This is a genomic window from Shinella yambaruensis (genome assembly GCF_050859155.1).
Classification (GTDB): domain Bacteria; phylum Pseudomonadota; class Alphaproteobacteria; order Rhizobiales; family Rhizobiaceae; genus Shinella; species Shinella yambaruensis.
On the sequence record NZ_CP150638.1, the window covers coordinates 277231 to 332640 of the forward strand.

The 55410-nt window shown below is 65.5% G+C and carries 56 protein-coding genes and 1 tRNA gene (2 of these 57 cut by a window edge); 28 read left to right on the top strand and 29 right to left on the bottom strand.

Translation table 11 applies throughout. The annotated features are described in order from the left end of the window. From nusA to WMC41_RS01425, 10 genes are all read left to right on the top strand, one after another. Positions 1-271, top strand: the final stretch of a protein-coding gene (gene nusA, locus WMC41_RS01380; protein ID WP_064328814.1) for a transcription termination factor NusA. 1328 nt of this gene lie to the left of the window's left edge; only the last 271 of its 1599 coding nucleotides appear in the window; the start codon falls outside the window, past its left edge; it ends in the stop codon at positions 269-271. A gap of 29 nt (positions 272-300) precedes the next feature. Beyond that, positions 301-954: an RNA-binding protein gene (locus tag WMC41_RS01385; protein WP_244767452.1), complete on the top strand. Its 654-nt coding sequence runs from the start codon at positions 301-303 to the stop codon at positions 952-954. A 101-nt stretch (positions 955-1055) separates the two neighbouring features. Beyond that, positions 1056-3704, top strand: coding sequence for a translation initiation factor IF-2 (gene infB / locus WMC41_RS01390; RefSeq protein ID WP_432346820.1), 2649 nt, complete (start codon positions 1056-1058; stop codon positions 3702-3704). 72 nt (positions 3705-3776) lie between these two features. Beyond that, on the top strand, positions 3777-4187 hold the full coding sequence (rbfA, locus tag WMC41_RS01395) for a 30S ribosome-binding factor RbfA (protein WP_272804358.1): 411 nt from the start codon (positions 3777-3779) through the stop codon (positions 4185-4187). Positions 4188-4199: 12 nt separating this feature from the next. After that, positions 4200-5135 (top strand): tRNA pseudouridine(55) synthase TruB, encoded by a 936-nt coding sequence (truB, locus tag WMC41_RS01400; RefSeq protein ID WP_432346821.1) that lies wholly within the window; start codon positions 4200-4202, stop codon positions 5133-5135. A gap of 225 nt (positions 5136-5360) precedes the next feature. Then, on the top strand, positions 5361-7013 hold the full coding sequence (locus WMC41_RS01405; protein ID WP_432346822.1) for a sensor histidine kinase: 1653 nt from the start codon (positions 5361-5363) through the stop codon (positions 7011-7013). 43 nt (positions 7014-7056) lie between these two features. Next, on the top strand, positions 7057-7386 hold the full coding sequence (locus WMC41_RS01410; protein ID WP_244767457.1) for an SH3 domain-containing protein: 330 nt from the start codon (positions 7057-7059) through the stop codon (positions 7384-7386). 142 nt (positions 7387-7528) lie between these two features. Next, positions 7529-7798, top strand: a complete 270-nt coding sequence (rpsO, locus tag WMC41_RS01415; protein ID WP_064328820.1) for a 30S ribosomal protein S15 — start codon at positions 7529-7531, stop codon at positions 7796-7798. Positions 7799-8207: 409 nt separating this feature from the next. Next, positions 8208-10352, top strand: coding sequence for a polyribonucleotide nucleotidyltransferase (pnp, locus tag WMC41_RS01420; protein ID WP_272804362.1), 2145 nt, complete (start codon positions 8208-8210; stop codon positions 10350-10352). Between the two features lie 85 nt (positions 10353-10437). Further along, positions 10438-11454, top strand: coding sequence for a class I SAM-dependent methyltransferase (locus WMC41_RS01425; RefSeq protein WP_244767459.1), 1017 nt, complete (start codon positions 10438-10440; stop codon positions 11452-11454). A 3-nt stretch (positions 11455-11457) separates the two neighbouring features. Here WMC41_RS01425 and WMC41_RS01430 read toward each other — a convergent pair whose 3' ends face one another. After that, positions 11458-11916 carry an Lrp/AsnC family transcriptional regulator gene (locus WMC41_RS01430; RefSeq protein WP_432346823.1) on the bottom strand — a complete coding sequence of 153 codons (459 nt, stop codon included), beginning with the start codon at positions 11914-11916 and terminating at the stop codon, positions 11458-11460. A gap of 130 nt (positions 11917-12046) precedes the next feature. Between WMC41_RS01430 and WMC41_RS01435 the strand changes: the two genes are divergently transcribed. Together WMC41_RS01435 and WMC41_RS01440 are read left to right on the top strand one after the other, a co-directional pair. Then, complete coding sequence (locus tag WMC41_RS01435; protein WP_272804364.1) at positions 12047-12649, top strand: LysE family translocator; 603 nt, start codon at positions 12047-12049, stop codon at positions 12647-12649. Positions 12650-12736: 87 nt separating this feature from the next. Then, on the top strand, positions 12737-12964 hold the full coding sequence (locus tag WMC41_RS01440) for a hypothetical protein (protein WP_244767461.1): 228 nt from the start codon (positions 12737-12739) through the stop codon (positions 12962-12964). Positions 12965-13128: 164 nt separating this feature from the next. Here the strand turns inward: WMC41_RS01440 and fabI are convergent, their stop codons facing one another. The 3 genes from fabI to fabA all read right to left on the bottom strand — a co-directional run bounded on the left by fabI (position 13129) and on the right by fabA (position 15758). Continuing rightward, on the bottom strand, positions 13129-13935 hold the full coding sequence (gene fabI / locus WMC41_RS01445; protein ID WP_244767462.1) for an enoyl-ACP reductase FabI: 807 nt from the start codon (positions 13933-13935) through the stop codon (positions 13129-13131). Between the two features lie 5 nt (positions 13936-13940). Then, positions 13941-15164, bottom strand: coding sequence for a beta-ketoacyl-ACP synthase I (gene fabB, locus WMC41_RS01450; RefSeq protein ID WP_244767463.1), 1224 nt, complete (start codon positions 15162-15164; stop codon positions 13941-13943). A 78-nt stretch (positions 15165-15242) separates the two neighbouring features. Next, positions 15243-15758: a 3-hydroxyacyl-[acyl-carrier-protein] dehydratase FabA gene (gene fabA, locus WMC41_RS01455; protein WP_064328827.1), complete on the bottom strand. Its 516-nt coding sequence runs from the start codon at positions 15756-15758 to the stop codon at positions 15243-15245. Between the two features lie 315 nt (positions 15759-16073). Between fabA and irrA the strand changes: the two genes are divergently transcribed. Continuing rightward, the gene (gene irrA / locus WMC41_RS01460; RefSeq protein ID WP_244767464.1) at positions 16074-16493 is read left to right on the top strand and encodes an iron response transcriptional regulator IrrA; all 420 of its coding nucleotides are present in this window, start codon (positions 16074-16076) and stop codon (positions 16491-16493) included. 15 nt (positions 16494-16508) lie between these two features. Here the strand turns inward: irrA and WMC41_RS01465 are convergent, their stop codons facing one another. Further along, positions 16509-17144, bottom strand: a complete 636-nt coding sequence (locus WMC41_RS01465) for a trimeric intracellular cation channel family protein (protein ID WP_432346824.1) — start codon at positions 17142-17144, stop codon at positions 16509-16511. A 138-nt stretch (positions 17145-17282) separates the two neighbouring features. Between WMC41_RS01465 and WMC41_RS01470 the strand changes: the two genes are divergently transcribed. Beyond that, the gene (locus tag WMC41_RS01470) at positions 17283-17756 is read left to right on the top strand and encodes a hypothetical protein (protein WP_244767466.1); all 474 of its coding nucleotides are present in this window, start codon (positions 17283-17285) and stop codon (positions 17754-17756) included. 3 nt (positions 17757-17759) lie between these two features. On the opposite strand, the gene WMC41_RS01475 is transcribed toward WMC41_RS01470, so the two are convergent. Together WMC41_RS01475 and WMC41_RS01480 are read right to left on the bottom strand one after the other, a co-directional pair. Continuing rightward, on the bottom strand, positions 17760-18551 hold the full coding sequence (locus WMC41_RS01475; RefSeq protein ID WP_432346825.1) for a YdcF family protein: 792 nt from the start codon (positions 18549-18551) through the stop codon (positions 17760-17762). 37 nt (positions 18552-18588) lie between these two features. Further along, positions 18589-19758 carry a TMEM43 family protein gene (locus tag WMC41_RS01480; RefSeq protein WP_432346826.1) on the bottom strand — a complete coding sequence of 390 codons (1170 nt, stop codon included), beginning with the start codon at positions 19756-19758 and terminating at the stop codon, positions 18589-18591. 26 nt (positions 19759-19784) lie between these two features. Between WMC41_RS01480 and WMC41_RS01485 the strand changes: the two genes are divergently transcribed. After that, on the top strand, positions 19785-20198 hold the full coding sequence (locus WMC41_RS01485) for a DUF2934 domain-containing protein (RefSeq protein ID WP_398430170.1): 414 nt from the start codon (positions 19785-19787) through the stop codon (positions 20196-20198). A 12-nt stretch (positions 20199-20210) separates the two neighbouring features. Here WMC41_RS01485 and WMC41_RS01490 read toward each other — a convergent pair whose 3' ends face one another. The 9 genes from WMC41_RS01490 to WMC41_RS01530 form a co-directional block, all read right to left on the bottom strand. Beyond that, positions 20211-20534: a 2Fe-2S iron-sulfur cluster-binding protein gene (locus WMC41_RS01490; protein WP_432346827.1), complete on the bottom strand. Its 324-nt coding sequence runs from the start codon at positions 20532-20534 to the stop codon at positions 20211-20213. Positions 20535-20553: 19 nt separating this feature from the next. Continuing rightward, on the bottom strand, positions 20554-20934 hold the full coding sequence (locus WMC41_RS01495; RefSeq protein ID WP_432346828.1) for a RidA family protein: 381 nt from the start codon (positions 20932-20934) through the stop codon (positions 20554-20556). After that, positions 20931-21563, bottom strand: a complete 633-nt coding sequence (locus WMC41_RS01500; protein WP_272804372.1) for a TetR family transcriptional regulator C-terminal domain-containing protein — start codon at positions 21561-21563, stop codon at positions 20931-20933. Before WMC41_RS01500 ends, WMC41_RS01495 begins: the two co-directional genes overlap by 4 nt. A 69-nt stretch (positions 21564-21632) precedes the next feature. Continuing rightward, positions 21633-22643, bottom strand: a complete 1011-nt coding sequence (locus WMC41_RS01505) for an ABC transporter substrate-binding protein (RefSeq protein ID WP_432346829.1) — start codon at positions 22641-22643, stop codon at positions 21633-21635. A 22-nt stretch (positions 22644-22665) separates the two neighbouring features. Next, positions 22666-24033 carry an FAD-binding oxidoreductase gene (locus WMC41_RS01510; RefSeq protein ID WP_432346830.1) on the bottom strand — a complete coding sequence of 456 codons (1368 nt, stop codon included), beginning with the start codon at positions 24031-24033 and terminating at the stop codon, positions 22666-22668. Continuing rightward, the gene (locus WMC41_RS01515; RefSeq protein ID WP_432346831.1) at positions 24030-25244 is read right to left on the bottom strand and encodes an amidohydrolase family protein; all 1215 of its coding nucleotides are present in this window, start codon (positions 25242-25244) and stop codon (positions 24030-24032) included. The genes WMC41_RS01510 and WMC41_RS01515 overlap by 4 nt, the downstream gene beginning before the upstream one ends. 5 nt (positions 25245-25249) lie before the next feature. Further along, complete coding sequence (locus WMC41_RS01520) at positions 25250-26104, bottom strand: ABC transporter permease (protein WP_244767476.1); 855 nt, start codon at positions 26102-26104, stop codon at positions 25250-25252. Next, positions 26085-26909, bottom strand: a complete 825-nt coding sequence (locus WMC41_RS01525) for an ABC transporter ATP-binding protein (RefSeq protein WP_432346832.1) — start codon at positions 26907-26909, stop codon at positions 26085-26087. The genes WMC41_RS01520 and WMC41_RS01525 overlap by 20 nt, the downstream gene beginning before the upstream one ends. A gap of 1 nt (position 26910) precedes the next feature. Then, positions 26911-27711 carry a creatininase family protein gene (locus WMC41_RS01530; protein WP_432346833.1) on the bottom strand — a complete coding sequence of 267 codons (801 nt, stop codon included), beginning with the start codon at positions 27709-27711 and terminating at the stop codon, positions 26911-26913. A 216-nt stretch (positions 27712-27927) separates the two neighbouring features. Between WMC41_RS01530 and WMC41_RS01535 the strand changes: the two genes are divergently transcribed. Together WMC41_RS01535 and WMC41_RS01540 are read left to right on the top strand one after the other, a co-directional pair. Beyond that, complete coding sequence (locus WMC41_RS01535; RefSeq protein ID WP_432346834.1) at positions 27928-28890, top strand: 2-hydroxyacid dehydrogenase; 963 nt, start codon at positions 27928-27930, stop codon at positions 28888-28890. Between the two features lie 61 nt (positions 28891-28951). Beyond that, on the top strand, positions 28952-30154 hold the full coding sequence (locus WMC41_RS01540; RefSeq protein WP_432346835.1) for an NAD(P)/FAD-dependent oxidoreductase: 1203 nt from the start codon (positions 28952-28954) through the stop codon (positions 30152-30154). 140 nt (positions 30155-30294) lie between these two features. Here WMC41_RS01540 and WMC41_RS01545 read toward each other — a convergent pair whose 3' ends face one another. From WMC41_RS01545 to WMC41_RS01560, 4 genes are read right to left on the bottom strand one after another with little or no spacing between them, the layout of a single operon-like run. Continuing rightward, entirely contained in the window at positions 30295-31212 is a 918-nt protein-coding gene (locus WMC41_RS01545) for a nucleoside hydrolase (RefSeq protein ID WP_272804380.1), read from the bottom strand. Positions 31213-31228: 16 nt separating this feature from the next. Beyond that, on the bottom strand, positions 31229-33301 hold the full coding sequence (locus WMC41_RS01550; RefSeq protein WP_432346836.1) for an ABC transporter permease subunit: 2073 nt from the start codon (positions 33299-33301) through the stop codon (positions 31229-31231). Beyond that, on the bottom strand, positions 33298-34365 hold the full coding sequence (locus WMC41_RS01555) for a quaternary amine ABC transporter ATP-binding protein (RefSeq protein WP_432346837.1): 1068 nt from the start codon (positions 34363-34365) through the stop codon (positions 33298-33300). The genes WMC41_RS01550 and WMC41_RS01555 overlap by 4 nt, the downstream gene beginning before the upstream one ends. 25 nt (positions 34366-34390) lie before the next feature. Then, the gene (locus tag WMC41_RS01560; protein WP_432346838.1) at positions 34391-35332 is read right to left on the bottom strand and encodes an ABC transporter substrate-binding protein; all 942 of its coding nucleotides are present in this window, start codon (positions 35330-35332) and stop codon (positions 34391-34393) included. A gap of 152 nt (positions 35333-35484) precedes the next feature. Here WMC41_RS01560 and WMC41_RS01565 point away from each other — a divergent pair, with 152 nt between their 5' ends. Beyond that, positions 35485-36087 carry a TetR/AcrR family transcriptional regulator gene (locus WMC41_RS01565; RefSeq protein WP_244767485.1) on the top strand — a complete coding sequence of 201 codons (603 nt, stop codon included), beginning with the start codon at positions 35485-35487 and terminating at the stop codon, positions 36085-36087. A 66-nt stretch (positions 36088-36153) separates the two neighbouring features. Here the strand turns inward: WMC41_RS01565 and WMC41_RS01570 are convergent. Together WMC41_RS01570 and WMC41_RS01575 are read right to left on the bottom strand one after the other, a co-directional pair. After that, positions 36154-36229, bottom strand: a tRNA-Ala gene (locus WMC41_RS01570). 146 nt (positions 36230-36375) lie between these two features. Continuing rightward, on the bottom strand, positions 36376-36765 hold the full coding sequence (locus WMC41_RS01575) for a TIGR02300 family protein (protein ID WP_244767486.1): 390 nt from the start codon (positions 36763-36765) through the stop codon (positions 36376-36378). A 261-nt stretch (positions 36766-37026) separates the two neighbouring features. Between WMC41_RS01575 and aroA the strand changes: the two genes are divergently transcribed. From aroA to rpsA, 4 genes are all read left to right on the top strand, one after another. Further along, complete coding sequence (aroA, locus tag WMC41_RS01580) at positions 37027-38373, top strand: 3-phosphoshikimate 1-carboxyvinyltransferase (protein ID WP_432348226.1); 1347 nt, start codon at positions 37027-37029, stop codon at positions 38371-38373. Between the two features lie 37 nt (positions 38374-38410). Then, positions 38411-39205 carry a hypothetical protein gene (locus WMC41_RS01585; protein ID WP_432346839.1) on the top strand — a complete coding sequence of 265 codons (795 nt, stop codon included), beginning with the start codon at positions 38411-38413 and terminating at the stop codon, positions 39203-39205. Next, entirely contained in the window at positions 39202-39834 is a 633-nt protein-coding gene (gene cmk, locus WMC41_RS01590; protein ID WP_244767488.1) for a (d)CMP kinase, read from the top strand. The genes WMC41_RS01585 and cmk overlap by 4 nt, the downstream gene beginning before the upstream one ends. A 141-nt stretch (positions 39835-39975) precedes the next feature. Continuing rightward, entirely contained in the window at positions 39976-41682 is a 1707-nt protein-coding gene (gene rpsA, locus WMC41_RS01595) for a 30S ribosomal protein S1 (protein WP_432346840.1), read from the top strand. 68 nt (positions 41683-41750) lie between these two features. Here rpsA and WMC41_RS01600 read toward each other — a convergent pair whose 3' ends face one another. Continuing rightward, positions 41751-43310 (bottom strand): hypothetical protein, encoded by a 1560-nt coding sequence (locus WMC41_RS01600; protein WP_432346841.1) that lies wholly within the window; start codon positions 43308-43310, stop codon positions 41751-41753. 407 nt (positions 43311-43717) lie between these two features. Between WMC41_RS01600 and WMC41_RS01605 the strand changes: the two genes are divergently transcribed. Beyond that, complete coding sequence (locus WMC41_RS01605; protein WP_432346842.1) at positions 43718-45100, top strand: nicotinate phosphoribosyltransferase; 1383 nt, start codon at positions 43718-43720, stop codon at positions 45098-45100. A gap of 58 nt (positions 45101-45158) precedes the next feature. Further along, a complete protein-coding gene (locus WMC41_RS01610; protein WP_272804389.1) occupies positions 45159-45494 on the top strand; it encodes a DUF6665 family protein in 336 nt (111 codons plus the stop codon). A 2-nt stretch (positions 45495-45496) separates the two neighbouring features. Here the strand turns inward: WMC41_RS01610 and WMC41_RS01615 are convergent, their stop codons facing one another. From WMC41_RS01615 to WMC41_RS01625, 3 genes are read right to left on the bottom strand one after another with little or no spacing between them, the layout of a single operon-like run. Beyond that, complete coding sequence (locus WMC41_RS01615) at positions 45497-46747, bottom strand: hypothetical protein (protein WP_432346843.1); 1251 nt, start codon at positions 46745-46747, stop codon at positions 45497-45499. A gap of 51 nt (positions 46748-46798) precedes the next feature. Beyond that, the gene (locus tag WMC41_RS01620) at positions 46799-47671 is read right to left on the bottom strand and encodes a DUF817 domain-containing protein (protein WP_432346844.1); all 873 of its coding nucleotides are present in this window, start codon (positions 47669-47671) and stop codon (positions 46799-46801) included. A 7-nt stretch (positions 47672-47678) separates the two neighbouring features. Next, positions 47679-48305 carry a ribonuclease D gene (locus tag WMC41_RS01625; protein WP_432346845.1) on the bottom strand — a complete coding sequence of 209 codons (627 nt, stop codon included), beginning with the start codon at positions 48303-48305 and terminating at the stop codon, positions 47679-47681. Positions 48306-48415: 110 nt separating this feature from the next. Here WMC41_RS01625 and WMC41_RS01630 point away from each other — a divergent pair, with 110 nt between their 5' ends. Further along, complete coding sequence (locus tag WMC41_RS01630) at positions 48416-48694, top strand: hypothetical protein (RefSeq protein ID WP_272804391.1); 279 nt, start codon at positions 48416-48418, stop codon at positions 48692-48694. Positions 48695-48747: 53 nt separating this feature from the next. Further along, complete coding sequence (locus WMC41_RS01635) at positions 48748-49779, top strand: hydroxyacid dehydrogenase (RefSeq protein ID WP_432346846.1); 1032 nt, start codon at positions 48748-48750, stop codon at positions 49777-49779. 55 nt (positions 49780-49834) lie between these two features. Here the strand turns inward: WMC41_RS01635 and WMC41_RS01640 are convergent, their stop codons facing one another. From WMC41_RS01640 to WMC41_RS01650, 3 genes are all read right to left on the bottom strand, one after another. Then, positions 49835-50089, bottom strand: coding sequence for a GlsB/YeaQ/YmgE family stress response membrane protein (locus WMC41_RS01640; RefSeq protein WP_064328845.1), 255 nt, complete (start codon positions 50087-50089; stop codon positions 49835-49837). A 95-nt stretch (positions 50090-50184) separates the two neighbouring features. Further along, on the bottom strand, positions 50185-51474 hold the full coding sequence (gene rhaI / locus WMC41_RS01645) for an L-rhamnose catabolism isomerase (protein WP_432346847.1): 1290 nt from the start codon (positions 51472-51474) through the stop codon (positions 50185-50187). Positions 51475-51484: 10 nt separating this feature from the next. After that, positions 51485-53578, bottom strand: coding sequence for a bifunctional rhamnulose-1-phosphate aldolase/short-chain dehydrogenase (locus WMC41_RS01650; protein ID WP_432346848.1), 2094 nt, complete (start codon positions 53576-53578; stop codon positions 51485-51487). Between the two features lie 200 nt (positions 53579-53778). Between WMC41_RS01650 and WMC41_RS01655 the strand changes: the two genes are divergently transcribed. Together WMC41_RS01655 and rhaS are read left to right on the top strand one after the other, a co-directional pair. Further along, positions 53779-54591 (top strand): DeoR/GlpR family DNA-binding transcription regulator, encoded by an 813-nt coding sequence (locus WMC41_RS01655; protein WP_432346849.1) that lies wholly within the window; start codon positions 53779-53781, stop codon positions 54589-54591. Positions 54592-54621: 30 nt separating this feature from the next. Then, positions 54622-55410: the 5' portion of a rhamnose ABC transporter substrate-binding protein gene (rhaS, locus tag WMC41_RS01660; RefSeq protein WP_244767500.1), read on the top strand. 201 nt of this gene lie beyond the right edge of the window; 789 of the gene's 990 nt are visible here — the first part of the coding sequence; it begins with the start codon at positions 54622-54624; its stop codon lies beyond the right edge, outside the window.

Genomic DNA, 55410 nt, shown 5'->3' on the forward strand with positions numbered 1-55410 from the left:
CATGACGGGCCAGATGCTCGTCGCGCTCGGCGAGGACGGCATCAAGACGATGGAAGACTTCGCCGGCTGCGCCGCCGACGACCTCGTCGGCTGGTCGGAGCGCAAGGACGGCGAGACGAAGAAGTTCGAGGGCCTGTTCTCGAAGTTCGAGGTCTCGCGCGCCGAAGCCGAAGCCATGATCGTCCAGGCGCGCCTTGCGGCCGGCTGGATCACGGAAGAGGACATCGCGGCTGAAGAGCCGGCTGTCGACGGGGCCGAGCAGGACGCCTGACGGCGTCCCGCGGCTGGAGACGCCGTGGTATGGGTAAGAAGGACGACGGCGTGAACGACCGCATGTGCATCGTGACGCGCGAAAGAGGCGAGGCGGACGATCTGATCCGCTTCGTCGCCGGTCCGGACGGCAGCGTCGTGCCGGACCTGAAGCGTCAGCTTCCCGGACGTGGATGCTGGGTGAAGGCCGAACGGGCGATCGTCGACAAGGCGATCGCCAGGAAGCTCTTCCCGCGGGCGCTGAAGGCGGAGGCGAAGGCCGGCCCGGAGCTCGGGGCCGAGGTGGACCGGCTTCTGGCGGCCCAGCTCGGGGGCATGATGAACATGGCGCGCAAGGCCGGCCAGTTCATCACCGGCTCCACCAAGGTGGACCAGGCGGTGCGGTCTTTGGCCGCTCTTGCCGTGTTCCACGCGACGGACGCGGCCGAGGACGGCGTGAGAAAGATCGACCAGGCGAGGCGGGCGGCAAGCTTCCTCACCGAAGACGAAACGGAAATACCCTCCTTCAGGCTCTTTTCGGAGGGCGAATTGGAGGGCCTTTTGGGCCAGAATGCTTTTATCCATGCCGCGGCGCTTGCAGGGCAGGCGGGTGAGGGTGTAGTGAAGCGCGCAATCATGCTCGAGAAATACCGGGGCGACAGCCAAATGATGGCAAAAGGTGGCGCTGGCCAGACAAACCAATGACGCGGTCACCGGCATTCCGCCGGCCGAAATCGCATTGGAACACAATTGAACGACGGGGTCTGGTGATACGCATCCGGCCCTGATCTTAGGAACGGAACGGAATGACCGACAACAAAGACGACAAGACGATCAGCGTGGCTGGCAAGAAGACCCTGAGCCTGAAGCCCTCGGGGGTTCAGCAGGGAACCGTGCGCCAGGACATGGGTCGTGGCCGGACGAAGGCCGTCGTGGTCGAGACCCGCAAGCGCCGCATCAACCGCCCGGAAGACGAGCGGCCGGTGACGCCCGTCACGCCCGTGCAGCAGCGCCAGCCCGAACCGCAGCAGACGCGCCCCGTGCAGCAACACTCGCGCCCGGCGCCACAGCAGCATGAGCAGAGCCGCCCGCGTGTCGGCGTGGTGCTGAACCAGCTTTCCCCCGATGAGGTCGAGGCCCGTCGCCGCGCGCTTGCCGAAGCACAGATCCGCGACGCCGCCGAAGCGCGCCAGCGCGCCGAGGACGAGGCCCGCCGCAAGGTGGAAGAGGAAGCCCGCCGCAAGGCCGAGGAAGAGGCACGCCTCGTCCGCGAGAAGGAAGAGGCCGAGCGCCGCGCCGCCGAGGCTGCCGCGCCCGCTCCCGCCGTGGAAGAGGCCGTCGCGCAGCCGGTGGCAAAGCCGGCCGTTGCCGCTCCCACTGCCGAAACCCGCCCGCAGCCGACCCGTACGCCGGCGGTAGCGCCGGTTGCCGGCCGTGGCCGCCATGAAGCCGATGACGACGGCGACAAGCGCCCGCGCGGCGGTGCGCCCGTCAACCGCGGCAAGGTCACCCGTCCGGAGCCCGCCAAGGTGCCGGCCCGCCCGAAGACCGACGACGGCCGCCGCCAGGGCAAGCTGACGCTGACGACTGCCGCGACCGACGAGGACGGCGCACAGCGCGGCCGCTCGCTCTCGGCCATGCGCCGCCGTCAGGAGAAGTTCAAGCGCTCCATGATGCAGGAAACGCGCGAGAAGATTTCGCGCGAGGTCGTGCTGCCGGAGACCATCACCATTCAGGAACTGTCGCAGCGCATGTCCGAACGCGCCGTCGACGTCATCAAGTACCTGATGAAGGAAGGCCAGATGATGAAGCCCGGCGATCTGATCGACGCCGACCTGGCCGAACTCATCGCCGGCGAATTCGGTCATACCGTCAAGCGCGTCTCCGAATCCGACGTCGAGGAAGGTATCTTCAACGTTGCCGACGACGAGGGCGATCTGGAATCGCGTCCGCCGATCGTGACCATCATGGGTCACGTCGACCACGGCAAGACCTCGCTGCTCGACGCCATCCGGCATGCCAACGTGGTCGCTGGCGAAGCCGGCGGCATCACGCAGCATATCGGCGCCTACCAGGTCGAGCAGAACGGCCACAAGATCACCTTCATCGACACCCCCGGCCACGCAGCGTTCACCGCGATGCGTGCTCGCGGCGCACAGGCGACGGATATCGCGATCCTGGTGGTCGCGGCCGACGACAGCGTGATGCCGCAGACGATCGAGTCCATCAACCACGCCAAGGCGGCGGGCGTCCCGATCATCGTGGCGATCAACAAGATCGACAAGCCGACCGCAGACGTCCAGCGTGTCCGCACGCAGCTGCTCCAGCACGAGGTCTTCGTCGAATCCATGGGCGGTGAAACGCTCGACGTGGAAGTCTCGGCCAAGAACGGCACGAACCTCGACAAGCTCCTGGAAGCGATCCTGCTGCAGGCCGAAATCCTCGACCTCAAGGCCAACCCGAACCGCACCGCGGAAGGTGTCGTCGTCGAAGCCCAGCTCGATCGCGGTCGCGGCGCCGTCGCCACCGTTCTCGTGCAGACGGGTACGCTGCGGCCCGGCCAGATCGTCGTCGCGGGCGACCAGTGGGGCCGCGTGCGCGCTCTCGTCAACGACAAGGGCGAGCACGTCAAGGAAGCCGGCCCCTCGATGCCGGTCGAGGTACTCGGCCTCTCCGGCACGCCGGCCGCCGGCGACAAGTTCGCCGTGGTCGAGAACGAAAGCCGTGCCCGCGAGATCTCGGAATACCGCCAGCGTCTCGCCCGCGAGAAGGCCGTTGCCCGCCAGTCCGGTTCGCGCGGCTCGCTCGAGCAGATGATGAGCCAGCTGCAGAGCTCCGGCCTCAAGGAATTCCCGCTGCTCATCAAGGGCGACGTGCAGGGCTCGATCGAAGCCATTGCCGGCGCGCTGGAAAAGCTCGGGACGGACGAAGTGCGGGTGCGCATCGTGCATTCCGGTGCCGGCGCCATCACGGAATCGGACATTTCGCTCGCCGAAGCGTCCAACGCCGCGATCATCGGCTTCAACGTCCGTGCGAACGCACAGGCCCGCTCGCTCGCCGAGCGTCAGGGCATCGAGATCCGCTACTACAACATCATCTACGACCTGGTGGACGACGTGAAGGCGGCCATGTCCGGCCTGCTCTCGCCGGAGCGCCGCGAGACCTTCCTCGGTTACGCCGAGATCCTCGAGGTGTTCAACATCACGAAGGTCGGCAAGGTCGCGGGTTGCCGCGTCACCGAAGGCAAGGTCGAGCGCGGCGTGGGCGTGCGTCTGGTTCGCGACAACGTCGTCATCCACGAAGGCAAGCTCAAGACGCTCAAGCGCTTCAAGGACGAGGTCTCGGAAGTCAATGTCGGCCAGGAATGCGGCATGGCCTTCGAGAACTACGAAGACATCCGCGCCGGCGACCAGATCGAGTGCTTCCGCGTGGAGCATATCACCCGTACGCTGTAAGCGTCCGGCGGATAGACCATCGTGCGAGCGCCGGACCTTTTCGGCGCTCGCATTTTTTTGAAAGTGACGACCATGACCAGAGCAACATCCTCGGCGCCGTCGCAACGCATGCTGCGCGTGGGCGAGCAGGTGCGCGCGGCGATCACCCAGGTTCTCCAGCGCGGCGAAGTGCGCGACCCTCTTCTCGAGAAGACCGTGATTTCCATCTCGGAAGTGCGCATGTCGCCCGATCTCAAGCACGCGACGGCCTATGTCACCCCGCTCGGCGTGAAGGATCATGACGCGGTGATCGAGGCGCTGAACCGCAATTCGAAGTTCATCCGCGGCCGCCTCGGCCCGCAGTTGCGCCAGATGAAGTACATGCCAGACGTGCGCTTCCGCGACGATACCAGCTTCGACAACTACAAGAAGATCGACGATCTCCTGCGTTCACCGGAAGTCGCCCGCGATCTTTCCGCCGAAGACGGCGACGACGACAAGTAATCCAGGAATAAGATGTCCAGACCCCGCAAACCCAAGGGCCGGCCGGTTTCCGGCTGGCTGATCCTCGACAAGCCGTTCGATTTCGGCTCCACCGAAGCCGTCGCCAAGATCAAGTGGCTGTTCAAGGCGCAGAAGGCCGGCCATGCCGGCACCCTCGATCCGCTCGCCTCCGGCATGCTGCCGATCGCGCTCGGCGATGCCACCAAGACCGTGCCCTACGTCATGGATGGCCGCAAGATCTACGAATTCACGGTGACCTGGGGCGAGGAACGCACGACGGACGACCTCGAGGGCGAGGTGACGCGGAGTTCGGAAAAGCGGCCCGCCGCGGATGCCATCCAGGCGATCCTCGGCGAGTATACCGGCGTCATCCAGCAGATCCCGCCGCAGTTCTCCGCCATCAAGATCGCCGGCGAACGCGCCTATGACCTCGCCCGTGAAGGCGAAGCCGTCGAGATCCCCTCGCGCGAGGTGGAAATCCATCGCCTGACCCTGATCGGCTGTCCGGACGAGAACACCGCGGCATTCGAGGTCGAATGCGGCAAGGGCACCTATGTGCGTGCGCTCGCCCGCGATTTCGGCCGCCAGCTCGGCTGTTTCGGCCATATCTCGGCACTGCGCCGCACCTTTGTCGCTCCCTTCGGCGAGGACGACATGGTGCCGCTCGCCGATCTGACGGCGCTCGAGGAGATCGCGGACGAGGCCGAGCGGCTGGCCGCCCTCGACGCGTTCCTGATCGATACCGGCGAAGCCCTTTCCAGCCTGCCGCAGATCGTCATCAACGATGACCAGGCGCACCGCCTGCGCATGGGCAATCCGATCATCCTGCGTGGCCGGGATGCCCCGGTTTCCGCGGACGAAGCCTATGCGACGGCCCGTGGCAAGCTGGTCGCGATCGGCGAGATCGCCGGCGGCGAGTTCCGGCCGAAGCGCGTCTTCGGCGGTTGACGAAGGGCTGCGGAACCAATCGCTGCCGACTTGATTTCACCACAAGCTATGGGCTTTATGGGCCGGCGAGGTTCGTTCGAGGGCGGGCCGGGCGGCGCATTGCCGTCGCGGCCGCCGGCGGGCGAGGGGTGAAAGGGCTGGCCGTTGACGATTGCGCCGACTGACAGAACGGTATCCGCCGAAGATGCGGAGGAGGGTGCTGGCCCTGTCGAAAACCGCCGGCGCATGCATCACCCCGTTGCCTTCTACCTCGTCTGCCTCATCCTCGTCGTCGTCATTCCCGCCTTCCTGTTCTCCATCGTCGTGCTGAAGCGCACCAACGAGGCGCAGGAGCGCATCTTCGAATCGCTGCTGCGCACCTCGACCAGCGCCGTCAATCGCGCGGTCGAGCGCGAAATCACGGCCATGTTCTCGACGCTCAACTTCCTGTCGACGTCGGAAAGCCTGCCGAGGGGCGACTACGCGACCCTGCATGCCCAGGCGACGAAGACGCTCCAGGGCACGGACACCTATTTTCTCGTCATCGATCAGGCGATGAGGCAACGCCTCAACACGCGCGTCCCCTTCGGCACGCCGCTCAACACGGCGTCCGAGCAGGTTTCGGCGCGTCTGGCGCTGTCGCGCGGTGAACGCATGGTCTCCGACCTCTTCTTCGGCCGCACGGCCCAGCATTGGGTGTTCAATGTCTACATGCCGGTGGGGCTTGCCAATGGCGAACCCGTCCTTCTGACATTGACGAAGAATGCCGAGGCGTTGCGGCGCGCGGTCAATCCGGACATCCTCTCGCCCGGCTGGAACGCGGCCGTGCTCGATTCCGCCGGCACGGTCATCGCCTCGACCGACGAGAAGCAGAAAACCGGCCAGCCCTTCTTCCTGCGCGTTGTGCCGTCGTTGCGGCTCGGCGTCAGCGCCATGCGGCGGGACGGCGTCGACTACCAGGTCGTCACGGAATTCTCCTCGCTTGCCGGCTGGCGCATGATCGCCTGGGCGAAGGCGTCGGACGTGCAGGCGCCGGCGGTCTCCTCCTTCCTGTGGCTGACGATCGGCGGCGCGGTCTTTGCCGCACTCGCCGCCATCAGCGCCGTCGGCATCGCCCGTGTCCTTTCCCGTGATGTCCGGCTGCTGGCGCACGATGCGCGCCGTCTGGGTCTTGGCGAACGGGTGTCGCCACGCCCCTACGCCATTTCCGAGCTGGAAACGGTGTCGCGCGCGCTCGCCGAAGCCGCCGATGCCCGCGTCAAATCGGAAAACGAGGTGCGTTTCCTGATGCGCGAGGTGGCGCACCGCTCGAAGAACCAGCTCACCGTCATCCAGGCCATGCTGAACCAGTCGGCCGCGGCGGCGGAAAATGCCAGCGACTTCGCCGAGACGTTTCGCAGGCGCGTCGCCGGCCTTGCCCGGTCGACGGACCTGATGATCGCCAATGCCACCCAGGGCGTGAACCTCATGGAGCTTGCCAAGAACCAGCTCAAGCCGTTCACGCCCGACGATGCGGGGCGCGTGCGCATCGCCGGCCCATCCGTTCTCCTCGATCCGCAGGCGTCGCAGACGCTCGGCATGGCGCTGCACGAACTGTCGACGAACGCCACGAAATACGGTGCGCTCGCCAACGAGACCGGCATCATCTCCCTCAGCTGGGTGACGTCCGGCGCGAATCTGAACCTCGTCTGGCGCGAGAGCCGGGCGACGATCGACAGGCAGGCCATCGCCGCCAGCCGCAAGGGCTTCGGCAGCGTCGTGCTGGAGCGCATGCTCGGCATGGCGCTCGATGCCAAGCTGGACTTCATCGTTCACGACGACGGCATCGAATGGCGCGTGACGATCCCGCTCGCCCGGTTGCGCGACGAGGACGGCCACGAGCAGGGAGCGGCGCAATGAGGAAACCGCTCCTTTTCCGATGCATCGGCCATGGGTGTGTTTCATGACGTCATTCCTGCGTGGGGCCGCCGTCTTGGCGTGCCTTGTCCTTTCAGCGTCCCAAGCCCTTGCCGCCTATGGCCAGTGCTCGGTCGACGATCCGACCGGCACGCCGCTCAACGTGCGCGCGGCGCCGAACGGCACGATCCTGACGACCCTTGCGAACGGAACGCAGGTCGAGATCGTCGAGGAGAGGAAGGTCGGCACGAAACACTGGCTTTTCGTCGCGCGGCAGGGCGTGCGGCTCGGCTGGGTGTTCGGCGCCTATGTCGTGTGCAAGCAGCCCGGCGATGCGCGCGAAGCCGCGCCCAGCCAGCCGGCCGACCGGCGTTGACGACGGCTCTTTTCTTTCATGAGGGAATGGTTTATAGGCACCGCCAGCAATGCGGGGCTTTCCCCACTTGCCTTCACGGCCATCGCTGGACGGCATCCCGGCTTTTGGCGACCCTGGTTCTCCATTCATGAAAGGACATACGATGTCGATCACTGCTGAGCGCAAGGCTGCGCTGATCAAGGAATACGCCACCAAGGAAGGCGACACCGGTTCTCCGGAAGTTCAGGTCGCGATCCTGACCGAGCGTATCAACAACCTGACCGGCCACTTCAAGGACCACAAGAAGGACAACCACTCCCGTCGTGGCCTTCTGACGCTGGTTTCCAGCCGCCGCTCGCTTCTTGACTACCTCAAGAAGAAGGACGAATCCCGTTACAGCAAGCTGATTGCTGCCCTCGGTATTCGCCGCTAAGCAATTTCGGCGGGCGTTCCTTGCGAGCGCCCGCCGCTTTCTTTTGCGGAACGGACGTTTCGCTAGAGCAGTTCCGGCAGAGGCGCGCCGCGCCTTTGCGTTTGGGATTGCGCAAGACAGACAAGACCGTTTCGCCTGTGCCGGTTGAGGCCGCCTCGCGAAAGGGGATTTTCCAGCAGGCCGGATGGGCCGGTCCTGCGGAACCAACCGATGACCTGTCATGGGGCAGGATTGCAGGATGCTTCAGGCGCGCGCCTGTCGTCGGCCAGGCTGAAAAGCCTTCAGGCGCAGAGTTCGCGGGCCATGTTCCGGAAGCCTCCCGTTGTCTTGCCCATGATGCGTCACGAACGCGGATAGACCACCTGCGCCTTTGGGCGGCGGTGCGCGTATCCGTCAAGAAGGACAAGACATGTTCGATACCCATACGGTTGAAATCGAATGGGCGGGCCGTCCGCTCAAGCTGGAAACCGGCAAGATCGCCCGCCAGGCTGACGGCGCCGTTCTCGCGACCTACGGCGAAACCGTCGTTCTCGCCACCGTCGTTTCCGCCAAGGCGCCGAAGCCCGGCCAGGATTTCTTCCCGCTCACCGTCAACTACCAGGAAAAGACCTACGCCGCCGGCAAGATCCCGGGTGGCTACTTCAAGCGCGAAGGCCGCCCGTCGGAAAAGGAAACGCTGGTTTCCCGCCTGATCGACCGTCCGATCCGCCCGCTGTTCCCGGAAGGCTACAAGAACGACACCCAGGTCGTCGTCACGGTCGTCCAGCATGACCTCGAAAACGATCCGGACGTCCTGTCGATGGTTGCCGCTTCCGCGGCGCTGACGATCTCCGGCGTTCCCTTCATGGGCCCGGTCGGCGCCGCCCGTGTCGGCTACATCAATGGCGAGTATGTCCTTAACCCGCATCTCGACGAGATGGACGAGTCCGTTCTCGACCTCGTCGTCGCCGGCACGCAGGACGCCGTCCTCATGGTCGAGTCCGAAGCCAAGGAACTTGCCGAAGACGTCATGCTCGGCGCCGTCATGTTCGGCCACAAGGGCTTCCAGCCGGTCATCGATGCGATCATCAAGCTCGCGGAAGTCGCTGCCAAGGAGCCGCGCGATTTCATCCCGGAAGATCATTCCGCGCTCGAAGCCGAAATGCTCGGCCTTGCCGAAGCCGAACTTCGCGACGCCTACAAGATCACCCAGAAGGCTGATCGCTACGCCGCCGTCGACGCCGTCAAGGCAAAGGTGAAGGCGCACTTCCTGCCCGAAGGCGTCGAGCCGAAATACAGCGCGGAAGTCATCGGCGCCGTCTTCAAGCACCTCCAGGCCAAGATTGTCCGCTGGAACATCCTCGACACCAAGAGCCGCATCGACGGCCGCGATCTTGAAACCGTTCGCACGATCGTCTCGGAAGTCGGCATCCTGCCGCGCACGCACGGCTCGGCTCTCTTCACCCGCGGCGAAACCCAGGCGGTCGTCGTTGCGACCCTCGGCACCGGCGAAGACGAGCAGTATGTCGACAGCCTGACCGGCATGTACAAGGAACGCTTCCTGCTGCACTACAACTTCCCGCCCTATTCGGTCGGTGAAACGGGCCGCATGGGCTCCCCGGGCCGCCGCGAAATCGGTCACGGCAAGCTCGCCTGGCGCGCCATCCGCCCGATGCTGCCGACGGCGGAACAGTTCCCCTACACGCTGCGCGTCGTTTCCGAGATCACCGAGTCGAACGGCTCGTCTTCGATGGCAACGGTCTGCGGCACCTCGCTCGCCCTGATGGACGCCGGCGTTCCGCTGGCAAAGCCGGTTGCCGGCATCGCCATGGGCCTGATCCTCGAAGGCGACCGTTTTGCGGTCCTCTCCGATATCCTCGGTGACGAAGACCACCTCGGCGACATGGACTTCAAGGTCGCCGGCACGGCGGACGGCATCACCTCGCTGCAGATGGACATCAAGATCGCCGGCATCACCGAAGAGATCATGAAGGTCGCGCTCAGCCAGGCACAGGGCGGCCGCAAGCACATCCTCGGCGAAATGGCCAATGCCATCTCCGAAGGCCGCAGCCAGCTCGGCGAGTTCGCCCCGCGCATCGAAGTCATGAACATCCCGGTCGACAAGATCCGTGAAGTCATCGGCACGGGCGGCAAAGTCATCCGCGAGATCGTCGAGAAGACCGGCGCCAAGATCAACATCGAGGACGACGGCACGATCAAGATCGCCTCTTCGTCCGCGAAGGAGATCGAAGCCGCCCGCAAGTGGATCCACTCCATCGTCGCGGAACCGGAAGTCGGCCAGATCTACGAGGGCACGGTCGTCAAGACCGCCGATTTCGGCGCCTTCGTCAACTTCTTCGGCCCGCGTGACGGCCTCGTGCATATCTCGCAGCTGGCGCAGGAACGCGTTGCCAAGACCTCCGACGTCGTCAAGGAAGGCGACAAGGTCTGGGTCAAGCTGATGGGCTTCGATGAGCGCGGCAAGGTTCGCCTGTCGATGAAGGTCGTCGACCAGGCAACCGGCAAGGAAATCACCGCCGACAAGAAGGGCGACGGCGAAGCCGCTGCCGAGTAATCGGATTTTTATCGATCGAGGGGGCGCGGAGCGGCACGTTCCGCGCCCCTTTTTTATAGACCCGTATTTCCGCCGAAAGCCCACCATGACCCGCGACGCCCTCAAGACCCTGTTCCACCCCTTCGCCTCCGGCACGCTCGGCCTGCCCGGAGAGGGCGAACGCTACCTCTTCCTCGGCGCGGAAGCCGGCCAGCGCCCGCCGGAAGGTTTTGATGCGGCGCTGGAAGCCGTGCAGCCGCTGCGCTCGCTTTATCGCGGGCTGGAAGCGGTGCGCGCGCCGGTGAAGCCGGTCGTCGAGGGCGAGGATTTCGATGGCGCGCTCATCCTGATGACCAAGCACAAGGGCGAGAACGAGAACCGTATCGCCGAGGCGCTGCGCCGCGTGCGCACCGGCGGCCTCATCGTCGTCGCCGGAGGCAAGGAAGACGGCGTGCAGTCCATGCGCAAGCGCCTCGACCAGCTTGGCCTCACGGGCGATTCCATGCCGAAATATCACGGCCTCGCCATCTGGTTCGCCCGCCCCGAAGACCCGTCCGAGGCCGTCTCCAAGCTGGCGGCGAAGCCGGTGCGCATCGCCGGCCGCTTCACGGCCGCGCCGGGCATGTTCTCGCATGACCGCATCGACGAGGGCTCCGAGCTGCTTGCCACCCGCATCCCGGAAGACTTCCACGGCCACGCCGCCGATTTCGGCGCGGGCTGGGGCTATCTCTCCGTCATGCTCGGCGGCCGCGCGCCGCAGGCAAAGGGCATCGACCTTTTCGAGGCGCATTACGAGGCGCTGGAAGCCGCCAAGGAGAACATGGCGGAGAACTGCCCGAACATCCCCGCCCGCTATTTCTGGTTCGACCTGACGGCTGAGGCACCGCGCGACCATTACGACCTGATCGTCATGAACCCGCCCTTCCACGAGGGACATGCCGCCGACCATTCGCTCGGCGCGGGGATGATCCGCATGGCGGCGAAATCGCTGAAGGCCGGCGGTCGCCTGCTGATGGTCGCCAACCGCGGCCTGCCCTACGAACCGGCGCTGAAGGAAGCCTTCAAGGAAAGCGGCGAACTCTGCCGCAACGCCCGTTTCAAGGTGCTCTGGGGCAGGCGCTGAGCCCTACAGGGGCAGCGCGAAGGTCTGCTTGATCGTCTCGCTCGGCACGTCCGTCTTGACGGTCTGGATGCCGTTCTTGCGGGTGAGGTGCGTCGACTGGAAACGGCGATAGTCGGCAAGATCCGAGACGACGACGCGCAGCAGCGCGTCGCTTTCGCCGAGCATGATGTAGCATTCCACCACCTCCGGCAGCCGCTTCATCGCCGCGATGAAATGGTCGATCGTCTCCGCATCCTGCGCCGTCAGCGAGACGCGCGCGAACATGGAAAGCTGCAACCCCACCTTCGCCTGATCGACGACAGCCACGTAGCGGCTGATGATGCCCGCGTCCTCCAGCAACCTGACCCGGCGAAGGCAGGGCGAGGGCGAGAGGCCGACGCGCCTGGCGAGTTCGACATTCTGCAGCCGCCCGTCCTGCTGCAGCGCGCGAAGAATGCGGCGATCCGTTTCATCGAGCGGCACTGGAATCCTCACGAACGTTCAAGCCGGTTTGCGGCAGGCAATGCCAAAATCTCCCCCAAGTCTGGCATCTTGGCAACCCGATTGCGCTCGAGGACCGCTAGGCTGCCGTCGTTTCGATGAGGAGAGCAAGATGGACTGGGCCTGGTTTCTGGCAGCTTCGGGCTTCGCATTCGCCATGGCGGGCACGCCGGGGCCGAACAACACGATGGTGACGGCTTCAGGAGCGAACTACGGCTTTCGCCGGACGCTGCCGGTGGCGATCGGCATGGGGGCTGGCGTCGCCGTCATCATCTTCGTCGTCGCGGCTGTGGGCGGCTCGGTCATCGCCGAGCCGCGCGTGCATCTGGCGCTGAAATGGCTGGGCATTGCCTATCTGCTCTGGCTCGCCTGGCGCATCGCCAATGCCGTGCCCGCGCGAGCGGTGCCGGATGGCAGCGCGCAGCGTCCGTTCGGTTTCTTCGAAGGCGCCCTGCTGCAACTCGTCAATCCGAAGCTCTGGGTGATGGTGGCCGGCGCGGTCGTCACCTATGGCAAGGGCGCGGCGGGAGACCTGACCGTGCCCGCGGTCTTCGCCGTCATCTTCGGCGGCGCGACACTGGTCAGCACGGTGGCCTGGACGGGGATCGGCGTCGGCGCGGCCCGCTTCCTCGCGCGCGAACGCAGCCTCAGGGTCTTCAACCGGGCAATGGCGCTGCTGCTCGTGCTTTCGCTCGTGCCTGTCGTGCTGGAGTAGGATCAATCAGCAGTCCGTTCAGGCCGATTGCCATTTTGCCGAAAGAGGTCCACCATTCCCGGATCGCTTTCGTTCAGGAGACCCGCAATGGCTTTTGGACCTGCAAGGCCGCCCATGATGGAAGATGTGGCGGAAGTCATCGCCAAGGATGTGAAGGAAGGGGAGGGGCATACGCCGACCTCCGAGGTGCCGCTCGCCTTTCTGCGGCGCGGCGCGGACGGCAAGCCGCTGGAAATGAACAGCCGCGTGCGCACGCTCTTCATCGCCGTTGCCGCGGCCGTGGCTCTGCTGCTGCTCCTGCTGGCGCTGCTTTGAGACGGAAGGGCTCTCGCCAGCCTGACGGCTTTCCTCCCCCGCAAACGGGCGAGGAAGGCTGGCTCTGCCGTTCTCCCGCGCACGATCGGCGGTAAAGAGAACCAGCATGATACGCCTCTCTTCCCCGTTCGGAGAAGGTCCCGGCAGGGGGAGAGGCGCGTTGCTTATTCGCTGTCGGCCTTCGCCAGGCGCTCCAGCGTCGGCATGGAGGTGATGTTGTAGCCGGCGTCCACATAGTGGATTTCGCCGGTGACGCCGCTCGACAGATCAGAAAGCAGGTACAGCGCCGAGTTGCCGACGTCCTCGATGGTGACGGTGCGGCGGAGCGGCGCGTTTTTCTGCTGCCAGGAGAGCATAGCACGGGCATCGGAAATACCGGCGCCGGCGAGGGTCCGGATCGGTCCGGCCGAGATCGCGTTGACGCGGATGCCGCGCGGGCCGTAGTCGCCGGCGAGGTAGCGCACCGAGGCCTCCAGCGCGGCCTTGGCGACGCCCATGACGTTGTAGTTCGGCATGATGCGCATCGAGCCGCCATAGGTCAGCGTCAGCATGGAACCGCCCTCGCTCATCAGCTCGGCGGCCCGCTTGGCGATCTCCGTGAAGGAGAAGCAGGAGATCACCATGGTGCGCGAGAAGTTCTCGCGCGAGGTGTCGGCGTAGAGGCCCTTCAGCTCGTTCTTGTCGGAGAAGCCGATGGCGTGCACGACGAAGTCGAGCGTGCCCCACTTGTCCTTGATCGCCGCGATCGCCGCGTCGACCGAGGCGATGTCCTCGACGTCGCAGGGAATGACGAAGTCCGAGCCGAGTTCGGCGGCGAGCGGCTTGACGCGCTTGCCGAGCGCCTCGCCCTGGTAGGTGAAGGCGAGCTCCGCGCCCTGGCCGGCCAGCTTCTGCGCGATCCCCCACGCGATGGAATGGTTGTTCGCGACCCCCATGATGAGGCCGCGCTTGCCGTTCATGATCCCCGTCATGATTGTCATCCGTTGTGGCGCTGGAAGACCAGCGTGGCGTTCGTGCCGCCGAAGCCGAAGGAGTTGGAAAGGGCGATATCGATCTTCGCACCGTCGATGCGCTTGCGTACGATCGGAACACCGTCGAATTCCGGGTCGAGCTCGGTGATATGCGCGCTTTCGCCGATGAAGCCGGCCTGCATCATCAGCAGGCTGTAGATCGATTCCTGCACGCCGGCAGCGCCGAGCGAGTGGCCGGTCAGCGACTTGGTCGACTGGATGTGCGGGATCTTGTCGCCGAAGACTTCGCGGATCGCGCCGATCTCCTTGGAATCCCCGACGGGCGTCGAGGTGCCGTGCGTATTGATGTAATCGACGTCGCCCTTCACGGTGGAGAGCGCCTGGCGCATGCAGCGCACCGCGCCTTCGCCCGACGGGGCCACCATGTCGTAGCCGTCCGAGGTCGCGCCGTAGCCGACGATCTCCGCGTAGATCTTCGCGCCGCGGGCCTTGGCGCGCTCCAGCTCTTCCAGAACCAGCACGCCGGCGCCGCCGGCGATGACGAAGCCGTCGCGGCTGACGTCATAGGCGCGCGAGGCCGTCGCGGGCGTGTCGTTGTATTTGGAGGACATCGCGCCCATGGCGTCGAAGAGGTTCGACATGGTCCAGTCGAGATCTTCATGGCCGCCGGCGAACATGAGGTCCTGCTTGCCCCACTGGATCATTTCGGCGGCATTGCCGATGCAGTGCGCCGAGGTCGAGCAGGCAGACGAGATCGAGTAGTTGACGCCGTGGATCTTGAACCACGTGGCGAGCGTCGCGGATGCCGTCGAAGACATGGCCTTCGGCACGGCGAACGGGCCGATACGCTTGGGCGAATTGTTCTTGAGCGTGATCTCGGCGGCCTCGATCAGCGTGCGGGTGGAGGGGCCGCCCGAGCCCATGATGATGCCGACGCGCTCGTTGGCGGCGTAGTCTGTCTCTTCCAGGCCGGCATCGGCGATCGCCTGTTTCATGGCGACGTGGTTCCAGGAGCCGCCCTGCGAGAGGAACCGGGCGGCGCGGCGATCGACGAGTTCGCTCGTGTCGATGTTCGGCGCGCCCCAGACCTGGCATTTGAAGCCGTGGTCGGCGAAATCCTGCGAGAAGCTGATGCCCGAGCGCGCATCGCGCAGCGACGCCGTCACTTCGTCCGCGTTGTTCCCGATGGAGGATACGATCCCCAGACCCGTGACAACTACCCGTCTCATATTCCTGACCTTTTCTAGAACGTCTCGTTGTGAAGGCGGCTCGGCGCCGCCTTCAGGCTTCCGGTGGCTCCGCGGCCTTTAAGCTTCCTTGTCCTTCGACAGGCCGACGCGCAGGTCGGTCGCCTGGTAGATCGTCTCGCCGTCGGCCTTCAGCCAGCCGTCCGCCGTGCCGAGCACGAGGCGGCCGCGCATGACGCGCTTGAAGTCGATGCCGTATTCGAGGAGCTTCGTGTGTGGGCGGACCATGCCCTTGAACTTCACTTCGCCGGTCGAAAGCGCCATGCCGCGACCGGGCTCGCCGAGCCAGCCGAGGAAGAAGCCCGTGAGCTGCCACATGCCGTCGAGGCCGAGGCAACCCGGCATGATCGGATTGCCCTGGAAGTGACAGGGGAAATACCAGTCGTCCGGCTTCACGTCGTATTCGGCGCGGATGTAGCCCTTGTCGAAGGCGCCGCCGGTCTCGGAGATGTCGGTGATGCGGTGGACCATCAGCATGGGCGGCAGAGGAAGCTGGGCATTGCCGGGGCCGAACAGCTCGCCGCGGCCGCAGCGCAGGATTTCCTCATAGTTGTAGCTGGATTGCCTGGTCGTCATCGAATGTCTCATCCCCGGTCTGAACAACGCTTGCTTTGCGTTAGATTTAGAGAAGGTGTGGTGCGAATTGAAGCACCCGGACCGTTCCCTCCTTGTCGCCCCGCCCGCTCCGGGCGAGACGTTCATTCAGCTGTCCGCATACATGATGCTTGCGGTGACAGCCAGTGCAAAGTGGCACGGTGTGGGCAAAGGCCCCGGTTTTCCGCATGTTGCGCGTCTTTCATCCGCCGCAATCCTATTGAATCCCGGCGCTCGTAAAGTTATATCGAAAGTTCAAGATTGTTGTTCAAGGCCAGACAAGCGGATCCGTCGCCCATGACGCATGCACACGAGATGCCCATCGAAGAGCGCCTGCGCCATTGCGGCCTGCGTCCGACGCGCCAGCGCGTGGCACTCGGGGACCTGCTCTTCGCCAAGGGCGATCGCCATCTGACGGTGGAGGAACTGCATGAGGAAGCCGTCGCCGCCGGCGTCCCGGTCTCGCTGGCGACCGTCTACAACACGCTGCACCAGTTCACCGAGGCCGGCCTCATCCGGGTCCTGGCGGTGGAGAGCTCGAAGACCTATTTCGACACCAATGTATCGGACCACCACCATTTCTTCGTTGAGGGCGAGAACCACGTGCTCGACATTCCCGTTAGCAACATCGCCATCGGCAACCTGCCGGAGCCGCCCGAGGGCATGGAGATCGCTCACGTTGATGTGATCATCCGCCTGCGCCCGAAGAAGGGTTGATCGCGGGATCGCTTTTCACATCACGTCGTCCGGATGCCGTCCCGGCCGCGACTTGTAGACCGGAAAGCACCAGCCGAATCGCAACGCCCCGCCGCGCACGATGAAGGCTGCGCCGATGCCGATGGCGGAGGCGAGCCAGAGCGGCGCATCCGCCACGCTGGCCGCGGTGAAGCCGGCCGCGCCGATGAGCGCCGCGGTGATGTAGATTTCCGGTCGCAGCAGCACGGAGGGCTCTCCCGCCAGGAGATCGCGCAGGATGCCGCCGAAGCTTGCGGTGAGGACGCCGGTCGTGATCGCCACTGTCGGCGAGCCGGTGGCGGCAAGCCCCTTTGCCGCGCCCATTACGCAATAGGCCGAGACGCCCATCGCATCGAGCCAGAGCAGCAGGCGATAGCGCGACTCGATCCGGTGGGCGAGCACGAAGACGATAAGCGCAACCGCGACGCAGACGATGAGATAGGTCGGGTTCACCACCCAGAAGACGGGCGTCGCGCCAAGGATGACGTCGCGGAACGTGCCGCCGCCGATGCCCGTCGCGGCGGCAAGGAAGAGAAAACCGATGATGTCGAGCTGCTTGCGCGAGGCCGAGAGCGCGCCGGTGGCGGCAAAGACGGCGACGCCCGTATAGTCGAGCAGTTCCAGGATCGACACGCATTCCTCCTTCGCCGCCCAAGCCTCGCGACAGCTTTCCCGCGCTAGAGTGCGCGCCCGTACGCCCGGGCAGAATCAGGCAAGACGCCGGCCCGTCCGCATATTGACCGAAATGCCCGCCATGGAAAGGTTTGAGAGATGGCCACCCGCATCAGAACCCTCGCACTCGCCGCCGCCGCGCTCGTTTCGACCGCCCTGCCGGTCCGCGCGGCGGAGATCGTGCCGGATGCGCGTGCGGCCGTCGAGGCCGAGGTCGCCAAGCGCTGCAAGGCGCCGATCTATGGCGAGGATTTTGCCGACAATGTCGATTTCAACAATGACGGCATCGTCGATGCGATCTTCAATCTCGGCGCCGTCAATTGCGACGGCACGCCGGGCGGCCTGTGCGGCAATGTCGGCTGCCCGCATGAATTCTACATCCAGGTCGTCGAGGGCGGGTATTTCCTGGCCGCCAATGCCGATCTCTACGGCTACGAGATGAAGAAGCGCTACGGCAACATGGTGCTGGAACTGAAGGCCAATGCCGCAAGCTGCGGGCGTGACGATCCGGACTATTGCATCATGACCATTCGCGTGCGCGGCGCCCAGTTCGATACGATCTCGAAGAAATAGGACCTATTGCGGAAAGAGCGCGTGGGTGCGGCCGGCGACATAGTAGAGCAGCAGCCCCGTCCATTCCCTGAGCGCCGTCGTCGTCAGCTGGCTGTTGGTCGAGGGCTGGGTGAAATCGAGCGCGAGGCCGACGCGGCCCGTCGTGCGGAAATCCGTCGGCCAGGGCAGGACGTCGAGGCCGAGCTTGCGGAAGAGGCCGACCGAGCGCGGCATGTGGAAGGCCGAGGTCACCAGGAGGCAGCGCTCCAGGCCGTTTTCGGCAAGAAGCGTCTTGGTGTTTTCGACATTCTCGAAGGTGGTGCGTGATTCCGTCTCGCGGATCAGCCGGTCGGCGGACACGCCGAAGGCCTCGAAGAAGCGCGCCGCGACGGCCGCATCGCCCTCGTAGCTGCCGCTGAACGAGCCGTCGCCGCCCGAGACGAGGATGCGTGCGGCGGGGAACTCCCGCGCCAGCCGCAGCGTCTCGGTGAAGCGGTCGCCTGCCTGGTTCATCTCGAAGCCGCCGCGCGCCGCGATCACCTCCGCCTCCACGCCGCCGCCGAGCATGATGATGCAGCCGGGGCCGCCGGCGGGCAGCTCCGCCCGCGCGATGCGGTCCTCCAGCGCCTGCAGGAGGACGGAGCCCGTCGTGGTGAACAGCGTCACGAAAAGCACGGCGGCGGCAAGCCCGCTCGCCGCCGTCCGCAGGCGGTTCCATTTCAAGAGCCCGGCCAGGAGGCCGAGAACGAGCAGCAGCAGCGCGAGCGACAAGGGCTGGGCGGCCAGCCAGAAGATCTTCGAGGCGTAGTAGGTCACGCGTTACCCGCTGTTCGTGTTCGTTTCCGCGTCGGTCTCAGGCCCGTCCGAAAGCCGGTGCCGCCGCCTTGCCGCGCCGCAGATAGAGGATGCCCGCCGCCAGCGCAACACCTGCCGCGAGAACCGCGATGGCGATCAGCGGGCGATAGGCGATCCAGGCGATGGCGATGACGGCCGGCCCGATCAGCAGGGTCAGGATGAGCGCGATGGCCGTCGTGCCGAAGCGCACGATGGAGCCGACGAAGGGCACGACATCGGCGATGACGCCGAGGATCGACAGGATGAAGGCGAAGCCGACGAAGACGCCGATCAGCCCGCCGACCCGCACGAGCCAGGTGATGATCGTGTTCTCGCTCTGCGCCGCATCGAACATGGCGGCTGCGTCGACGAGGCCGGCATCGCTGAGGAAGAGGTCGCGCCCGTTCGTCGTCTTGTAGGGCGTCAGGCCGCTGCCGCGCTGGGCGCCGACGAAGCTCGCCTCGGCAATGTCGGAGCGCTCGAAACGGATGCGGATGTCGCCGACCTGCGGATCTTCCGGGTTGAAGGAGAAGATCACCTGGCCGGCGATGACCGAGGCCGGTTTGCCGAGCGTCACCAATTCCGCCATGCGATTGGCCTCGATGGCCGTGAGCGGCACCGGCCGTTCGTCGCCGAGGCGCGCGACCGCGCGGCCATCGACGCTGAACGCGCCGATCGTCGCGGACTTCACCGGGAAGCTCGCGTCGTCGATCGGCTTTTGCGGGTTGTCGTGGCCCGGCTGGCGGAAGCTGCCGGAACTGACCTCGTCGCGCTTCCATTGCTTGTTGTAGGAATAGGTGGTGACGGTCTCCTCGCTGCCGCCGAGCTGCTTGCGCGTCTCCGATTTCGCGGTCTCGACCCACTGGTACATCTCGACGATGCGTTCGAGCCCGGCCGCCCCTTCGGCCGAAATGCCGAGCACGTCGTCCTGCGGTACGCCGACCGGCTTTACCGGCCCTGAAATGTGCACCAGCTTGCCGTCGTTTGCCGGATCCACGCTGCCGTTGTCGAAGGAAACGACGAGGCCCGCGCCCTCGACGAGCGCCCGGTAGGTCTTCACCGACCGGCCTTCGTTCCAGAACAGCAGCCAGATGCAGGCGATGAGAAGGATGAAGCCGACCACGATCTTGATCAGCGCCCCCTTCAGCCTGGCGAACCAGGACGTGGTCGTCGTTTCCGTAAAGCTCATGATCGTCCCCCGACACGGCGTGCGTCATGCCTGAGACGCGCGGCAGGACATGCTTATTCGCGCTTCCTGAACTGCGCAAGCAGGGACATAATGGCTCGAAAGGCGGGGGCGGGATGCCGGAACATCTCCTCCCCTCTGCCGTTATCGCAGAAACGGAAGGGAGCCTGTCCATGACCGACGATCGCGAAGAGAAAATCCGCAAGCGCGCCCACGAGCTCTGGCAGCAGGAAGGCCGGCCGGACGGCAAGCCGGATGACCACTGGTACCAGGCCGAACGGGAAATCGACCAGGGCGACGGAGAAATCGAGGGTGACGACGAGCCGAACCTCGCCGCGATCCGCGAGGCCGTCCGCGAGCACACGGACGCCTTCCTGGTGAAAACCGACCTGGAGGATGCCGACCAGCGCGAGGCGACGCCCGGCATGCGCGAGCAGCCGTAGGGCCGCCGATAATTAACCCTGCCGCTCCGGCAGGTCTACGAGCAGCCCGTCGAGGGCATCCGTCACCTTGATCTGGCAGGAGAGGCGCGAGCGCGCCGGGTCGGGGTCGTGGGCAAAGTCGAGCATGTCCTGTTCCAGCGCCGAGATCGGCGGCAGCCGGTCCACCCATTCGGGCGCGACATAGACATGGCAGGTGGAACAGGAACAGGCCCCGCCGCATTCGGCGAGGATGCCGCGCACGTCGTCGTCGCGCGCGGCATCCATCAGCGTCATGCCGGCGGAGGCTTCCACGACATGCCGGCTTCCGTCGTGCTGCACGAAGGTGATCTGAACCATCGCCGTCTTTCCTTGTCGTCTATGGCAGGAGGGCCGTCGCCTCGACCTCGACCAGGAATTCCGGCCGGGTGAAGCCGGAGACGATCATCAGGGTCGAGGCGGGCTTGACCGGAAGGTCGGCGACGAGGCGGTCGCGCACGGCCATGTATTCGGCCATGTGCGCGCGCGCTGTCACGAACGCGTTGAAGCGCAGGACATGGGAAAAGTCCGCCCCGGCCTCGGCAAGGATCGCGCGGATATTGGCAAAGCACAGTTCCGCCTGCGCGGTGACGCCCTCCGGGACCGTGCCGTCGGCGGCAAGGCCGAGCTGGCCGGAGGTCACGACGAGCCTGCCTGAGGCGACGCCGTGGGAATAGCGGCCGAAGGGCGCGGGCAGGGCGGCAGGTTGAAGCGCCTTCATGGTGTTTCGGCCTTCTTGCCGGAAAGCCCGCAGCGGTACAGGAAGAGCCGGGTCGCTTCGGCGATGATGCGCTCGGCGTCGAGTGGCTCGTTCTCGGGCTTGTCCATCAGCACGCGGGCCTGCGCCTCGTATTCGGCATAGTGCTGGGTCACGGCCCAGATGTTCATCTGGAAGAGCAGCGGATCGACCGGGGCGATCTTGCCGCTGTCGATCCATTGCCGGATGACGGCGTTCGCCTCCTCGACCGCGGCCTTGAGCGCGGCCCAGTGCGGCGCCATTTCCGGTGCTCCGCGGGCGATCTCGTTCGCGAAGAAACGCGAGAGGTCGGGGAATTCCAGCGTATGGCGCACCTTGCGCTCGATATACTGGGTGATCGCCAGCGCCGGGTCGTCGCGCGAGGCGGAGAGGAAGAAGATATCCTTGTACTCTCCGACGATATCGCTGAGCACCTGCTGGTACAGTTCCTCCTTGGAGGAGATGTAATAGTGCAGCTGGGCCTTGGTGATGCCGGCCGTCTGCGCGATCGCCTGGGTGGAGGTCCCCGACAAACCGTTGCGCGCGAACTCCTGGATGGCGGCGCTGCGGATCGCGGCGTGGATTTCCTTCCGCTTTTTCTGAAGAGTGCTCATGGGCGTTCCATGCGGGTGGCGATACGGTGGAAGCGGGCCGGCGCCGGAGCGCCGGCCTGCGGCTCGGTCTTACTTGCCCGTCAGCTTGGCCTTGATGTCGAGACCCTTGCCCTTGTTGACGAAGCGTGTGTCGGCGACCTTCGAGAGATCGACGGCGCCAGCCTCGATGATCTTGCTTTCGACGGCAAGGTCATGGAAGGCCTCGATGCGCTCGGGGCTCATCGCGCCGATGCCCTTTTCCACCGCCTCGCCGGAATCGATAATCTCAAGCTTGTCGAACTGCGCCATCTCGGCGTCGAGCTTTTCGACCGTCATTTCCGGGTTGGCGGCGATGATCGCCGCATAGGCGGCAGCGCGGTCGCCGTAGAGGTAGTTGTTCCAACCCTCGATCGAGGCGTCGAGGAAGCGCTGCACGAGGTCGGGGTTGTTCTCGACCAACTCGCTGCGCGTCTCGATGATCGAGCCGTAGGTGCTCCAGCCCTGGTCGGCGAGCAGGAAGACGTCGACCTCGGCGCCTTCCTTCGCCGCATAGAGTGGCTCGGCGGTGCCATAGGCCTGCTGCACCATCGACTTGTCGCTCAGGAACTGCGCGAGGTTGAAGCCGTAGGGACGCAACTGCTCGTCCTTGAAGCCGAGGCGGGTGACCATCCACTGCCAGAAGCTGAACTGGCCGTCCTTGGAAACGAGGACGGAGGGCGCCTTGGTGAGCGCCGCGAAATCGGCATATTGGCCCTTGTGCGCCATGAAGGCCTGCGGGTCCTTCTGGAAGATCGCCGCGACGACGGTGGTGGGAATGCCGTTGCGCACGTTGTCGAAGGCGAGCAGCAGGTTGCCGCCCATCAGGAAGTCGAGCCGGCCGGCCGGCAGCATCGGCCTTGTGTTGACCTGCGGGCCGCCCATCTTGATCTCGACGTCGAGGCCGTATTTGGCATAGGTGCCGTCCACCACGGCCTGGTAGAAGCCGCCATGGCCGCCCTGCGCCAGCCAGTTGGTGCCGAAGACGACCTTGTCGGCCGCCCAGGAGGAGCCGGCGGCGAGCAGCAGGCCCACGGCGGCGAAAAGACTTGTCATGCGTTTCATGCGCGTTTCCCCTTTGTTTGTCTCAGGTATCGGTGCGGGCCATGCCATCGGTCCAGCCCCGGGTCTTGCCGGGGTTCATCAGGCCGTACGGGTCGGCGCGTTTCTTGAATTCGATCTGCGCTCCGTCGATTTCCTTCATGCCGCCGTCCTCGATGGTCACGACATGGGGGTCGAAGATCGTGCAGCCGTCCTTTTCCTCCAGCTCGGCGATGAGCCGGTACATGGCCTCCTCGCCGCGGTAGCGCACCAGCGGCAGGGCGAAGATCTGGATCTCGCCGTGCATGCGCGCCATCTCGTGGTGCCAGTAGATCTCTTCGCCGTAACGGGCCATCTGGCGGAGGACCAGTTCGGGATCGAAGGGCCGCGGATAGGCGACCTGCAGGTAGGTCCAGCTCTTGTCCACCTTGAGGGCCTGAAGCGTGGTGTGGTTCCAGCCGCATTCATAGGCCGGCTGCAGGCCGGCGGCGCGGATCTCCGGCTTGCTCATGGCGAAGGAAATGCGCCCGCCATGCGCCTCGGCCTCGGCGGTGAAGCGGGCCATTTCATCCGGCGCAACCATGGCGAAGACGGCGTCGCGGTCGGCCGGAAAGAGATCGCCGAGCTTGTTGTAGAAGGGGGCGAAGCGGCGCTCGACGGTGGTCAGCAGGTAGCAGTCGAGGCCCTTTTCCTGCGCGCTCGAGGCGAAGCGCAGCGCCGCGTCGTAGCCGTCGAAGAGGGCTGCGGTGTGGATCCAGTCCGTCGCGCGGGTGAGGCCGACGCCGAGCTCCACCACGATGCCGTTGGTGCCGTAGGCGTGCTGCACCTTCTGCACGTCCTCGCCGAAGAGCTCGATGACCTGCGGCTCCGGCTCGACGGTGACGACCTTGGCATAGGTGAGGTTGCCGGGATCGCGCAGCATGCCGTGGCGCAGCGAGCCGATGCCGCCCGAGCCGCCGGCGACGAAGCCGCCGATGGTCGCCATCTGGCGCGTCGAGGGATACATCATCAGTTCCTGCCCGGTCTCGTGCGCGGCGTCGTCGAGCCGCGAGATGCGGGCGCCCGCCTCCACGCGCACATGGCCATCGGTGATCTCGATCACCTTGTCGAGGCGGGTGAGGTCCATGACGATGCCGCCGTCCAGCGGCACGCACTGGCCGTAATTGCCGGTGCCGCCGCCGCGCAGCGTGAGGGGAACCTTGTGGCGGGCGACGACGGAGGCGACATGCATGACCTCCTCGACGGTCTGCGGCACGACGACCAGCTCGCCGAGCTTGTCCTTCAGCTGCTCGTTGAGGATCGGGCTGTACCAGAAATAGTCGCGCGAGCGTGCGGCGATGTAGTTCTCGTCGTCATGGGCACGGATCCCATTCAGCGCCGCCTTGATCGACGTCCAGTCGCGGTGTCCGGTCATGTCTGTTCTCCTTGGTGGTCGGTCAGGATGCGGCCATTGCGCCAGACCGTGCGGTCGGCACGCGGACGGCTCAGGGCATCGATAAGGTCCTCGGCGTCGAGCCGGATGAAATCGGCGGGGCCGCCCTCGGCAAGCGCAAGGCTCCGGCCCATCCAGCGGGCAGGCGTCTCGCTCACCGTGTCCAGCCAGTCCTCGGGCTGGAGGTGGCCGAGCAGGGCCGCGCCGCGGAAGGCGTCGAAGAGATCGTAGTCGCCGAAGGGGAAGAAGGCGTCGCGCACATTGTCGGAGCCGATCATCACCTTCAGGCCCGCGGCGCGCGCCTCGTGCACGGGCGCAAGGCCGCGCAGGCGCGGCGTGCGGCCGGCCTTCGCATCCTGCAGGTAGGCGTTGCAGCCGGGCAGCACCGTCAGCCCGACGCCCGCCGCGCCGGCGCGGGCGAGAACGTCCGCGACCTCGGCGGGATCGCGCACCGATAGCGCGCAGCCGTGCCCGCACAGCACCCGGCCGGCAAGGCCGCGCCGTTCGCTCTCCGCCACGATGGCGTCGATGCCGCGCGCCTCGACCTCCAGCCCCTCGTCCACGTGGAAATCAAGGAGAAGGCCGTGCTTTTCAGCGAGGTCGAAGACCTGCGCAAGGCGGGCTTCAAGGTCGTCGTTGCGATAGATGAAGGCCCCGAGCACCCCGCCGGCCGCCTTGACCTCGCGGGCGATGGCCTCGCCAATCTCGGCAAAGAGGTCGAGCGGGGTCAGCGAGGCAAGCTCCAGGTGGATGCGGCCCTGCCATTCGCCGGCAAGCTCACGAAGCACGGCCCATGCCGGCGGCGGCGTCGCGCCGTACCAGTCGACATGGCTGCGCATCAGCGCCGTGCCGTGGCGATAGGCGCGGTCGAGGGCTCGGCTCGCCCGCTGCCGGAGATCGGCATGATCCCAGAGCGCGGCGTCGGCCTGCATCATCTCGATGGCGTGGAACAGCGAGGTGGCGCGCGCCGGCATGCGGGGCGCGGTGAAGGTCTTGTCGAGATGGGTGTGGATGTCGGCCATCAGCGGCAGGACGAGGCCGCCGCCCCGGCCGGCCGAGGGGGCGAGGGCCGCGATGCGGCCGCCGCTGACGGCGATGTCCCAGTGCCCCTCCCGGCCGGCGAGGGTGACGCCCGCAAGGCGCTGGCCGCCGGCGCCGGCATCGGCGGGGCTGGTGGTCTCGATGGTCCGCATGGGGTTCACGTCTCGCGCTTGATTTCGCTTTCGTGCCAATGGCCGAGCACGAGGTTCGACAGCCAGGACGTGACGAGGAAGATCCCGACGCCCAGCACCGAGACGAGGAACAGCGCGGCGAACATGCGCGGGATCTCGTTGCGGAAGCTCGATTCGAGGATGCGCGAGGCAAGGCCGGTGTTCTGCCCCGCCGTGCCCGCGACGAACTCGGCGACGACGGCGCCGATCAGCGACAGGCCGCCGGCGATCTTCAGCGCCGCCATGAAATAGGGCAGCGCCGAAGGGATCAGGAGGTGGCGCAGGCGCTGCCAGGGCGTCGCCTGGTAGAGCCGGAACATGTCGCGCAGGTTATGGTCGGCGCTGCGCAGGCCGATCGCCGTGTTCGACAGGATCGGGAAGAAGGCGACGATCCAGGCGCAGATGAGCAGCGCGAAGAAAGTGTTGCTGACATAGATGAGGATCAGCGGCGCAATGGCGATGATCGGCGTCACCTGCAATATGACGGCGAAGGGGAAGAGACACATCTCCACCGTGCGCGACAGGGCGAAGAGCATGCCGAGCAGCACGCCGCCGACGATGGCGAGGCTGAGCGAGAGCAGCGTCAGCTTGACCGTGAACGCCGCGCTCTGCATCAGCGACGACCAGTCCTGCACCAGCGTTTTCGCGATCAGGCTCGGCGCGGGGATCAGGTAATGCGGCACCTCGTTGTACCGGACGAGGAATTCCCACAGGCCCAGCACCGCGAGGATCGAGACGATGGGCATGATGACGCGCAGGCGCCGTTCCCGCTGCTCCAGGAGGATGCGCGGATCGACGATTTCGCCTTCGGCAACGGCCGGATCAATGGTTGAGATCGACATGGTCCATGGTCCCTTCGAGCGCGTTGCTGACCAGACGGCAGTTCTCGGTATATTCGGGTGTCATGCGGTAGGCGCTCGTGCGCGTATCGGCGCCGGGCAGCGCGATGTCGTGCACCACGCGGCCGGGACGCGCGGCCATGACCACGACGCGGCTGGAGAGATAGACGGACTCGAAGACCGAGTGCGTGACGAAGATCACCGTCAGCCCGTGCGAGCGCCAGAGGCCCAGCACCTCGTCGTTGAGCTTGGAGCGCGTCATCTCGTCGAGCGCCGCGAAGGGCTCGTCCATCAAAAGCAGCTTCGGCTTCGTCACCATGGCGCGGGCGATGGAGACGCGCATCTTCATGCCGCCCGAGAGCTCGCGCGGATAGGAACGGGCGAAATTGGCGAGGCCCACCATGGAAAGAGCCTCTTCCACGCGGGCCTTCGTCTCGCCCTTGCCGAGCCCCTGCAATTTCAGCGGAAGGAAGACGTTGTCGAAGACGCTCGCCCAGGGCATCAGCGTCGCCTCCTGGAAGACATAGCCGATATCGCTGCCATGGGGGCTTTCGCCGGCCGGATGGCCGTTGACGGTGATCGAGCCCGACGAGAAGGACAGGAGGCCCGAGATCATCTTCAGCGCCGTGCTCTTGCCGCAGCCGGAGGGGCCGAGGAAGGAGACGAACTCGCCGTTGCGGATCTGTAGCGACATGCCGCGCAGCGCCACGGTGCCGTTGGCGAAGCGCTTGGAGACGTCCTTCATGTCGATGAGGACGGGGGCGTCGGTCAGGCCGGCGGCGTTGGAGAGGGGGCTTGCCGCGTTCATCCTACCACTCCGGTTTTCTGTCCAGCCAGTCGGCCGGCAGGCTGTCGATATCCGCCATCGCCTCGACGAGGCGGGCGACGGCGTGGTCGAGGGTCGCCTCGCCCTTTGCGGCGGTGGCGAGATGCGCCTCGCCGCAGGCCCCGGCGGTGCTGAAATCCTGCGTCTTCCAGCCCGGCTTCGCGCCGCGGCTGAGGCCGAGATGGCGGAAATTCTCGAAAAGGTCCTGGCCGCGCGAGCGGAAGTCGCGGGCGGCTGCCATGTCCACGTTCTCGGGGTCGAGCGCCAGCATGACCGAGGTCTCCATGTCGCCGGCATGGATGCCGTGGGTGCGCTCGACATCGGAATAAATGCCCTCGGGCATGCCGAAGCCGAACCAGTTGACCGAGAAGGCCAGCATGTCGTGCGCGATGCGCAGCTGGCGGGTCACGACGTCCATGACCGGGATGTTGCCGCCATGGCCGTTGAGGAGGACGAACTTGCGCACGCCCGAGCGCGCCACGCTGGCGCCGATCTCGGTCAGCACGCGGATCAGCGTTTCGGCCGAAAGGGTGAGCGTGCCGGGATAGTCGATGTGCTCGTCGCTCTTGCAGACGGCCTGCGTAGGCAGGAACAGCACCGGGCTGTCCTCCGGCAGGGCTCTTGCGAGGCGGCGCGCCACCCCGTCGACGGTACAGCTGTCGACGGACATGGGCAGGTGCGGCCCGTGCTGCTCGATGGCGCCGATGGGCAGGACGGCGATGAGGCGCCCACGGTCGAGCGCGGCGAAATCGCGGCTGGAATAGTCGGCCCAGAAGCGCTTCATCGAAAAGCCTCCATGCCGTCAGGGATGCCCGTGGTGACAGAAACGCCATCTTGCTCCTCCTCTTCCTCCGGGTTTAGATAAACAAACTCATAGCAAATGGTCAAACTATTTGGTATGTTCTTTTCGAGAGTTGCGGTAAACTTTTGATTTTAATCATGTTTATTCGCTACGCCGAAGCTGCCGGGAGGACGGCCTGAACGGGTCTTGGAGGAGCTCATGAAACGACCGCGCCTGCTGATCACCCGGCCGCTGCCGGCCCGCGTGCATGAGCGGGCAGGCGTGCTCTTCGACCTGACGATCCGCAAGGATGCCGGCCCGACGCAGGGTGCGGACCTTTCCGCCGCGCTTGCGGAATATGATGCGATCCTGCCGTCGCTGGGCGATGCGTTCTCGCGGGAGGTCTTTGCGGCCGCTGCCGCACCGCGCTGCCGCATCCTTGCCAATTTCGGGGCAGGGATCAGCCATATCGACCTTGCGGCTGCCGCGAGCGCCGGCATCGCCGTCACCAATACGCCAGGCGCCGTCACGGGGCCGACCGCCGATCTCGCCATGCTGCTGCTGCTCATGAGCGCCCGCCGCGCGGGCGAGGGCGAGCGGCTGGTGCGCTCGGGGGATTGGCAGGGCTGGCATCCCGTGCAGCTTCTAGGCCACGACGTGTCCGGCAGCACGATCGGCATCGTCGGCATGGGCCGCATCGGGCAGGAGGTGGCCCGCCGGGCTGCTGCCGGCTTCGGCATGCGCGTGCTGTTCCACAATCGCTCGCCGAAGACGGTGCCGGGCGTGGAGGCGACGCAGGTGCCGCTCGACGAATTGTTGAAACGCGCGGATTTCGTGTTGCTGACGGTGCCGGGCGGGAGCGAAACGCGCCATCTGATCGACGAGCGCGCCTTCGCGCTGATGCGGCCTGAAACGCATCTCATCAATGTCTCGCGCGGCGAGGTGGTGGACGAGGCCGCGCTGGTCCGGGCGCTCGGCGACCGGCGGATCGCCGGGGCGGCGCTCGATGTCTATGAATTCGAACCCGCCGTGCCGGCGGCGCTGCGTGAGCGCGACGACGTCGTGCTGCTGCCGCATCTCGGCTCGGCGACGCGCGCGGCCCGCGAGGCGATGGGCATGACGGCGCTCGACAATCTGGAGGCCTTTTTCCGCGGTGAGGTGCCGCAGGACAGGGTCGCCTAGAGCAATTCCAGCAAAAGTGCGAAGCGGTTTTGCGCAAACGTTCCAACGGGAGGGAGAAAGCATGAATCATGTTGCGATCCTGGGAGCCGGGCAGGCCGGCTCGTCGCTGGCGGCCAAGCTGCGGAGCCTCGGCTTTGGCGGTCGGATCACGCTCATCGGCGAGGAGAACACGCTCCCCTACCAGCGCCCGCCGCTTTCCAAGAAATACCTGATGAAGGAAATGACGCTGGAGCAGTTGCACCTTCGGCCCGAACGTTTCTATGCCGACAACGACATTGCCCTGCATCTCGGCCGGAAGGTCGATGCCATCGACCGCGCCGCACGGCAGATCCGCTGCGGCGAGGACGTGCTTTCCTACGACCAGCTGGCGCTGACGACGGGTGCGACGCCGCGTCCGCTGCCGGCGGCGCTCGGCGGTGGCCTGCCCGGCGTCTATGTCGTGCGCAACCTTGCCGATGTCGACTGCATGGCCCCGGAATTCCGCGAGGGGCGGCGGGTACTGGTCGTCGGCGGCGGCTATATCGGGCTGGAGGCGGCGGCGGTCGCGGCCAAGCTCGGCCTCAAGGTGACGCTGATCGAGGCCGCCGAGCGGATCCTCCAGCGCGTCGCCGCGCCGGAGACCTCGGATTATTTCCGCAACCTCCATGCCGGCAACGGCGTCGAAATCCTCGAAGGGGCGGGCCTTGCCGGGCTGGAGCGCGAGGGGGCGATCTCGGTGGCGCTGTCGGACGGATCGCGCCGGGAGGTGGATTTCGTCATCGTCGGCATCGGCGTGACGGCCAATGACGGGCTGGCAGCGGCGGCGGACCTTGCCTGCGACGGGGGTATCCTCGTCGATGCGCGGGGAAGGACCAGCGATCCGGCGATATGGGCGGCCGGCGATTGCGCGCGCCTGCCGTACCGCGGCCAGATGATCCGGCTCGAAAGCGTGCAGAATGCCATCGACCAGGCAGAGGCCGTCGCCGCCAACATGCTGGGCGCGGAGGCGGACTATGTGCCGAAGCCGTGGTTCTGGTCCGACCAGTACGATGTCAAGCTGCAGATCGCGGGGCTGAACAGTGAGTTCGACCGGGTCGTTGTCCGTCCGGGAGCCAGCGAGAAGACACGTTCCCACTGGTATTTCCGGGAAGGTGCGCTGCTTGCCGTCGATGCCATGAGCGAGCCGCGCAGCTATATGGTCGGCAAGCGCCTGATCGAGGCTGGCCGCTCGCCGCTGCCCGAGCAGGTGGCGGATGCCGGCTTCGACCTGAAATGCCTGATCTGACGGCGGGTGCAGGGGTGCGCCATCGATCCGGGGCGCACCTCACCGGCAGGCTCCGGCCCTAAGGGCGCGGCGTGCGAGGGGTGGTGCCGGGCATCGCTGGGTCAGGTTCCCGACTATTCGGCTGGTCGCGCCGATCCGCCTTATCCCGCCGTGGACGCGGCGAGTTTTCCGATGAAGTCCTGCATGATCGGGTTGCGGTTCACGGTATAGACGTAGCGCATCAGATGGCGCGAGCGATCGAGGGCATAGTGCATGTCGTCGGTCAGCACCGGGGTTGGCATGAGGACACTTGGAGCCCAGGCGGGATCGAGCGCCCAGGCGGTCGCGCCCATATCCCAGATTTCCTTGGCCCATCCGACATGATCGTCGCTGTAGCTCTTGAAGCGCATGGCGAGGAAGCGGCCGATCTCCCCTTGCGGTTCGACATAGCGCTCGATTTCCGGCACGGTGCTGTGCAGGATCGACGTCACGCCCTCGCAGGGGACGAGGACGAGCGGCACGCCGGAATCGAACAGGACCTGCACGCCGCCGACATCCTGCTCAAGATTGAACTCGGCCTGGTGCTGCCAGTCGATGGCGTGGCCGCCCAGCCAGACGACGACGATCCGGTCGATGATGTCGGGCGCCGCAAGCAGGGCGGACGCGACATTGCTGATCGCGCCGATCGCCACGACGTGCAGCGGATCGTCGGGCGACGAGCGTCTTGCGCGGGCGATCAGGTCGTCGACGGCGGGCGCGTCCACGGGTTTCTTCTGCGGGCCGACATAACGGGTGACGCCGCGATGCACGAGGCCCTCATGGGGAATGGAGAGGCGCTCGAGCAGCGCCAGGATCTCCTGGTAGCTGAGCTCCATGCCATGGCCCGGATCGCCCGTCGTCTCGTTGATGAAGGGGGCGGCATAGATCGCCTCCACCGTGACGCTCTCGGGTGACAGCAGCGCATGGACGATGGCGAACTGGTCGTCGATCTCGTTGAAGGTGTCCGTATCGATGACGATGCGGCGCTTGCCGGCCGTCGGTGCAAGCATAGCCAGTCGATGGCTTTCGGACAGGGGCATCGGGATTTCCTTTGTGTTACTGCGCGCTGTGCAGGCGTCCGGCGACGCCGCGCAGGATGCGATCGAGATTGATGGCGAGGAGGCAGAAGACGAGGCCGGCGGTGATGCCGAGGCCCGCATCGGCCTTGCCGAGCGCGATGTAGATCTGCTGGCCGAGCTCGGACGTGCCGACGGTGGCGGCGATCGGAAGCATGGTGATGGCCGCCATCACCACCTGGTTGAGGCCGAGAAGCAGGGCCGGGCGGGCCGTCGGCACCTGAACCAGAAGCGTGCTCTGGACAGGGGTACAGCCCAGTTGCCGGCCCGTCTCCAGCAGCGTCGGCGGCACATTGCGCAAGCCCGTTTCGGTATAACGGATCGCCGGCACGACAGCATAGAGCGCGATGGCGATCAGCCCGGCGAACTCGCCGACCTTGAAGAACATCAGGGCGGGAATGAGGAAGACAAATTGCGGCATGGTCTGCAGGGCGTCGTTGATCGGCCGCAGCACGGCCGAGAAGCGATCGCTGCGTGCGGCCAGCACCCCGAAGAATCCGCCGAGCAGCGCGCAGAGCGCCACGGCGACGATCACCAGATAGAGCGACTTCACGAAGGGTATCCACAGGCCCGTCATCAGAACGAAGGCAAGGCTGAGGCCGGTGAAGAGCGCAAGCCGTGGCCCGGCGGTCCGCCATGCCGCCCAGACGGCAAGCGCGAGCGCCGCAGGCCAGGGAAAGGCGACGAACCCGGTATGAAGGAGCGCGGCGAGGCAGAGGATTGCCGCGGCGCCTGACGGCCGGCCCTTCGCCATCTGCCGGAGCGCGAGAAGCAGGGCCAATACGGCATAGGCGGCGGTAACGGCCGGCGTCATGGAGAACCCCCAGGTCATCGGCAGCACCGCCCCGGCAAGGCCGACACGCAGCGGCAGCACGAGATAGAAGAGAACCGCATTCTTGATCGCATCCAGCAGGTCGCTGTAGCGCGCCACGAAACCGAGCAGCGCCTTGTTGAGCATGCCGAGATCGACGATGCCGCGCGTCTCGTTCCAGCCCTGCAGGAGGTCGGGAGCGGCAAGACGCGCGGCGAGCCCGAGCGAGATCACGGCCGCCGCCGCAAGGAGGATCGGTCGCCAGCGGGGCCTGTTTTTTCCCGTGCCGACCGCGGAGCGGGGCTGGAAGAGGCCGGCGGTGATGCGGTCGATCACGACGGAGACGAGCACGATGACGAGCCCGGCCAGCAGGCTCTTGCCGAGATCCGCCTGGCGCAGGCCGCTGAGGACCGCCCAGCCGATATCGTCGACGCCGCCGACGATCGAGGCGGTGATGACCATGCTGAGAGCGGCCATCGTCGTCTGGTTGAGGCCGAGCGCCAGCATCGGGCGGGCGGAGGGAAGCTCGACCCAGACCAGCCGCTGCCAGGTCGAGCATCCGCTCATTTCGGCAACCTCGATGCGTTCGCGCGGGACCTCGACGAGGCCGCTGAGCGTGCAGCGCGCCATGGGCGGTATCGCGTAGATCGCGGTGGCCACGAGCCCGGCGATCGGACCGAAGCCGAAAAGCAGGAGGAGCGGCAGCAGATAGGCGAAGGCCGGAAAAGTCTGCATGAAATCGAAGACCAGCTCCAGCCCGCGGCGCAGGCGCGGCAGGAAAAACGCGCCGAGCCCGAGCAGGAAACCAAGCAGGGCCGAAAGCGGAACGGACAGGAGGACCAGCGAGAGGGTCACCATGCTCTGCCGCCAGAAGCCGGCAAGCACGATATAGGCGCCTGCGGCAAGGACGAGGGCGGCGAGCCTCGCACCGCCCGCCTTGAAACCGAAAAGCGCGACCGCAAGGACAATCGCTGGCCAGGGCAGGAACTGCAGTGTGACGATGAGCGCGTCCAGGAGCGTGCCAAAAACCTTGCTGGCAAGACCCGTTGCGGGCTGCAAAGCCGGCACGAGCCAGCCAAGGACCGTGTTGATCGCCGCCGGCACCGGGATGACCCAGCCGGCGGGAAAGGTCGCGATGGCGGGCACGACCCTGGCGGCGGCAAGGCACGCCAGCACGAGGGCGGGCATCGCCACCATTCCCAGCATGGCGGACGCCGAGAAGGACAGGCTTGCAGGCTTCATGCTGGCATCGCCCGCCGGGTGCCGAAAAGGCCGGATATGTCCGCCGCGGCGATCTCGCCGACAAGCGTTCCGGCGGCGTCGCAGATGACGGCTGCGGCCGCGCCGCCAAGAAGGACAGGCAGGATGTCTTCCAGGACGTCTTCGGTGGAAAACCGCGGCAGGGCCGGCTTCCCGTCCGTTGCCGGGCGCATCACGTCCGCCGCGCGGATCACCCGCAGCAGCGGCACGTCACGCAGGAATTCGGCGATATAGTCGTTGGCCGGAGCCAGGGCGATCTCGGCGGGCGTGCCGATCTGCACGACCGCGCCGTCGCGCATGATGGCAATGCGGTCGGCCAGTCGAAAAGCCTCCTGCACGTCATGGGTCACGAAGACGATGGTCTTGCGCAGCATTTTTTGCAGGCGGATGAATTCATCCTGCATCTGCCGCCGGATCAGCGGGTCCAGAGCGGAGAACGGCTCGTCGAGGAACCAGATCTCCGGCTCTGCGGCAAGCGAGCGGGCAATGCCGACGCGCTGCTGCTGGCCGCCGGAGAGCTGGGCGGGGAACTGGTCCTCGCGCCCCCGGAGGCCGACGAGCCCGGTCATGTCGCGCGCCCGCGCCTCGCGGGTGGGCCGGTCGATGCCCTGCACGCGCAACGGAAAGGCGACGTTGTCGAGGACGGTCAGGTGCGGCAGCAGGCCGAAATTCTGGAAGACCATGCCCATCGCCTTGCGGCGCAGCTCGGTCATGCGCCGGCGGTCCGCCGCCAGCAGGTTCTCGCCGTCCAGGGTGACGCTGCCGCCGGAGGGCTCGATGAGCCGGGTAAGGCACCGCAGCAAGGTGGACTTGCCCGAGCCGGAAAGCCCCATCAGCACGAAGATTTCCGCCTCGTGGATGTCGAAACTCGCGCCGGCAACGGCGGCGAGCGGCTTTCGCCCGTCCCTTTCGCGCTGAAGGGCCGCCCTGTCGCCCGTGCGGGCGATCTGTGCCGCCTCCCGTAGCGGCACGCCGTAGATTTTCCAGAGATCCCGGCAGGCGAGTTTGATGCGCCTCTCGCCCGGATGCAGGGACAGGGATGTCATGGCCGTTCTCCGCGGATGCTGGCGCTTACTTCTTGGCTTCGTCGATCCAGGGCGACCAGCGGGCGGAATTGGCTTCGACCCAGGCACCGACGACCGCGCCGATCTCCTTCTTGTTCTGGTCGATCTCCAACATCATCTGCTGCTGGTCTTCCGCGCCGAGCTGATAGTGTTTCATGAAAGCGTAGGCGGCTGGCCATTTTTCGCCGAAGCCGGCGCGCACAACCTTGATGACGGGCGAGGGAAGGATGCAGCGCGCGCCGTCATTGGGATCGCAGGGCGGCATGTCGAGCCAGTTCAGCTTGACCTGCGTCAGCAGCCAGTGCGGTGCCCAGAACCGCATCAGCAACGGCTTGTCGGCTGCGGCCGCCGCCTGCAACTCGGCGACGAGCGCGCCTTCCGAGCCGGCGGGCACGGCGGTCAGCGGCAGCTTGAAATCCTCGATTTCGTTTGCCGAGGCCGTGCCCCAGTCGGCCGGATAGTCGACGAGGCGCCCGTTCGGCAGCGTCTCGGCGGTGGCGAGCCCCGCCGCGCAGGACGGCTCCAGCAGGGCCTTCCAGTCCGGCAAGCCGGGGCAGATCGCAAGCGTCGCATCCGTATAGGCCCAGCCGTCACGGGCATTGAGGCCGAGGTCACCGACGGGTTCGACCTGCTTGGCCTCCAGCATTTTCGGATAGATGTCGCCGAGATTGTTGGTCCACAGCTCGGGTGTCATGTCGATCGAGCCGTCCTGCATGCCGATCCATTGCGGAAAGCTGCCGGCGGTGACGTATTGCACCTTGTAGCCGAGCTTCTCCAGCAGTTGGCCCGCGACATGCGCGGTGATGTTCTGGCCCGTCCACTCGTTGAGCGCGATGCGGATCGGGGCCTCGGCATCGCCGAGCGGGGCAGCCGTGCCGGCCGCAGGACCCAGGACAAGAGATGCAAAACCCGCGGCCGCCGCCAGCAGGATGGATCGAGCTTCGTGCACGTCATTTCTCCCTTTGATGTCTCACTCCGGGGCGGACCATATTTCAAACCGTCCAGCCGGTCTATAAAAAAATCCGTCCAGCCGGTCGGAATTTTTCCCTTATGGGCTTTTCCTGCCCGGGCTTTTTGTTATGTCTCGTGTAGAGGGTGCGGATGATGGAGCGTGAGCAGGCGATGAAGGACGGAAAACCGGCACGAAAGACCCGCAAGACCGGGGACGAGATCAGAGCCGCGATCGTCAACGCCGCGACCCGCATCGTGATGGAACGGGGCGTCACCCGCATGACGCTGGCCGACGTTGCCACCGCGGCGGGGATCAGCAAGGGCGGCCTGCTGCATTATTTTTCTTCGAAGGACGCGCTGATCCGCGCCATGATCACCGCCGGCCTCGATTCCTTCGAGGAGAAGACCATGGCGATGGTGGCGGCCGATCCCGCGCCGGGCTCCTATCTGCGGGCCTATATCACGACGAGCTTTCCCGCCGAGGGCGCCGACGATATCGCTGCCGCCATGATCGCCGGGATCGCGACCGATCGCGACCTCCTGGCCGACTATGCCGTGGAGAACACGAAGTGGGCCGACCGCCTGAAGGATGATGGCCTCGACTACTTTTATGCCGAGGTGATCCGCCTTGCCGTGGACGGCCTCTATTTCAACGAGGCCATCGGCCTGCCCCAGTTCGCGCCGGAAGACCGGAAGACGTTCCTGCGCCGGCTCATGGACATGACCCGCCACGGTACCGGTTCTGCGGAATAGGCATTCGCCCGCGCTTCAAGCAGGTAGGCGTCGCTCGGAATGATATAAAAAATTTCCGGTGGTGGTTGGTGGAGCTAAGCGGGATCGAACCGCTGACCTCTTGCATGCCATGCAAGCGCTCTCCCAGCTGAGCTATAGCCCCATAACGGGTCCGGCGGAGCCGGTTTCCGGGAACCGAAGCGGCGTTGCCGTTCGGTGTGGCGGCTTATTACTTCCGGTCTCCGGAGATGGCAAGCCGAAAAATGAAATCCGGCCGATTTTTTTGAAACCGGCCGGAAAATCAAAATCTTAAGCTTCGTCTTCGTCGCCGGTCACGCCGATGAGACCGGTCATGTCCTCATCGTCGTCGTCTTCGTCCTGCTCGAGGAACGTGTCGTCCTCGTCGCCGTCGATCTCAACGTCGTCGTCGCCGAGATCCGGCAGGTCGTCGCCGCCTGCTGCATCCTCGTCGGCGTCCTCGAGCGAAACGAGCTCGACTTCCGTGTTCTCCGTATCGACTTCGTTGACGTCCTCGTCCTCATCCTTTTCGAGGACAGCCGCCGCCGACGTTTCCTCGAAGAAGGAGAGCGGATAGGACTTGCCCGTGTAGGGGGAAACGATCGGATCGCGGTTCAGGTCGTAGAATTTCCTGCCGGTTTCCGGATCGATGCGTTTGGTTCCGAGTTCCGCTTTTGCCACAGTCAAAGCCTTCTCTGTGCCGTATGTTTCCGGCGGGGCCGGGGGAGGCCGGCGCGTTGAACGGTAAAATGATTAGCCGGTCCCCATAATCGTCTTGGGCAATCCTGTCAAAGCCTAACTTGGGGCAGGCGCCGTGCAGACCTCATGATGATAGTTTCTCAGACGGGATGATGACGCTTTAAATCGTTTGTGGTAGCAAGCCCGCGTTCTCCCCGGGTGATCCCCTCCGGGGAGCCGTGGATGTATATAAGGAAGACGACCATGTCGCATGGCGCCAGTGCACGGCCCGCAACCGCCCGCAAATCCTCCGGCCTGTCCGGGACCGTCCGCATCCCCGGCGACAAGTCGATTTCCCACCGCTCCTTCATGTTCGGCGGCCTTGCCAGCGGCGAGACACGCATCACGGGCCTGCTCGAAGGCGAGGACGTGATCAATACGGGCAAGGCCATGCAGGCCATGGGCGCGAAGATCCGCAAGGACGGCGACACCTGGATCATCAACGGCCTCGGCAACGGCGCGCTGCTCGCGCCCGAAGCGCCGCTCGATTTCGGCAATGCCGGCACCGGCTGCCGCCTCACCATGGGCCTCGTCGGCGTCTATGATTTCGATTCGACGTTCATCGGCGACGCCTCGCTCACCAAGCGTCCGATGGGCCGCGTCCTCAATCCGCTGCGCGAAATGGGCGTGCAGGTGACGTCCGCCGATGGCGACCGCCTGCCGGTCACGCTGCGCGGGCCGAAGACGCCGACGCCGATCACCTATCGCGTGCCGATGGCCTCCGCGCAGGTGAAGTCCGCCGTACTGCTCGCCGGCCTCAACACACCCGGCGTCACCACCGTCATCGAGCCGGTCATGACACGTGACCATACCGAAAAGATGCTGCAGGGTTTCGGCGCCAACCTTACCGTCGAGATGGATGCGGACGGCGTGCGCACGATCCGCCTCGAAGGCCAGGGAAAGCTCACCGGCCAGGTGATCGACGTGCCGGGCGACCCGTCCTCGACGGCCTTCCCGCTGGTCGCGGCGCTGCTCGTGCCGGATTCGGATGTGACGATCCTCAACGTGCTGATGAACCCGACCCGCACGGGCCTCATCCTGACGCTGCAGGAAATGGGCGCCAATATCGAGGTGCTGAACCCGCGCCTTGCCGGCGGCGAGGACGTGGCGGATCTTCGCGTGCGCTCCTCGGTGCTGAAGGGCGTCACGGTGCCGGAAGACCGCGCGCCGTCGATGATCGACGAATATCCGGTTCTCGCCGTCGCGGCGGCCTTCGCCGAAGGCACGACCGTCATGAACGGCCTGGAAGAGCTGCGCGTCAAGGAAAGCGACCGCCTCTCGGCCGTCGCGGTCGGCCTGAAGCTCAACGGCGTCGATTGCGACGAGGGCGAAACATCGCTCGTCGTGCGCGGCCGCCCGGACGGCAAGGGCCTCGGCAATGCCTCTGGCGCCGCCGTCGCCACCCATCTCGACCACCGCATCGCCATGAGCTTCCTCGTCATGGGCCTCGTCTCGGAAAACCCGGTCACGGTGGATGACGCGACGATGATCGCCACGAGCTTTCCGGAGTTCATGAGCCTCATGACCGGATTGGGTGCGCATATCGAATGAAGGGGCTTCGGGCTTGAGAAGAACAGGCGCGAGGGCATTGCGCATCGCGCTTGTCTTTTCTCTTTTGACCGCGCTCACGCAGATTGGCGGAGTGTCATACCTCGCCGGGCGCTGGCTGGCCCATCGGGGCGAGATCACCCGGCGCTCGACCCGTCTTGCGGTTTTCCTGCTGTTGTATGCTTCGGCTACGACCACGGCGTCGTTTACAGCACCGTTTTTCGGGCGTGTGCCGCTGTCCTGTTTTGGCGACGGCAGTTTGCAGATTCAGTCTCCGCTTTATTGCGCCCTGAATCGGAACTTCGTCACCATGGAAGCCAAACGCGCTGCAGAAGCGCTCTCGGTGGCCATAGACCTGGAATTCCCCGGGACTATCACGCTTGTTCTCGATGCCAATTTTCCGTTCCTGGACGGCTTCCCGCTTCTGCCCCATCTATCACACGACGACGGACGGAAGCTCGACATCGCGTTTTACTATCGCGACGAGAAGGGGACGCCGCTGAACAGGGCCGTACGCTCACCAATCGGCTACTTCGCTTTCGAAGAGCCTGCGCCCGGCACACAGTTGCCCTGCGCCGAACGTGACGATCTCTTGACACTTCGGTGGAACATGGGGTTTCTGCAAGGGTTTTTTCCTGCGTGGATGCTGGACGAAGCGAGAACGGGTGCAGCCTTGCGCTGGCTTGCCTTGGAGGGACCGGAATTCGGTGTGGAACGGATTTTCATTGAGCCGCATCTGGCCCAGCGCCTCGGTGTTGTCCATCCGAACGTGCGGTTCCAGGGATGCCGGGCTGCACGCCATGACGATCACATCCATTTTCAGGTGACGGAATGACTTTCACAATCGCCATCGATGGCCCCGCTGCCGCGGGCAAGGGAACGCTGTCGCGCCGCATTGCGGAGGATTATGGCTTTCATCATCTCGATACGGGCCTGACCTACCGGGCGACGGCGAAGGCGCTCATTGACCGTGGCCTGCCGCTCGATGACGAGGCCGTCGCGGCCGAGGTGGCGCGCACGCTCGATCTTGGCGGGCTCGACCGGGCGGTGCTGTCCGCCCATGAGATCGGCGAGGCGGCCTCGAAGATCGCCGTCATGCCGTCCGTGCGCCGCGCGCTGGTCGAGGCGCAGCGCGGCTTTGCGGCGCGCGAGCCGGGCACGGTGCTCGACGGGCGCGATATCGGCACGGTCGTCTGCCCGGATGCGGCGGTAAAGCTCTATGTGACGGCATCGCCGGAGGTGCGCGCCAGGCGGCGTTACGACGAAATCGTCGGCAATGGCGGCGTGGCCGATTTCGAGACGGTCCTCGACGACATCCGCCGGCGCGACGAGCGCGACATGGGCCGGGCGGACAGCCCGCTGAAACCGGCCGACGATGCGCACTTGCTTGATACCTCGGAAATGGGTATAGAGGCGGCGTTTTCGGCGGCCAAGTCGATCATCGACGCCGCATTGAAGCACTAGCTTTTCCATCCGGAATTGCGCCAGCATAGAACAAGGCCTGTCCCCGCGCCGGATTTGCTGCCCAAGAGCAGCGGACACAGCCTCGTTCCTCATCAACGCTAACCCCCGGCGCCCGTGCCTTTTGGCACACCAGGAGTTTCAATGTCTCAAGCAAACCCCACGCGCGAAGATTTCGCAGCCCTTCTGCAGGAATCCTTCGCCGCTAACGATCTCGCCGAAGGCTATGTCGCCAAGGGCATCGTTACCGCGATCGAAAAGGACGTCGCTATCGTCGACGTCGGCCTCAAGGTTGAAGGCCGCGTCCCGCTGAAGGAATTCGGCGCGAAGTCGAAGGACGGCACGCTGAAGGTCGGCGACGAAGTCGAAGTCTATGTCGAGCGCATCGAGAACGCCCTCGGCGAAGCTGTGCTTTCGCGCGAAAAGGCTCGCCGCGAAGAGAGCTGGGCCAAGCTCGAAGTCAAGTTCGAAGCCGGCGAGCGCGTCGAAGGCGTCATCTTCAACCAGGTCAAGGGTGGCTTCACCGTCGATCTCGACGGCGCCGTTGCCTTCCTGCCGCGTTCGCAGGTCGACATCCGTCCGATCCGCGACGTCACCCCGCTCATGCACAACCCGCAGCCCTTCGAAATCCTCAAGATGGACAAGCGTCGCGGCAACATCGTCGTTTCGCGCCGTACGGTTCTCGAAGAGTCGCGCGCCGAGCAGCGTTCTGAAATCGTCCAGAACCTCGAAGAAGGCCAGGTTGTTGACGGCGTCGTCAAGAACATCACCGATTATGGTGCGTTCGTTGACCTCGGCGGCATCGACGGCCTGCTGCACGTCACCGACATGGCCTGGCGCCGCGTCAACCATCCGTCGGAGATCCTGTCCATCGGCCAGCAGGTCAAGGTCCAGATCATCCGCATCAACCAGGAAACCCACCGCATCTCGCTCGGCATGAAGCAGCTCGAGTCGGATCCGTGGGATGGCATCGGCACCAAGTACCCGACCGGCAAGAAGATCTCCGGCACGGTCACGAACATCACCGATTACGGTGCGTTCGTCGAGCTGGAGCCGGGCATCGAAGGCCTGATCCACATCTCCGAAATGTCCTGGACGAAGAAGAACGTTCACCCCGGCAAGATCCTGTCCACCAGCCAGGAAGTCGACGTGGTCGTTCTCGAAGTCGACCCGACGAAGCGCCGCATCTCGCTCGGTCTCAAGCAGACCCTCGAGAACCCGTGGCAGGCCTTCGCGCACAGCCACCCGGCCGGCACGGAAGTCGAAGGCGAAGTCAAGAACAAGACCGAGTTCGGCCTGTTCATCGGCCTCGACGGCGACGTGGACGGCATGGTGCACCTGTCCGACCTCGACTGGAACCGTCCGGGCGAGCAGGTCATCGAGGAATACAACAAGGGCGACGTCGTCAAGGCTGTCGTTCTGGATGTGGACGTCGACAAGGAGCGCATCTCGCTCGGCATCAAGCAGCTCGGCCGTGATTCGGTCGGCGAAGCTGCCGCTTCCGGCGACCTGCGCAAGAACGCCGTCGTTTCGGCTGAAGTCATCGCGATCAACGATGGCGGCATCGAAGTGCGTCTCGTCAACCACGAGGACATCACGTCGTTCATCCGCCGTGGCGACCTGTCGCGTGACCGCGACGAACAGCGTCCGGAGCGTTTCTCGGTCGGCCAGACCGTCGATGCCCGCGTCCTGAACTTCTCGAAGAAGGATCGCAAGATCCAGCTTTCGATCAAGGCGCTGGAAATCGCCGAAGAGAAGGAAGCCGTCGCACAGTTCGGTTCCTCCGACTCGGGCGCATCGCTCGGCGACATCCTCGGCGCGGCTCTGAAGAACCGTAACAGCGCCGAATAAGCGTTCGCTTATCTCGACATGAAGAACCCGCGGAGATCGCTCTCCGCGGGTTTTTCTTTGGGGTCCGGTCAGGTCCAGTAGTCGCCGAGCTTCTGGTAGAAGACCAGGCCGGGTTCGATGACGCCGACCATGTCGGCGATCTTTTCGCGGCGTTTTGCCATGTCGTCCGCCTCGGGCTCCTCGCCGGAGGCTTCGAAGGCGGTGTCCTCGCCCGCCTCGCCGCCGGCTTCCGCGTCGTCGCCATGCTCCTCGTTCGCGGTCTCGTCTTCCTCGCCGCTTTCGCGGCCCTCGGACCAGTCGAGGTCTTCTTCGGCCGGCAGATAGGGCACGAAGGCGAGCGGTATGCCCTCGCGCAGGATGGCTGCCGCAAGCAGCCTTTCCGGCGTCGCATCCGCAAGGGCCGCCTGGAGCGCCTCGCGGGCCTGCAGCGTCGGTGTCGGCAGTGGCAGCGGCTCGTCCGCCTCGGCGTGCGCCTCCTGCAGGGCGGGCGTCGCCTGTGCCGTCACGGTGCGGACCTTGCCGCTCTCCGGTGCCATCTCGCCCTTTTCGCTGCCCTCGGTCGCCAAGAGGGCGAGTTCTGCCTCGCTCACCGGCTCAAGCGGGCGCTCCAGCAGGGAGCGGATGAAATTCGCCTCTTCCAGCGACAGGTTTTCCAGAAGCTGGGCGACGGTCGGCATCAGCAGGGCCGGCGCCATGTCGCGGGTGACGGCCTGCAGCACGCTGCGGGCAAGTGCCTGTCCTGCGGCATTGGCGACCTGGGTCCTGGCCGGCATGTCGTCCCGCCTCACGACCGGCGTTGTGGTCTCGGTCTTCTCGGCGCCGCCATCGTGGCGGATCGCCGGTTCCGCGATCTCGACCGGCAGCGGATTGTCGGCCCTGGTCGTGGGCGTCGATATGGGCTGCCCGCTGCGCTGCGCGGCGTTTTCCCCGGCCGGCAGCCGGTTGGGTGCGGCAAGCTCCGGCCGGTTGGCGGTCGTTTCCAGCGTCCGCGTGGTTGCCGGGCGCGATTTGCCGCCGCCGTCGAAATCGAAGATGCGCTTCAGCATCGTCTGTAGGGTACGGATATCGCCGAGAAGCTGCGCCGGCTGGCCTGCCTGCTGCGGATTGTGGCGGCCGACGGCGGCAAGCTGCTGGGCATTCAGCCCGAGCGGCCGTGGCTTGTCTTCCGCGCGCAGGGTGGCGGGCGTATCGGCCTTGAGGCTTGCGGAAAGAAAGGCGGCGAGTTTGCGCGCCTCCGGCCCGTTCGGATGACGCACCACCTCGACGAGGCTGCGCGTCGGCATGGAGGAGAGGACCGTGCCGATCAGCTTTTCGACACTCGGGCGAAGCTCCGGCGGCAGCCTGGCAAGAAGGTCGGCGAGCTTGCGGCCGCCGCCGCCCTCGCGGCCGGGCAGGGTCTTCAGCACGGCGAGCAACGTTTCCATCAGGTCGCGGCCCGGATTGGTCTCCCCGGCGCGCGGCATGTGCCTGAGCATGGTCTCGATGAGGCGCAGCAGTACCTCGGCCCTCAGGTTTGTAAGGGCAGCGGGGGAAAGCTGCGGCCTGGCGGCGGCCTCGACCGATGCGCCCGCCGGAACGGCGAGGGAAGGCTGCATGGTATCGGTCGTCATTGCCAAACGCGGCAGCATGCCTGCCTCCTGTTCTCCCTGCCGATGCCGTCCGCATCACAAGGCCTGCCAATGGTCCATCGGTCGTCGGATGGCGCATCATGCGCGACGCTGCGAGCTGGTGAGCTTTCAGCCCGGGCGAACCGGGCAGGTACGAGGGAGGCGGCGGGCAACCCGGCAGGCACGGAGCCACTCGATTGTGCCGGACGGGCGAACCCGGAACTCCGAACAACTTTCCATAGGTTACAATTGGCATTTTATGGTTAACGAATTGCTAATGCGGCGGCCGGCGCTTCGCATATGCAGCATTGCCGCCTCGAATTGTCCCGCGCGGCGGCTCTTGCCCCTTATGCTCGGCTCGCGTAAATCTTCGCGGCACTGTTGCGCCGCCGCTCGTTCGCCGGCCGCGGATGCGGCGGAGACCCTCGATGAACCTCACCAACCTCATCCTCAACACCGACAGCTACAAGTTCAGCCACTACCTGCAATACCCTCCGGAAACCCGCGCCATCTCCTCCTATGTCGAGGCGCGCGGCCATTCCGAGCAGGCGGAAGTGCTGTTCTTCGGCCTCCAGATGTTCCTCAAGGAATACCTGTCGAAACCGGTGACGATGGCGGACGTGGACGAGGCCGAGGGGATCGTCACGGCGCATGGCCTGCCGTTCAACCGTGCGGGCTGGACGCATATCGTCGCGAAACACGGCGGTTTCCTGCCGCTGCTCATCGAGGCGCTGCCGGAGGGCACGCTGGTGCGCCGCGGCGTGCCGGTCGCGCAGGCGGTGAACACCGATCCCGAATGCTACTGGCTGACCTCCTATGTCGAGACGGCGCTGCTGCGCGCCATCTGGTATCCGAGCACCGTCGCCTCCAATTCGCGCAAGGTGAGAGAGATCATCCGGCCGATCCTGGAAAAGACCTGCGAGGACCCGGCCGCCGTGCTCCCCTTCCGCCTGCACGATTTTGGCGCGCGCGGCACGACGAGTTTCGAGCAGGCAGGCATCGGCGGGGCGGCGCATCTCGTCAACTTCATGGGCACGGATACGGTAAGCGGCGTGCTGTTCGCGCGCCGTTATTACGGTGCCGAGATGGCCGGCTTCTCCATCCCCGCCTCCGAGCATTCGACCATGACGTCCTGGGGGCAGGAGCGCGAGGCGGAGGCCTATGGCAACATGATCGACCGGTTCGGCGAGAAGGGCCTCTATGCGGTCGTGTCCGACAGCTACGACATCAACAATGCCGTCACGGAGATCTGGGGCAAGCAGTTGAAGGACCGGGTGAAGGCCGCCGGCGGCACGCTCGTCGTTCGGCCGGACAGCGGCGATCCGGTGGAAACGCCGGTTCAGGTCGTGCGCCAGCTCGCCTATGCCTTCGGCACGCATCTCAACGCCAAGGGCTACAAGGTGCTGGACAACAGCGTGCGCGTCATCCAGGGCGACGGCATCTCGCCCGCCGATATCGGCCTCATCCTCGGCCGGCTGGAAGCCTTCGGCTTCTCGGCGGAAAATATCGCCTTCGGCATGGGGGCAGGGCTCTTGCAGAAGGTGAACCGCGACACCTATTCCTTCGCCATGAAGGCCAATGCCAGGCAGGACACCGACGGCGCCTGGCACGACGTCTACAAGCGCCCGGCGACGATGAACCTCAAGGCCTCCAAGGCCGGGCGTCAGGCCGTGGTGATGGGCATCGGCGGGCTTGAGGCCGCGCGCATCGACCAGCTCGCCGGCCGCGAGAACCTTCTGCAGCCCGTCTGGCGCGACGGCAGGCTCCTTGTCGACTGGACCTTCGACGCCGTGCGCGCCCGCGCCGCCTGAGGCCTTGCGGCAGGGCCCCCGGGGCGCCATCTTTGAGTCCGATGACTGGAGACGAAAGATGACGGTTCGCCCGCCGCAGGCGCTCGCCCCCTCCTTCAGCAAGGACACGGGGCTGAATATCCTCGAATACGAACTGATGTCGGAGCGGGCGGACGCGCTTGGCCGGCACGGGCTGAAGGTGGAGAAGGCGCTGGAACTGCTGGCCGGGCGCCTTGCCGCGGGTTGCGGCGAGGCGGAGCGGGAAGACCTTCTCAACGACGCGGCCGACAAGGTCTGGGCCTTCTTCATCCAGCGGGAAATATGCGGCCTGCGCAGCCAGAAGGACGCGATCCGCCGCTACGCCATTCCGCCGGAGGTCATCGCCCGGCTCGGCATCGTAAGGCGCAAGGCCTGAAACTACAGGGCGACGATCTGGCGCGTGATGAGATCGTAGATGCCGTTGTCGTCGACGCGCAGCGCGAAGATTTCCTTGCGCGCCGCTTCGCGCTCTTCCTGTTCCTGCACGCCGGCTGCGTCGAGCTTGCGAACGGCCTCGCCCGTCGTTTCCGCCGGGATATCCTCGCCGTCGCCGGCTTTTTCCGTCTTGGCGGGGACCTTGTCGGCAAGCTGGGTCGTCTCGGCACCGGCGGCGAGCAGCTGGATCGTGTCGAGCGCGGCGGCGGCCGGATCGTCCCGCCGCTTGTCCTCCCGCACGCCCTTGGCCACATCGGCATGGGCGCGGCCGACCGCGTCCTGGAGGTCCTGCACGTCCTCCAGCTTCTCGCCGGCTTCCAGCGAGCGGATCGTCTCCTCGCGTTCCTTGCGCGTTTCCGCATCCTCGATGCGGGTCGGGTCGCGCCGGATCCGGTCGAGCTTCAGCTCCTCGATGGTCTTCGGGTTCGCCGCGTCCTCCAGACGGGCGAGCACCTTGCGCATTTCGGGCGTCAGCGCCTTCTCGTCCTCGGCCTTCTCGGCAAGCGCATCCTTCACCCGCCCGGCTTCCGTGCCATAGGGATTGCGGATCGCCGCGATGAGATCGGTCGCCTTGAGGCCGAGATCGGTGAGGCCGGATTTCTTCTCGAGCGTCGCCACGTCTTCCGGCAGTTCGCCGCGGAGGCGCGTCAGCATGCCGGAAAGGCGCTGCTCGAAATCGGCATCCGCCTCGCCCTCGCCCTGCGTCACGCCGGCGGTCAGCGCAAGGCGGGCGACGAGATTGGCCGCCGCATCGTCCGACGGGCCCGCCATGGCCTGCCTGACGGCGGTGAGCGTGGTGCCGAGGCCGCGGAGCGTGACGTCGAGCGTGCTGCCCTTGGCGGGAAGCGAGACCTGGTCGACGAGCGCCAGTCGGTCGGCAAGGCGCTGGGCAAAGGCACGGGCGCCCTCGCCATCCTGCTGGGTGATACCGAGCGTGTCGCTGAAGCGGGATATCAGCTTGGCGAGCGTTTCCCCGCCGCGGGCATTGCTGCCGAAGAAATGTTCGTTGATGCGGGCATTGGCCTGCCGCGCCGTGTCGTCGGAGCGCAGCGGTGCCTGTTTCTGCGCGTCGTCCTTCGGCCGTCCGCTGGCCTTCTCGGCCTCCTCGCGGCGGCGCTCCTCAAGCGTTTCGACGATCGACTGCATCGCCGAGACGGCGGCGGTGGACTGCGCGCTCTGCAGGGGTGTCAACATGGCAACCTCCGGTCTCGCCGGAAGAATAGGTCGGAGGGGATTAACCGCGCGTTAAGCCTGCGCCCGCGGGTTTTCAGGGGGATCGGGCGGCTGCGGCCGGCAGACGATCGTCACCAGCACGAAGCTGACATAGAGCAGGAGATACCATGAGCCGAGCTTGGTGAGGGGCACCATGTGCCAGGTGGTCTGGCCCGGATAGAGCCACACGCCCGTCGCCGTGCCGATGTTCTCGGCGATCCAGAGGAAGATGGAGGTGAGGAAGGCGGCGACGACGAGCGGCATCCAGCGCGGCTTCTCCTCCACCGTGTAATAGATGCGCACGCGCCAAAAGAGGAGCACCGTCGCGGCGAAGAGCACCAGGCGGATATCGACGAAAAAGTGGTGCAGGTAGAAGTTGGCGTAGATGGCGATTGCCAGCACCGCCGTCGTCCAGAAGGGCGGATAATGGGTGAAGCGCATGTCGAAGATGCGGATGGCGCGCGCCATGTAGCTGCCGACCGAGGCATACATGAAGCCGGAAAAAAGCGGCACGCCGCCGATGCGGATCACGGCCTCCTCCGGATAGACCCAGGAGCCCATATGGACCTTGAAGATCTCCATGGCCGTGCCGACGAGGTGATAGATGAGGATGACCTTCGCTTCCTCGAAGGTCTCCATCTTCAGCTTGAGGAACGTCACCTGGATGGCGAGCGCCATCAGGAACAGCGCGTCATACCGGTGGATCGGCCAGTCCGGCTGCCAGACGAGTTTCGTGGCGATGATCAGCCCGAGCATGAGCCCGCCGAAGAGGCAGGCCCAAGCCTGTTTCAGCCCGAACAGGATGAACTCGGCAAGGCCGGGCGGGAGCGTTTCGAGCCGGCCGCGGATCAGCCGGCGCAGCGGCTCCAGCGTCGGCCCGGTCTGGTGCTGCCATCCGTTCTGCACGGGCAGCTCAGCTGTGGGCGAAGATGTCGGTCTCTTCCCAGCCGAGCAGATCGAGCTTGGCGCGGGTCGGCAGGAAGGCGAAGCAGGCTTCCGCATGCGTCAGCCGGCCGTCGCGCACGAGGCGCGCCATCAATTTGTCGCGCAGGGCATGGAGATGCAGCACGTCGGAGGCGGCATATTCGAGCTGCGCGGGCGACAGCGTCTCGGCCGCCCAGTCGGAGGACTGCTGCTGCTTGGAAATGTCGACTTCGAGCATTTCCTTCAGATTGTCCTTCAGGCCGTGCCGGTCCGTATAGGTGCGCGTCAGGCGCGAGGCGATCTTGGTGCAGAAGACCGGCGTGGTGGTGACGCCGAAGGTGTGGAACAGCACGGCGATGTCGAAGCGGCCGTAATGGAAGATCTTCTGGCGGGCCGGATCTTCCAGCATGGCGGTGAGGTTCGGCGCTTCCTTCTGGCCGGCGGCGATGCGGATGACGTCCGCCGTGCCGTCACCGGGCGAAAGCTGCACGACGCACAGCCGGTCGCGGCGCGGGATGAGGCCCAGCGTTTCGGTGTCGATGGCGATCGCGCCGGTATAGCGGGCTGCATCCGCCGCCGAGATGTCACCTTCGTGATACCGGATTGCACTTGCCATGAAAAACCCCATCTAAGCTGTCTCTGTGTCCGCAGGCCTATAGCGCATGTTTCCGGCCTGCGGTACTTCTTTATGGATTGCGAAGGACCGGCCTGCGGCCGAAAGACGATATGACGAAACGATTGATCCTTGCCGCCCTCACCGCGCTGCTCTTCGCCCCCGTTGCCGGCGCACAGGTGTTTCATGACCTGCCCGGCGTCGTGACGACCGAGGAGCACGAAGCCGAGGACCAGGTCTTCTGCGAGCCGCAATACATTCCCGCGCCGGAAAACAGCACGAAGCGCCACTGGGGCCGCACCGTCTATAATTGTACGCGCGGCGGCGTCACGTCGAGCGGCAGCTACCTGCCGCTGTCGCGCGAGCGGAGCCTGCGCGGCTACGACTGGTAGCGCGTCCTTTCATTCCCGGCCGTTCCGGCCGGAGCCATTCATCCGGAGGAGCCATGACCGACGAAAGCCTGCCGCTGGTGATCAGCGCGCCCGAACCGCGCACGCTGGACCTGATCTTCACCACTGCGGCGGAAGCCGAGCTGCGCCGGACCTATCGCATCGTCGAGGCCGATCCGGAAGACATTGCCGGGCTCGGCGACGCGGTGCTCGCAGAAGCGCGCTACATCATCGGTCAGCCGCCGCTCTCCGCCGAAATGCTGGCGCGCATGCCGAACCTGCGGGCGATCCTCAATGTCGAGAGCAACCTCCTCAACAACATGCCCTATGAGGTCCTGTTCGAACGCGGCATCCATGTCGTGACGACCGGCCAGGTCTTTGCCGAGCCGGTGGCCGAACTCGGCCTCGCCATGGCGCTGAACCTTGCCCGCGGTGTCATCGATGCGGATGTGGCCTTCCGCGAAGGCACGGAATTGTGGGGCGGGGAGGGCAACCGGTCCGCGCGCCTCCTCTCCGGTTCCGAGGTCGGCATCGTCGGCTTCGGCGATCTCGGCCGGGCACTGAACCGCGTCCTCTCGGGCTTCCGCGCGAAAATCCGCGTCTTCGACCCCTGGCTGCCGCCGTCGATGCTGCGTGAAGCCGGTGTCGAGCCGGCCTCGCTCTCCGAGGTGCTGGCCATGAGCGACTTCGTCTTCGTCGTCGCCTCGGTGACGAGCGAGAACAGGGGGTTCCTCGGGGCCGAGGCCTTCGCCTCCATGCGCAGGGGCGCGGCCTTCATCCTGCTCAGCCGGGCGGACGTCGTCGATTTCCCGGCGCTGATGGCTGCGGTCGCTTCCGGCCATATCGTCGCGGCGAGCGATGTCTATCCGGAAGAGCCATTGCCGGCGGACCATCCGGTGCGCGGGCTGAAGGGCTTCATCCGCTCGGCCCACCGTGCCGGCGCGCTGGACAGCGCCTTCAAGAAGATGGGCGACATGGTGCTGGAGGACATGGCGCTGATGGATCGCGGCCTGCCGCCGATGCGCTGCAAGCGGGCCGAGCGCGAGACGGTCTCGCGCATGCGCTCGAAACCGGTGAGCGTCAACTGAAACGAAAGGCCGTGGCGAGGGATCGCCACGGCCTTTCGGTTTTCGAAAAGCGCGTTCAGGCGCGCTTGATGACCTTGATGAGCACGAGCAGGATCACCGCGCCGATCGTGGAATGGATGATCGCGGCGATGATGCCGCTGCCGAGGCTGATGCCGATGGCCGGAAAGAGGAAACCGGCGATGAAGGCGCCGACGATGCCGACGACGATATTGCCGATCAGGCCGAAGCCGAAGCCCGAAACGATCAGGCCGGCCAGCCAGCCCGCAATGGCGCCGACGATGAGGAAAACGAGAATGCTTTCAATGCCCATACGATGCTCCCTTAGACAGTCTTGTTCTGTCCCTGTCCAATCTGGCAGCCGTTTCCCGGAAAGCAAGAGGGTCTGAGAACTTCTCTTCGGCGGCGTCAGACGATGCCGCCGCCTCCGCTCGCCACGGCCGGCCGTTCCCCCGCCACCTTCGCCCGGTAGCCCGCCGCGCGGTAGGTCGCGACCGGATCGATCGCCCCGCCCGTCTCCAGCCGCGCCATGGCGAGGATCGGCTCCACATCGGTGCGGAAGCCAGCCTTCAAGGTCTCGGACGCCATCAGCGCGTCGTTCGCCTCCTGGTAGCCGGCAAGCGCCGCGCGGTCGACGATCAGCCCTTGCGCATAGGCCCGGCACACCTCCATGGCGCTGCGCATCAGGCTCTCGATCGGATCGGTGACATTGTGGCTCTGGTCGAGCATATGCGCCGGCGCAAAACCGTCTGCCTTGCGCATCTCCGCATCCACCAGTTCGTTGAAGACGAGGAAGAGCCGGTAGGGATCGATCGAGCCGGTGTCGAGGTCGTCGTCGCCATATTTCGAATCGTTGAAATGGAAGCCGCCCAGCTTCCTGAACTGGATGAGCCGGGCGACGATCATCTCGATATTGACGTTCGGCGCATGGTGGCCGAGATCGACGAGGCACCAGGCTTTCGGGCCGAGTTCCTGCGCGATCAGGTAGTTGGTGCCCCAGTCCTGCACGACGGTGGAATAGAAGGCCGGCTCGTACATCTTGTGCTCGGTGAAGAGCCGCCAGTCCTCGGGCAACGCCTTGTAGATGGCCTTCATCGCATCGAGATACCGCTCGAAGCTCTTGGTGAAATTCGCCTGCCCCGGAAAATTCGTGCCGTCGCCGATCCACACCGTCAGCGCCTTGGAGCCGAGCGCATTGCCGATGGCGATGCATTCGAGATTGTGCTCGACAGCCTGCTGGCGCGTTGCGGCATTCGCATGGGAGAGCGAGCCGTATTTGTAGGAATGTTCCTGCTGCGGCGCATCGGAGAAGGTGTTGGAGTTCATCGCGTCGAAGCCGAGGCCGAGCGCGTTGCCCCTTTCCTTCAGTTCCTTCAGGTCCGTCACCTTGTCCCAGGGAATATGCAGGGAAACGGTCGGTGTGGCGCGCGTCAGCTCCTGGATGACCGCGCAGTCCTCCAGCTTGTCGAAGATGTTGCGCGGCTCGCCCTCGCCGGGAAAGCGCGCAAAGCGCGTGCCGCCGGTGCCGACGCCCCAGGAGGGCACGGCCACCGCATAGGCTGCGACCTTCCGCTTCACCGCATCGATATCGACGCCGCGGCGGGAAAGCTGCGCACCGAGATGGTCGTAGTCGCTTTTGAGGTAGGCGAGACGTTTCTGGTTCTCGCGCGCGACCAAGTCTTCGGAAATCATCGTCATCGGGATCTCCTCAGCGCGTGAAGGACTGGGCGTTGCCCGCGTCGACATTGATGATGTTGCCGGTCGATTTCGCCGACATGTCGGAGGCGAGGAAATAGATGGCTTCCGCGATATCCTCCGGGAAGACGGACAGCTTCAGCATGGAGCGCTCGCGGTAATGCGCCTCCAGATCGTCCGTCTTGTAGGTCGCGGCGCGCTGCTCCTTCCATTCGCCGGTCCAGATCTTCGAGCCGCGCAGCACGGCGTCCGGGTTCACCACGTTGACGCGGATCTGTTCGGAGGCGCCCTCCAGCGCCAGGCACCGGGCGAGATGGATTTCGGCGGCCTTCGCCGTGCAATAGGCCGAAGCGCCGGGGGAGGCGGCAAGGCCGTTCTTGGAGGCGACGAAGACCACGTTGCCGCCCGCCTTCTGCCGGCGGAAGATGCGGAAGGCTTCGCGCGAGACGAGGAAATAGCCGGTCGCGAGAATGCCGATATTCTTGTTCCACAGGTCCAGCGTCGTCTCCTCGATCACAGCCGAGGAGGCGAGGCCGGCATTGGAGACGAGGATGTCGAGGCCGCCGAATTCCACCAGCGTATCGGCAAAGCTCCTCGCTACCAGCGCCTCGTCGGTGACGTTCATGGAGACGGAGCGCACGACATCCCTGCCGTAGCGGCCAGCGAGCTCGTTTTCCGCCGCGGCGAGCGCCGCCTCGTCGATATCGGCGAGCACCACGCAGGCGCCCTCCGCCATCAGCCGGTCCGCCGTCGCCTTGCCGATACCGCCGGCCCCGCCCGTGACGAGCGCGATGCGGCCGGCAAGGCTCTTGGGCTTCGGCATGCGCTGGAGCTTCGCCTCCTCCAGCAGCCAGTATTCGATGTCGAAGGCTTCCTGCTCCGGCAGGCCGACATAGTCGGAGACGCCGGAGGCGCCGCGCATGACGTTGATGGCGTTGACATAGAACTCGCCGGAAACGCGCGCCGTCGCCTTGTCCTTGGCGAAGGTGATCATGCCGACGCCGGGCACGAGATAGACGACCGCGTTCGGATCGCGCATGGCCGGGCTGTTGTCCCGCCTGCAGCGCTCGTAATAGGCCGCGTAGTCGGCGCGGTAGGCGGCGATGGCGTCGGAAAGGCCGGCCAGCGTCTTTTCGATGTCCGGCGCGGCCGGATCGAAATCGACGACCAGCGGCCGGATCTTCGTACGCAGGAAATGGTCCGGGCAACTCGTGCCGAGCGCGGCAAGCGGCGCAAGGTTCTTCGAGGTCACGAAATCGAGCACCGCTTCCCCGTCGTCGAAATGGCCGACCTTCTTCTCATCCCGGCCGATCATGCCGCGGATGACCGGCATCAGCTTTTCCGCGATGGCCCGGCGTTCATTGGCGGAAAGCACCGGCTTCACCGCGCCGCCGAAGGCAGGCGCGGTATTGTTCTCTTCGAACCAGGCAATCGCCTTGTTGATGATCTCGATCGTCGTCTCGTAGCATTCCCTGGCCGTATCGCCCCAGGTAAAGAGGCCGTGGCTTTCCAGCACCACGCCGCGCGCGCCGGGATTTTCCAGGCAGAACTTTTCCAGCCACAGGCCAAGTTCATAGCCCGGCCGCTTCCAGGGCAGCCAGCCGATGTCGTCGCCGAAAATCCTCTGCGTCAGCTCCCGGGAGTTCTTCGCCGCGGCGATGGCGATGATCGCGTCGGGGTGCATGTGGTCGACATGCTTTTTCGGCACATAGGCGTGCAGCGGCGTATCGATGGAGGCGGCGCGCGGGTTGAGGTTGAAGGTGCAGTGGGGCAGGTAGCCCACCATCTCGTCCTCATGCGCGATGCCGCGGTAAAGCCCCTTCAGCGCATTGAGCTTGTCCATGTAGAGTGTCGCGAATCCATCCATCCTGATGGTGCCGACATCGCCGCCCGACCCCTTCACCCAGAGCACCTCGACCTCGCCCGCGCCGAGCGGGTCCGTCTCCATCACCTTCGCGGACGTGTTGCCGCCGCCGTAATTGGTGATGCGCTTGTCGGAACCGAGCAGGTTGGAGCGATAGAGCAGCCGCTCGGATTCGCGCATGGTCGACGCCTTGGCATCGTCCCACAGGTTGGCAAGGCGTGCGCCCCGGTTCGTCTCCAGCATCGGCATTTCCTCCCGGTGTTTCTCATGCGCATGGCTATCGCCGCGCTTGAAGGCATGCTTTCAGATCACATGAGAGCATCGCCGATGTCAATCATAAACGATCAAGAACAATCATATTGCGCTGCACAATGAAAAAATATGATTGATCATGATTGACATTGCGCGTTCCTGATGGAAGCATTGCCAGCACTGGAGGAGCCATGCACGAGAAGGAAAGACATCGGATCATTCTGTCCGCGGTTCAGGAAAAGCCGGTCGCCACCGTGCCCGAGCTGGTGGACCTGACCGACAGTTCGGAAGCGACGATCCGGCGCGACATCGCGGCGCTGCATGTGCAGAAGAAGCTGCGCCGGGTGCGCGGCGGGGCGGAGGCGCTGCACCCGCCGCAGTTCGTCGGCCTTGCCGGCCGGCCCTTCACGGTCAACGAAACGCTCAACACCCGCCAGAAGCAGGCGATCGCCAAGGAGGCGGTCGCGCTCTGCGAGGATGGCGACCCGATCATCATCAACGGCGGCACCACCACATTCCAGATGGTGCACTTTTTGACCAACCGCCGCATGCAGGTCTTCACCAACTCGTTCAACATCGCCGAGCACCTGCTGAAGCACTCGAAGAACACGATCATGCTCTCCGGCGGCACGATCTACCGCGAGCAGAACATCGTGCTCAGCCCCTTCGACAATGACGTGACGCGCAATTTCTATGCGCGCCGCATGTTCATGGGTGCGCAGGGCCTCGGGCCGCTCGGCCTGATGGAGGCCGATCCGCTGCTGATCCAGGCCGAGCAGAAGCTGATCGACCAGGCGGACGAACTCGTCGTGCTGGTCGATTCCACGAAATTCAAGAAGCGCTCCAGCCTCATCCTGTGCGGGCTGAAGCGCATCGCCACCATCATCACGGATTCGGGCATCGAGGACAGGGATGCCGCGATGCTGGAGGAGGCCGGCGTCAACCTGATCGTCGCGAACGTTCAGGCCGACGCCAAGACTGGGAATGCACCCTCATCGGCGTGAGGCCGATGGATTTCACTGGGAGGAGACGTCGTGAAAATCCTGAAGACATTGCTTGTGACGGCGGCCGTTTCGGTCGCGCTGATCGCCAACACCGCGCAGGCGGAAACCAAGAAGATCGCCCTCGTCGTCAAGGCGCTCGGCATCGGCTTCTTCGAGGCCGCCAACAAGGGCGCACAGGAGGCCGCCAAGGAACTCGGCGACGTCGAGGTCATCTATACTGGCCCGACGACGACGACCGCCGAAGGCCAGATCGAGGTGATCAACTCGCTGATCGCCCAGAAGGTCGATGCCATCGCCGTCTCGGCGAACGATACCAATGCACTGGTGCCGGCCCTGAAGAAGGCGATGGACCGCGGCATCAAGGTGATCTCGTGGGATTCGGGCGTCGCGCCCGAGGGCCGTTCGATGCATCTCAACCCGTCATCGAACCCGCTGATCGGCAACATGATCATCAAGCTCGCCGCCGATAACCTGCCCGAAGGCGGGGACGTCGCCGTGCTCTCGGCGACCGCCACCTCGACGAACCAGAACACCTGGATCGCAGAGATGAACAAGGTGCTGCCCAACTACAAGGGCATCAACGTGGTCGCCACCGTCTATGGCGACGATCTTGCCGACAAGTCCTATCGCGAGACGCAGGGCCTCATCCAGTCGCATCCGAACCTGAAGGCGATCATCGCGCCGACCTCCGTCGGCATCGTCGCCGCCGCGCAGGCCGTCACCGATGCCGGCAAGATCGGCCAGATCAATGTGACGGGCCTCGGCCTTCCCTCGGAGATGGCCGGCCATGTGAAGTCGGGCGCGTCCAAATCCTTCGCG

Coding starts and splice junctions, on each gene's coding strand:
- WMC41_RS01385 (WP_244767452.1), top strand. CDS start 301: ATGGGTAAGAAGGACGACGGCGTGAACGACCGCATGTGCATCGTGACG.
- infB (WP_432346820.1), top strand. CDS start 1,056: ATGACCGACAACAAAGACGACAAGACGATCAGCGTGGCTGGCAAGAAG.
- rbfA (WP_272804358.1), top strand. CDS start 3,777: ATGACCAGAGCAACATCCTCGGCGCCGTCGCAACGCATGCTGCGCGTG.
- truB (WP_432346821.1), top strand. CDS start 4,200: ATGTCCAGACCCCGCAAACCCAAGGGCCGGCCGGTTTCCGGCTGGCTG.
- WMC41_RS01405 (WP_432346822.1), top strand. CDS start 5,361: ATGCATCACCCCGTTGCCTTCTACCTCGTCTGCCTCATCCTCGTCGTC.
- WMC41_RS01410 (WP_244767457.1), top strand. CDS start 7,057: ATGACGTCATTCCTGCGTGGGGCCGCCGTCTTGGCGTGCCTTGTCCTT.
- rpsO (WP_064328820.1), top strand. CDS start 7,529: ATGTCGATCACTGCTGAGCGCAAGGCTGCGCTGATCAAGGAATACGCC.
- pnp (WP_272804362.1), top strand. CDS start 8,208: ATGTTCGATACCCATACGGTTGAAATCGAATGGGCGGGCCGTCCGCTC.
- WMC41_RS01425 (WP_244767459.1), top strand. CDS start 10,438: ATGACCCGCGACGCCCTCAAGACCCTGTTCCACCCCTTCGCCTCCGGC.
- WMC41_RS01435 (WP_272804364.1), top strand. CDS start 12,047: ATGGACTGGGCCTGGTTTCTGGCAGCTTCGGGCTTCGCATTCGCCATG.
- WMC41_RS01440 (WP_244767461.1), top strand. CDS start 12,737: ATGGCTTTTGGACCTGCAAGGCCGCCCATGATGGAAGATGTGGCGGAA.
- fabI (WP_244767462.1), bottom strand. CDS start 13,935: ATGACGGGGATCATGAACGGCAAGCGCGGCCTCATCATGGGGGTCGCG.
- fabB (WP_244767463.1), bottom strand. CDS start 15,164: ATGAGACGGGTAGTTGTCACGGGTCTGGGGATCGTATCCTCCATCGGG.
- fabA (WP_064328827.1), bottom strand. CDS start 15,758: ATGACGACCAGGCAATCCAGCTACAACTATGAGGAAATCCTGCGCTGC.
- irrA (WP_244767464.1), top strand. CDS start 16,074: ATGACGCATGCACACGAGATGCCCATCGAAGAGCGCCTGCGCCATTGC.
- WMC41_RS01470 (WP_244767466.1), top strand. CDS start 17,283: ATGGCCACCCGCATCAGAACCCTCGCACTCGCCGCCGCCGCGCTCGTT.
- WMC41_RS01480 (WP_432346826.1), bottom strand. CDS start 19,758: ATGAGCTTTACGGAAACGACGACCACGTCCTGGTTCGCCAGGCTGAAG.
- WMC41_RS01485 (WP_398430170.1), top strand. CDS start 19,785: ATGCCTGAGACGCGCGGCAGGACATGCTTATTCGCGCTTCCTGAACTG.
- WMC41_RS01490 (WP_432346827.1), bottom strand. CDS start 20,534: ATGGTTCAGATCACCTTCGTGCAGCACGACGGAAGCCGGCATGTCGTG.
- WMC41_RS01495 (WP_432346828.1), bottom strand. CDS start 20,934: ATGAAGGCGCTTCAACCTGCCGCCCTGCCCGCGCCCTTCGGCCGCTAT.
- WMC41_RS01500 (WP_272804372.1), bottom strand. CDS start 21,563: ATGAGCACTCTTCAGAAAAAGCGGAAGGAAATCCACGCCGCGATCCGC.
- WMC41_RS01505 (WP_432346829.1), bottom strand. CDS start 22,643: ATGAAACGCATGACAAGTCTTTTCGCCGCCGTGGGCCTGCTGCTCGCC.
- WMC41_RS01510 (WP_432346830.1), bottom strand. CDS start 24,033: ATGACCGGACACCGCGACTGGACGTCGATCAAGGCGGCGCTGAATGGG.
- WMC41_RS01515 (WP_432346831.1), bottom strand. CDS start 25,244: ATGCGGACCATCGAGACCACCAGCCCCGCCGATGCCGGCGCCGGCGGC.
- WMC41_RS01520 (WP_244767476.1), bottom strand. CDS start 26,104: ATGTCGATCTCAACCATTGATCCGGCCGTTGCCGAAGGCGAAATCGTC.
- WMC41_RS01525 (WP_432346832.1), bottom strand. CDS start 26,909: ATGAACGCGGCAAGCCCCCTCTCCAACGCCGCCGGCCTGACCGACGCC.
- WMC41_RS01530 (WP_432346833.1), bottom strand. CDS start 27,711: ATGAAGCGCTTCTGGGCCGACTATTCCAGCCGCGATTTCGCCGCGCTC.
- WMC41_RS01535 (WP_432346834.1), top strand. CDS start 27,928: ATGAAACGACCGCGCCTGCTGATCACCCGGCCGCTGCCGGCCCGCGTG.
- WMC41_RS01540 (WP_432346835.1), top strand. CDS start 28,952: ATGAATCATGTTGCGATCCTGGGAGCCGGGCAGGCCGGCTCGTCGCTG.
- WMC41_RS01545 (WP_272804380.1), bottom strand. CDS start 31,212: ATGCCCCTGTCCGAAAGCCATCGACTGGCTATGCTTGCACCGACGGCC.
- WMC41_RS01550 (WP_432346836.1), bottom strand. CDS start 33,301: ATGAAGCCTGCAAGCCTGTCCTTCTCGGCGTCCGCCATGCTGGGAATG.
- WMC41_RS01555 (WP_432346837.1), bottom strand. CDS start 34,365: ATGACATCCCTGTCCCTGCATCCGGGCGAGAGGCGCATCAAACTCGCC.
- WMC41_RS01565 (WP_244767485.1), top strand. CDS start 35,485: ATGATGGAGCGTGAGCAGGCGATGAAGGACGGAAAACCGGCACGAAAG.
- aroA (WP_432348226.1), top strand. CDS start 37,027: ATGTCGCATGGCGCCAGTGCACGGCCCGCAACCGCCCGCAAATCCTCC.
- cmk (WP_244767488.1), top strand. CDS start 39,202: ATGACTTTCACAATCGCCATCGATGGCCCCGCTGCCGCGGGCAAGGGA.
- rpsA (WP_432346840.1), top strand. CDS start 39,976: ATGTCTCAAGCAAACCCCACGCGCGAAGATTTCGCAGCCCTTCTGCAG.
- WMC41_RS01600 (WP_432346841.1), bottom strand. CDS start 43,310: ATGCTGCCGCGTTTGGCAATGACGACCGATACCATGCAGCCTTCCCTC.
- WMC41_RS01605 (WP_432346842.1), top strand. CDS start 43,718: ATGAACCTCACCAACCTCATCCTCAACACCGACAGCTACAAGTTCAGC.
- WMC41_RS01610 (WP_272804389.1), top strand. CDS start 45,159: ATGACGGTTCGCCCGCCGCAGGCGCTCGCCCCCTCCTTCAGCAAGGAC.
- WMC41_RS01615 (WP_432346843.1), bottom strand. CDS start 46,747: ATGTTGACACCCCTGCAGAGCGCGCAGTCCACCGCCGCCGTCTCGGCG.
- WMC41_RS01625 (WP_432346845.1), bottom strand. CDS start 48,305: ATGGCAAGTGCAATCCGGTATCACGAAGGTGACATCTCGGCGGCGGAT.
- WMC41_RS01630 (WP_272804391.1), top strand. CDS start 48,416: ATGACGAAACGATTGATCCTTGCCGCCCTCACCGCGCTGCTCTTCGCC.
- WMC41_RS01635 (WP_432346846.1), top strand. CDS start 48,748: ATGACCGACGAAAGCCTGCCGCTGGTGATCAGCGCGCCCGAACCGCGC.
- WMC41_RS01640 (WP_064328845.1), bottom strand. CDS start 50,089: ATGGGCATTGAAAGCATTCTCGTTTTCCTCATCGTCGGCGCCATTGCG.
- rhaI (WP_432346847.1), bottom strand. CDS start 51,474: ATGACGATGATTTCCGAAGACTTGGTCGCGCGCGAGAACCAGAAACGT.
- WMC41_RS01650 (WP_432346848.1), bottom strand. CDS start 53,578: ATGCTGGAGACGAACCGGGGCGCACGCCTTGCCAACCTGTGGGACGAT.
- WMC41_RS01655 (WP_432346849.1), top strand. CDS start 53,779: ATGCACGAGAAGGAAAGACATCGGATCATTCTGTCCGCGGTTCAGGAA.